This is a genomic window from Paenibacillus bouchesdurhonensis (genome assembly GCF_900155685.1).
In the GTDB taxonomy this organism is placed as follows: Bacteria; Bacillota; Bacilli; order Paenibacillales; family Paenibacillaceae; genus Fontibacillus; species Fontibacillus bouchesdurhonensis.
In genome coordinates, this window is sequence record NZ_LT732548.1 from 3,695,371 (window position 1) to 3,752,401 (window position 57,031).

The following is a 57,031-nucleotide window of genomic DNA, read 5'->3' on the forward strand; positions in this document are numbered from 1 at the left end:
AGCGGAACAAGCTCAAAATCCGCATGTTGATCCAGGAATCTAGCGATCATCGCCTCATTTTCTTCAGGAGCAAATGTACAGGTTGAATACACGATTCTGCCGCCCGATGCCAGCATGGCCGCAGCCGATTTCAATATATCATGCTGCATAACAGTGCACTTGGAGGTAGAATGAACCTCCCACTGCCGCGCCATGCCCTCGTCTTTTCGGAACATGCCTTCCCCGGAGCAAGGAGCATCGATTAATATTTTATCGAAATAAGCCGGAAAGCTCCGAGCTATGCGCTCCGGCGTCTCATTGAGCACTACAGCATTCCGCACTCCATATAACTCCATATTTTTGGCCAAAGCTTTCGTCCGTTCCGAATTGATGTCGTTCGAAACAAGCAGCCCTTCACCCTGCAGCTTCGCTGCGATTTGTGTAGATTTGCCTCCGGGTGCGGCGCATAGATCCAGCACCTTCTCACCTGGCACTACATCCAGCATTTCCACAGGTGCCATTGCGCTTGGCTCTTGAATATAATAAAGCCCTGCATGATAGTAAGGATGCTTGCCCGGCTTCAGGTCTTCCTGTACATAAAATCCGGTGGAGCACCAGGGTACGGGCTTAAGCTCAAACGGAGATATGCGGAGGAATGACGGAACGCTTATTTTAAGCGGATTTACCCGAATACCGACATAACGAGGATTGCCATAAGAGGATAGAAAAGCGCTGTAATCGCTGCCCAGCAGCTGCTGCATTCTTTCCAGAAAAGCCATCGGTATATGAACTGCCATATATTTAAACCATCCATTCTTATCAAGAATAAATCTATTGTAACATACAGGTATCTGCGGAATGTAAATAAATGATCCAGACTAAAATGCAATATCTGCCGCACGCGGCAAACTCCTACAAAAAAAGCCCCTCACCATCACTCCGCGTGAAAGGGCTGTACTATTCACTTTAATTTCCCTTGCATCCGCAGCTCATGCTTTGCGCCCCGCTGGGGCCCTCTGCGCTGCGGGATGTTGGGCGTAATTTCCGCAGCTGTCTTCTCTACAAGCTCCAATAAATGCACATCCTGAATTTCGATTTCTAAATCATAATATGAAAATGGAGAATCGTTATAGCTCGCTAACGCCGCAGCATATTGTTCCGTCTCGCGCAGCAGCTTCCCCAAGTTGATTCCGAGCGAATCCGGCGGATAAGGGCGAAGTCTTCGCACGGCCGATTCCATCATTTTCTGTCCACCAGTCACATTGCCGTTACGGAAATGATACAATCCAACTGCTACCTGAAGCAAACCCTTATACAGCGGGTTCTTATCCAACTGCAGCCACAGCTCCTCCATCACTTCATGGCACTCGAAGTAGTCCTGGTCACGATTGAAATAAATCAGGAAGGCTGCGTACAGGCGATCATGCTTCATGGCTGGATTCCACCGCTTTCTTGGCTGCCTTGATCATTTGCGTGACCTCGGCATGCATTTCTTTCAACCCATCCATGTTGCGGGCTTCCCAGAGCTCGTTAAAGCGCTGCTGCGCGTCGATCGCCTCCGTGACCATATGGTAAAAATAGAGCTGATGAATCGCCGACAATAAATGATTCACAATGCTGGAATCATCCTCGAAGCTCTTTTGTGCAAGCAGAATTTCCTCGCGGATACTGGACATTTCATTATCCAGTACAAAAGCGGCCTCAGCAGCCTTCTTCAGCCTCTTGCGCATTTCATCAGGCAGGCTCTCCCGGTATTTGTAATTCAAGGAGTGCTCAATCGTCGCCCAAAAGTTCATGGCAAGCGTACGAATCTGGATTTCAGCCAGCACATTCTTCAACCCCAGCGCAGTCTGTACGGGATACTCCACGATCATATGAAAACTGCGATAACCGCTGTCCTTGTAATTTGTAATATAATCCTTCTCGTATATAACCCGAAGGTCTTTGCGAGCACGAATATACTCGGCCACCCTGCGAATATCCTCAACGAACTGGCACATAATGCGGATGCCGGCAATATCTTCAATCCCTTGCTCCAGCTGATCCATCGGCACATCCAGGCGTTTGGCCTTATCGAGAATGCTGGATATTTTCTTAACCCTTCCGGTTACGAATTCGATCGGTGCATACTCCTCCAGCTTCTTGAGCTCGGAGCGCATCGTTTTGAACTTAACCTTCAACTCTTCAACCGTTTGCTCATATGGCAGCAAAAATGCTCCCCAGTCTCTACTATCCATCCACTGCGCCTCCTGTCTTCTGTGGCCCGGTTAGCGATGATCTGCTCCTACAGCTTCGGAAATATGGCTAAATCCGTCGCGCCGCAGCAGGTCCAATAAACCGCGATGCACTTCGCGATTCACCTCGGGACCCTCGTATATTAGTGCGGTATATATTTCTACCAGACTTGCGCCGGCACGAATTTTCTCATAGGCATCCTCGGCATTGGAAATACCGCCGGAACCGATGATCGGTAGCTTCCCCTCCGTCAATCGATAGACATGAGAAATAACCTCCGTCGATCTCTCCTTTAACGGCTTCCCGCTGAGACCGCCAGTTTCTTTCGCATGCGGATGATTGATTCCTTCACGGGAAATCGTCGTATTCGTAGCTATAATGCCCGATACGCCGCTATTCATAATCGTCTGCACCATAAATTCCAGCTCAGTCATACTGACATCCGGTGCAATCTTTACAAGCACATGCTTCTTTGTTCGATGCTCCTCGGCCTGGTTCGCCATCTCCTTCTGCACGGCTTCCAGCAGCGATGCCAGCTCACTGCCATGCTGCAGATTCCGCAGATCCGGCGTATTCGGCGAACTGATATTCACCACAAAAAAATCCGCATACGGGTACAGCGCGGAAATACACTGCTCGTAATCGAGATGCGCCTCCTCATTCGGAGTTGCTTTATTCTTGCCGATGTTGACGGCGATCGGAATCCGCCTGCTGCGAAGCGCCGCAAGCTGCCGAGCCATATAATCGGTTCCCTGGTTATTGAAGCCCATTCGGTTAATTAGTGCTTCTTCCGGCTTAAGCCGGAACAGCCTAGGCAGATCATTGCCTGGCTGAGCCTTAGGCGTAACCGTCCCGACCTCCATGAATCCGAAGCCGATGGCCGAGAAAGCCTCAACCGCCTCTGCGTTCTTATCGAGTCCGGCTGCCAGCCCTACCGGGGTAGGAAAATGAATATCGAACAAATCAACCGCCAGTTCGGGAATCTCCTTCACCCCGTACATTCCATGCATCATTGAAATAAATCCCGGTACTTTCGCTGCTTTATGTAATCCTCCAATCATGAGATGATGAGCCTTCTCAGGATCAAGCTGGAAGAACAGATGCTTGCCAATATTGCGATATAACACTTCTAACTTCACTCCGTTCATAACTTATGCAATAAATGCCCTGCTTCCAGTTTATCGTTTTCTCGTTCAAAAGAAAAGTTTAACCTCAGGAAAGCGTAACGATTTCGCCTCCGGAAGGTGATGGCAATTTAAAATGAAAGCTATTACAATAAATATGTAGCTCTTTGAACAATATAGAAGGGAATGATTGTCATGGCTGCCAAACGCAAACCGCCAACACTCCAGCAAAAGAAGGAAGAAGTAAATAAGAAAGGGCTCATCTGGTCCGTTTCCATTGTTGCTGGACTCATAGTACTGTTCACGCTAGCAATCATATTCAAATAATGGCTAATGCAGCCAGCGATACGTCCGGTGAGGGTTGCTCTGATCCTGCCTGTCCCCCAGCGTGAATCGCTCTGCCGGGGTAAGGTCTTGATCGGGCAGCCCTCCCTTTCCGATCGTTACCTTCGTTCCGACCGGAAGCAGATCGAACAGTTCCTCGACGTCCTTTTTCCCCATCCGCACACAGCCAAGCGATTCATCGCCGCCGACACTGTCCGGCTCATTCGTGCCATGAATCGCGTAATTCGTATCGGACAACTGCATGCCCCGGCTGCCGAATTCCCCATCCGACCTACCGTTCGGATTCACTACCTTATCCGTTATACGATACGTCCCCTCCGGCGTCTTATCGCCTCCAAGTCCAACCAGATAGCTTCTTAGAATAACAGATCCGCTCACCACGACGAGGCGGTGACTAGCAGTATCGATAATGACTTCGAGTGGTTGCGTAAAAAACAGCTCATCCCCCTGCTCCGCCGCTGACTTCCCGTTTCCAGCCCCCTTGCCTTCCGCCTTGCCGCCGCTAGACTGCTCTTGCTCAGCAAGCTTCCTCAGCATCGGCTCGAAGACTTCCTTCATATGAGCATTTGTTCCAGCCAGCCAATTGTTCGGAAAAGGCTGCGTCAGATCTTCCAGACTGCTCGGCCAGCTCCCCTTCTTCTCTTTGTATTGTAGAATCGCCGAAGAAAGTACAGCCAGGGATTCCTGCCGTGCAATCCATTCGCCAGCCTCTGCCTTCAGCTTGCGGGTATCGGGCGGCGTGCACAAGCATGCTGCCGGATCGTAGGACTGCACATTCGTCTGGCCGTTGCCAAGCGACTGGATTCCATATACGACCGGCATCCGATCAGACCAGTTCAGCCATTTGCCCTTCTTATCCATTGCCAGCACGGCCTGAAGATGGCCCTTCGTTTCATTGCCCTGCAGCAACCCGCCAATATCCCCTGTTACGCCCTGGCCACCAGAAGTATATCCGATTGCCGTAAAGCGCGGAGCATCTTGACGCGGTTCTGTGCGAGGAGCAGATGTATCCGCTTCCGGCTCTCTTTTAACCGGGTGTTCGTCGGTAGTGACGCTTTCTACGGATCCGGGGTCGGATTCCTGCGGCATCGTAGCCAGCAGGCCGGGAGCCTGCGCGGAAGGAAGCCACAGAAACAGCAGCAGCAATAGAGCGATGCCTATTTTTCGAATTAAGCGGCTGCGCTGCTCCTGTTTTCGCGACTCGTGAATAATACCTGCCTCATACCCCATCCATAAATCCTCGGGGATTTTGCTGGATTCGAATGCTTCGTACACGCTGCCTGCCTGAATATAGCAATAGTGCGCCTTGCCCTCCTGCCCGCTTTGTTCATATTCTTTGCCTAGCAAATACCAGGCCATTTTGTTGTTGGGGTGATTCTCTACGTATTTTTTGAGGTAAGCCGAATTTTTCATCGTGAACCTCCACATGGTCAACTTATATATGTATGAAGAACCTCTATAATAATATATCGGCTGCTGAACGTTCGTTTCAAACCATTCTATCGCCCCTCGGCAAAATTCAATACTAAATACCTAGTCAGCCTCCAGCTTTTTGCTATACAAGCTATAAATACGCAGCAAAAAGCATCCCATGCCATCAACAGCGGGATGCTTCTCCGAATGCGTAGATGTAAAATTCGCTCCTGAAACTAACCTTCCATATTAAACGGGGTATCTGCAATCTTGATGGAATCCGTTGGGCATCCGTCAGATGCATCCTGAAGGTCATCATGCAAATCTTCCGGAATTTCCGTTACACCGCGGTTACCATCCTCATTGTAGATAACTTCGGCCAAGCCCTCATCGTCGTAATCGTAAATATCCGGTGCCGTAGCGCCGCAAGCGCCGCAAGCGATACAAGTATCTTTCTCTACCCAAGTATATTTCGCCATCTTTATCTGCCTCCTGATAAACGGTACAAGTGCGGTGATTTGCTACCACCATGACCAATATAATATAAAAAGAAAGCAATTTCAAATGATTTGTTATCATTTCCCATTGATAATTGTTATCATTCCTCCCGATTTTCCCGGAGAAAATCCGTTTGGAGAGAAGTTCCGCGAATTTTGTGATTCCGAATCAATGCCGAAGGATCATCGCTCAGCATGCCTGCCGTAAGTATGGCATCTTCGCCGAATTTATCGCGCAGCAGATCCATCGTTTTCGTCAGCGACTCCTTCTTAGGCTGTTGCTCGTAGTCAAACAAGTCCAACTGCAGAGCCGAGCTCTCCCGCGGCACTAAATTTTGCAGCGTGATGCCAAGAAGTCTGATCGGCTTCCCTTGGCTCCAATGACGAAGGTATAGCTCGCATGCTTCCTTGTAAATATCATCCGCTTGCTCCGTCACGTTTCCAAGCGTCTGAGACCGAGTAATCGTCCTCATTTCCGGAGTCCTGATCGTAATCTGTACGGTTTGCGCCATGAGCTGCTGACGGCGCAGCCGCCGAGCCACTTGATCCGCCAGATTGAGCATGATCCGCTTCACATCTTCCAATTCGGTAACGTCTCTAGGAAGCGTTGTCGTGTGTCCGATAGATTTATTCTTCTCCCGCTCCTCCTGCACCGGCGAATTGTCGATGCCGTGCGCAGCTTGCTTCATCCACAGACCGACGACGCCGAATCGCTCAGACAGCAGCTGCTCGTCGGCCGCCGCAAGCTGCCCCAGCGTATAAATCCCCAGCTTCTTCAGCTTCTCTCCCGTTTTGCGGCCGATGCCGAACAGCTCGCTGCACGGCTTGTCCCAAAGCAATGAGGGGACATCGCGCAAACGAAGCACCGTAATGCCGTTCGGCTTCTTCATATCCGATGCCATCTTGGCCAGCAGCTTGTTCGGGGCGACTCCGATCGAGCAAGGCAGTCCCAGTTCTGCAGCGATCCGCGCCTGAATCTCATGCGCGATCTCCAGCGGGGCTCCGAACTGCTTCGATCCGGTAATATCCAAATAGCACTCGTCGATTGAGGTGGCCTGCAATAGCGGAGTGTACCGATAAGCAATGTCCATAAACGCCCGCGAATAGCGGCGGTATAAATGGAAGTCTGGAGCAATCAATATGAGCTTCGGATATTTCCGCAGCCCCTCCCTGACCGTCATTCCCGTCCGGATGCCTCTGGCTCTCGCAGCGTAAGAACAAGTGACGATAACGCCTTTGCGCAATTCAACGCTTCCTGCCACTGCCGTCGGCTTGTTCCGGTATTTCTCCGGCTCCTCAGCCTCATGAACGGAGCAATAGAATGCATTCATATCGATATGGAGCACAACCCTGCCGTTGACAGGATAATAATCGTCGATATTTCTCACTGCTGTTCCCTCTTTTTCACTTAAACTAGATAATTATTTTTATGCATTTTTATGCATATCGTGATCAAAAGTGGACTTTTTTCAACTTCCTCTATAGAAAAAGCATACCTTTATAGCTATATTGGGTCAACAACCCCATACAAATTTGCCAAAACGGTGTTACATTTAAATTTCAGATGCTATAATTAGAAATTATATTAATCAGAGCTCACACTCAGAGGATATCCAAAAAGGGGGACATTTTCATCATGTCAAAGGCTGTAACCATCTTCGACACAACATTACGTGACGGTACTCAAGGCGAAGGCATTAGTCTGTCAGCGGACGATAAGTTGAAGATAGCCAAGAAGCTGGATCAACTGGGTGTTCACTATATCGAAGGCGGCATTCCTGGCAGCAATAGCAAAGATATCGAGTTCTTCAAGAGAGTGCAGGAGTTCGGATTATCCGCAACAGTTACCGCCTTCGGCAGCACCCGGCGCAAAGACAGCATTGCCGAGCATGATCCTAACTTGAAACGAATTCTTGAATCCGGTGCCAAAGCAACTTCCTTGGTCGGTAAATCCTGGGACTTCCATGTGCATACCGCACTTCAAACGTCATTGGAAGAGAATCTGGCCATGATCTACGATTCGATCGCTTATTTGAAGCGGCAGGGCATGGAGGTATTGTTCGATGCCGAGCACTTCTTCGACGGCTACAAGAATAACCCGGAATACGCCTTGTCTGTCATGCGCAAAGCTGAAGAAGCCGGCGCAGATTGGCTTGTCATGTGCGATACGAACGGTGGAACGATGCCTCACGAGGTGCATGACATCGTCTCTGTCCTGGCGAGCCGCGTAACCACCGCCCGCCTAGGCATTCACACCCACAACGACTGCGAACTGGCCGTTGCCAACGCAATAAATGCGGTACGAGCAGGTGCAGAGCAAGTACAAGGGACGATGAACGGCTATGGGGAGCGCTGCGGCAACGCTAACCTTTGCTCGATTATTCCTAACCTTCAACTGAAGCTGGGCTATGATGTCATTGAAGAGGAGCAATTGAGTCAATTGACGAATACAGCCCGTTATGTCAGCGAGATTGCTAATGTGCATATGCTGGTTGGTCAACCGTTTGTCGGCACAGCTGCTTTTGCCCATAAGGGCGGCATTCACGTCTCGGCCATTCTGCGCGACTCCCGTACGTACGAGCATATTGCTCCGGAGACAGTCGGCAATCGCCAGCGTGTGCTTGTTTCGGAACTTGCCGGGCAGAGCAACATTCTGTCCAAAGCGCAGGAAATGGGTATCAAATTTAACCCAGAGAACGAAGAAACGCGGCAGGTCATTTCCAAAATCAAAGACCTGGAGCACCAAGGCTATCAATTCGAGGGAGCAGACGCCTCATTGGAACTGCTGCTCCGTCAAGCCAACGGCGAGATGAAGGAGCTGTTCGTCTTCGAATCGTTCAAAATGCTCGTTGAGAAGTCCGCAGGAAAGCCTGTCGTCTCGGAGGCATTCATCAAGCTGAACATTGACGGGAACAGCTTATACACGGCAGCCGAAGGAAACGGTCCGGTGAACGCGCTTGATAACGCGCTGCGCAAAGCGCTGATTTCCTATTACCCTGCGTTGAAGAATATTCACTTATCCGACTATAAAGTCAGAGTGCTTGATGACAAAGATGCGACTGCATCCAAAGTCAGGGTATTGATCGAATCGAAAGATAGCTCGAATTCGTGGAGTACGGTCGGCGTATCCGGCAACGTCATTGAAGCGAGCTGGGCGGCGCTAGTCGACAGCCTTCGTTATGCTTTGCTAGGCCATACAAAGCTGGAGCACGAAGAGGTTATATCCGCAGGGCAAGGATTGGTCAATCATTAATTTCGATTAACCTGACGGCTATCACGCAAGAAGGCCCGGAGGGCTCCTTTATCTTAAGGACATCCGGGCCTTCTTGTATTTGATTTTGTGCGATTTAAGAAGATTTTAACAGCTTCTTGATTTTGGCTTCCAGATCTTTGGGCGGGAGTATACCCACAATTAAATCCTGGATTACGCCATCCTTGTCGATCAATACATTCGTTGGAAAAGCCATGCCGTTGAATTTCTTGTAAGCTTCTTCTTTTTTATCAAGCAGGATTGGAAATTCAATTCCATATTCCTGGACGAAGGCCTCGGCCTTCTCCACCGTATCATATGCCGTGACATTAACACCGTAAATATCCAGCTGATCTCCGTATTTTTCATAGAACCTGACGAGATCAGGCGCTTCAGCCTTGCAGGGATCACACCAGGAGGCCCAGAAGTTCACCAAAACCGGCTTGTCACGCTCCCCCCCTACCCGATATGTGGTTCCGTCCAACCCTTCTAAAGCGAAGGATGGTGACAAAGAACCGGGCTTGGGCGCTTCCTCGGCAAGCGCTGCCGTTAAGGTTTTTGTTTGTTTGGACTGGGTTGCCTGGCTTCCTCCGAGAAACGGGAAAAGGCTCGTTCCGTAATTTTGGTACAATGCGACCCCTAACAGGATGAGCAGGAGCGCAAGGATCGGTGCATTTTTTCTCATGTGTTTACTTCCTTTACTTGATGTGATCGGGAAATGGGCAAAGCTAGAAATCATATATGTTATTGTACCCTTATTTCATATTTAGTTACAAACCACTGATTATGAAGGAGAAAATGCTCATTATGAACAATAACGACCGGAAGTTTTCCCCACTTACCAAATGGCGCATCCCGCCTTCCGTATATAAACAGGTTGAAGAGGATACCCTTACCCGTTATCCACAAGAAGCTTGTGGTGTTCTGCTTGGCGAAGCCACAAAAAATGCAGCCATCATTGAGCAGTATGTACCGCTGCTTAATGTCTCCAACCGGCCGGAGCAGCACTTTTCGCTCGAACCGCAGGAATGGGTCAAGTACTGCTATCATCCACAACTGCTGGGCCTATATCATAGCCATCCTACAGCTCCTCCGCAACCTTCGCGGATCGATCTTGACCAACTGCCTCTATTCGCCAGCCTGCTTAAGTTATATCTGATCGGCTCTTGTCACCGTGCAAGCGTTCAAACAGACCAACAAAATTCGAGTTCTCGGCTAGCTTTTATATTGCAAGGGTATCAGATTATCAATAATCATCAGGGTTTATTCGACTTAAGGCCAGTTGAACTTGCTACAAGTATAACGGAAAATAACAGTAAGTGAAAGTAACTAGCGATTAGAAAGCATGACGTTTGACTGTATAGTTGCGTATCAGGTATCATTATTTTTAGAAACATAGATATACTAATATATCCTTAGGAGTGAGGTGAGCCTATTGGGATGATAAAACTATATAGAATTGGCGAATTAGCCAAAGCAGCTAGCGTAAGCGAGAGAACGATTGATTATTACACCAAACTGAAGCTCATTACACCAGAGGCACGAACACAGAAAAATTATCGTCTCTACAGCGCTGAAACCTTAAATCGCTTGAAACGTATTAATGAATTAAAACAAGAGAAGTATACGTTAAAGGAAATTCGCTCGAAGCTGGAATTATGGAATAAGGTAAGCCACGAAGAGCAGGTTACCGAGAAGTTAACTTCCCTTGAAATTCATATGCAGAGATTGGAACGGGAAGTCAAAGAGCTTGAGCCGCTCATTTCAAATTTGAAGCCGGGTCAAGCCAGAAAGATGTATTCGAGTCTAATGCCGCAAAGCCTCGCCTGTATCGATGCCTTATATCTTCTAATTAATCAAGGGCCTTTTACCTAAGATACTCGCATGTGGAAGCACACTATTCACCTAAATCAACAATGATACTACTAAATTTATGGGGGGAATATATTTCGATGAATTCTAATACGATTTTTTTACTGCTGCTGCTGGCGATTGGCCTTTCATTCTGGGCACAATTTAAAGTGAAGGGAACATTTAAGCGCTACTCCAAGGTTCCCAGCACATACGGCCTCACCGGGCATGATGCCGCCCGGCGCATGCTGGATGCCAATGGACTGTATGATGTCCCGATCGAACCCGTACGCGGAAGCCTGACAGACCACTATGATCCAACTAAGCGCGTTGTTCGATTGTCCGAGCCTGTCTATTTTGAAAATTCTATTTCTGCTGTTGCCGTAGCTTGTCACGAGGTAGGTCATGCGATCCAGCACAAGGAATCTTATTCCATGCTCGTGCTGCGTCACAAAATGTTTCCCATCGTCAATCTGACTTCGCGGATTTCTCCTTTCCTCATACTTGCCGGCTTCCTATTCGGATTAATGAATCTGGCCGGAATTGGCGTTGCTTTCTTCTCCTTGGCCGTGCTGTTTCAATTGGTTACTCTGCCTGTCGAATTCGACGCCACCAACCGGGCTCGCCGCGGAATGCTCGGCATGGGTCTAGTTTCTCAAAATGAAGAACAGCAGGTGGGCAAGGTTCTTAATGCAGCCGCATTAACCTATGTGGCCGCTGCGTTGATTTCCCTGCTTGAACTGTTCAGATTCGTATTGATCTTACTTGAGAGCCGTAATCAGAATTAATTATTTATCCTCACCATGAAAATAAAATGGAGAATAGTCGCTCATACGCTTGAGCCGATTATTCTCCATTTTTGCATCTATGTCTTTTCTGCCGTCATTAACTTGGCGGTGTGTCCGGTTGCAAGCCGAAATATTCTAATAGAAATATGCGGAATGATTGCGCGACCAACGGCAGCTTATCGTCGGTTCGATGAATAAGTCCAATCGTTCTCGTGATCTTTGGCGTGGAAATGCGAACTCTGGCTGGTTGCAGCGAGAAGCTCTGGAACAGCGCCACTTCAGGCAGCAGGCTTACCCCCATTCCAGCGGCGACGAGACCGCGAATCGTGTCCGTCTCCTCTCCTTCAAAAGCAATTTTTGGAGTAAAGCCAGCCTCTAAACAAGCATGCCACACGATCGGTCTTAGTGAATATCCCTTGCTAAACAATATAAATTTATCATCTTTCAATTGATTTAATTTAATGCTCTGCTCGTTAGCGAGCGGGTGTCCCGGAGGCAATATTGCTACCAAATCTTCCGTCAAAACGACATTGCCCGCAACTTGATTATGGTTCTCTGGAAAAGGAGAGATAAAGGCCAAATCCACTTCGGCAGACACAACATCACGAATGAGTGTCGGATACATTCCCTGTTTAAATCTGAACTTTACATTGGGATACAGCTTGCGGAATTCGGCAACTACGCTCGGAATAACATGGACGCCGAGGCTATGTGGAAATCCTAGGCGAATTTCGCCTTGCTCAGGATCGATAAACTCGTGAACTTCATTTACGGCTCGCTCCAAATCCTTCAGGATCGCCTCTACACGACCGCAAAAAAGCTGTCCGACCGCAGTCAAATGCAGATTCCTGCCCTTTTGCATGAACAAATCAACGCCAAGCTCTTGCTCCAATTGGTGAATTTGCCTGCTTACGGCAGACTGGGCAACATGAAGCTCTTCGGCTGCCTGAGTAACATGCTCCTTCTTCGCCACCTTCACAAAGTATTGCAGTTGTCTTAATTCCACGAATCTGATCGCTCCATTTCGATTCCTGTCATTACCCATAGGGGTGACTTGCCAACGTATTTACTCTATCATAACTTTACCATTTACTCACAAGGGGTTCAACGTCGTTTTAACAGCCGAATAATTAATCCGTAAATGAAGAAGCCGCCGATGAAGCCGCCAAGATGGGCGATCCAGTTAATTTGAGGCACGATAAATGAAAAGACAACCCCGATCATGAGCAAGCTGTACAGCGTCTTACGCGAGGCTTCATCCATCAAATTCCGTTGAAGCAGCGCTACATACAAGAAGGCGCCGTAAATGCCGTAAATAGCTCCAGACGCCCCCACGGAGACATGCAGTTCGGTTGCATGCTGGTAGACCCCCATCGTAAGCAGATTTCCGACAATTCCACTCCCTATATAGAGCAGAATATATCGCCATGAACCGAGCAGTCTCTCCATCGGCGGCGTAAAGATAAGAATTCCGAAGCTATTGGAGAACAAATGGCCGAAATCAGCATGCAGGAACATCGCCGCAATATACCGCCACCACTCGCCAGCGTATGGCACGGCGTTCGTAATCGCCCCGTAGCCAATAATGGCGCCATAGGTTCTTCCTTTTAATGCGAAGAGGATAAACATCACAATATTTACAGCGAGAATGAGGCAAGTAACCGGGTAAGACTTCAAGTAAGTTCTCCAATTCTCGTAACGAATAAATATCATACAATCCATACCTTTCTTCCTAATGTTGGACAATCTTCTTCTAAAAAGATTATAATTAAAATTAGGTGCATTCACAAAATTGTTTAGGAGGAGATACAATTGGCACAAGAACGTACTAATGCGGCAACATTCAAAGGCAACCCTATTACTCTGGTTGGTCCTGAACTGAAGGTTGGCGACACAGCTCCAGATTTCAAATTAAGCAAGAACTTGCTCGAAGAAGCAACCCTTCAGGACTTTGCAGGTAAAATCAAACTCATCAGTGTCGTCCCCTCCCTGGACACAGGCGTCTGCGACGCACAGACTCGCCGCTTCAATGAAGAAGCTGCCAGTCTTGGCGATAACGTCGTAATTCTGACGGTAAGCGCGGATCTGCCATTCGCTCAAGCACGCTGGTGCGGTGCTGCCGGTGTTGACCGTGTAGTTACGTTGTCCGACTACAAAGACAACTCCTTTGGAGAAGCCTACGGTGTGTTGATTAAAGAATTTAAATTGGATCAACGTTCCGTATTCGTCATTGACAAAGACAACAAAATCACTTATGTCGAATACTTAAGTGAAATGACCGAGCATCCGAATTACGATCATGCGGTTGCTGCGGTTAAAGCACTTTTGTCATAAGCCCAAGAATAATATGTTGAATAACAAAAGCGAGTAGAAGGTCAACGCCTTCCTGCTCGCTTTTGTCTTCTTATGACGTTACTTTATAAGCTCCAAGCTTCTTATCCAACGCAGCGTAAAGATTGAGGATGTTGCGGTAATTGCTGCCCAAATCCCCAAGCGAACCTCGGGTAGCCGAATAAATATCTACGGCACTGCGAAGCGGCCCTGTAGAGACGATCGATACCGTAATATCCATGGTGCGGCCCAAGGCGGTTTTCTTCTCCAGCGTAATTTCACCGACTGACTGAACTTCGTGGAGCACTTTATAGCCTGGAATTTTCTTTAAAGTGGAGGAGACTTCCTCCCAAATTTTATCCTTGGACAATTGATAATACCTTGTTTTCATTTCAGGCATTTTCGCGCGATCACTCGTACCTTCTTGGCTGCGGAATATGCCGATGAGCGTTCTTTTTATTGACACTCTACTTCCTCCTTCGTTACTCGTCACGAGACATCGGGTGTATGTAGTACATTAGTATCTAGTTTAACATTGTTACGTAACAAACAAAAGTATACTCATCATACTCCTCATAAAAAAAACAGCGACAAAAAAAAGCACCCTGCCGCCTTTAATCAATAAAGGGTTGCAAGGTGCTGTTAAGCTTGAACTATGTAGACCCGCCTATGCCGTCCGGTTACACTGCCTCGAACCTGCGTTAGCAGGTGGGTGACCGCAGCAGCGCCTTTGAAGTCCCCTTATCATAAGTGATAGGGCCTTTCAGCAGCGTTACGATCTAAGTCTCCCTGGACATTGTCATTGGTTCAAAACAACATGGAACCGAAACGTACATCGCAGGACGTAAACCTATTATAGTCCTTCTAGTTCTAAATGTAAACCTAATATAATGGGATGATTAAAATTGTTAGAAAAAGCATCATTTAGCTAAAACTTAGTATTCTCTTTGTCCTTGCCGTCCCCATCCTCATTCACAGCGCCAGCACGATCCTCACTGCCTTCCGGCAGCTCCCTTGGACTATCTTCGCCGTCTTCATGCTTCCCTTCGTCGTCCCCAGGCTCCGATTCCTCTTCGCCTTCTTTCGTGCCTTCCTCGTTCTGGCGCATCTTCTCTACCTTCTCCTGCAGCTTGTTGTAGCTTATATTGAAGTTGTAGAAGGCGACGAACGCGGTAAGTGTACCGAAGCCGAATAAGATCAGCCATGTGAATTGCGCAGTAATAAAACCTAACGCGACGACGCAAAGTACCGTGGATAATACGCGAAACGGCCGAAGAATCGTCAGCAAAATCGCATTTTTAATCAAAAGCGTAGTTTTTAAATGATAGTGAGCAACTAAAGAAAAGAAATTAAACAAGGAAAGCGACAGCAAAATTAAGAAAATCAACATAATAATGCCGATGATTTGCATGTTGGCGAATTGCTTCATATACACGTTATAGTCAACAATCATGATGATAATCAATAACGTGTAGAAGATACCGCCGATCATACTTTGCTTGTAATTCTCTTTGTACCCTTTAAAGTACACTTTAATGACGCTTACGTCCGTGTCACCCATCACCCACTTGCGTGTCACAGAGAACAAGGCCGATGTCGCCGGGAATAGTGTAAACGGTGCCAAGATCGCTAAAATCCAGGCGATTTGAATCCACATTTCGATGTCCGGGCTCAATAATCCCGTAAGCACAAAAAACAAGAAAGGCGACGAACAGAGAAGCCAGAGCAAGTTGCTGCCCGAAATTCTCATAATCCACTCGGTTGCTTTGTAGAAACCGCTCATTAGTCCTTTGTATTCCAAAAAAAAATCTCCCTCCAGTAAGGTTTATGTCTATAAATAATACTATACATGATTAAATGAGCTCTATCCAGCGCCTATTTTGACTTGTTCTGGGTAAGTGTCTAATCTCGTTGAACAATTACACCATAGTATATACCGTAACTTCAAAAACAACACTTTAAAGGAGGTTATCTCATGTCCAATGTAGGCCCAGGATATGGCGGTTTCTGGACTTCCACAGGTACAATTCTCGTTTTGTTTATTCTGCTCGTTATTGTGAGCCGTTCGATTCTGTACTAATCTCAATAACAAGAAGACGGAACGCCCACGGGCTTCCGTCTTCTTTGTTATGACGCAATTTATTAGTTGTCGAACGATGGATTGTCGCTGCGTCTAGGGGCCCTGCGATCCCCACCGCTGCTCGTTGGACGCGGCTTGCGATCCGAGGAAGAGCGGTAAGAATCCCGTCCGCCGTCGCGATTATAACCGCCCTTGTTCCCGTAGCCACCGCGGCTGCCACCGTCGCGGTTGTCCCGACGGTAGCCACCGCCGCCGCGATTGCCATAGCCATACGGTTTGCGTCCGCTGGAACGAATGTCCGGGTTGCGGCGTTTTACGCGAATCGGCTCTTCCGGAGTCAATTCAATGCTTGCTTTATCCGCTTTATCGCCTGTAATAAGCTTAAATGCGGCTGCCAGCAAATTGACTGAATCATATTGCTCCAGGAGCGAAATCGCGATGCCTTTATATTCGTTCAGCTCACCTGCTTCAACAAGCTCAAGCAAACGCTCTGCCGTGATGCGTTGTTTTCCTTCAATTGCTTCCGCAATGGATGGCAACGGTTTGCGGGCAATTTTCTGGCGAGTGATCCGCTCAATGAAGTGAAGATGGTCAATTTCCCGCGGTGTGACGAATGACCAGGCGACGCCTTCCTTGCCCGCCCGGCCAGTACGGCCAATACGGTGTACATAGCTTTCAGGATCCTGCGGCAAATCGAAGTTAACGACATGGGTTACGCCGGATACATCCAGGCCGCGCGCCGCCACGTCCGTAGCGACAAGCACGTCGATGCTGCCATCCCGGAACTTGCGCATTACGTTATCACGCTGGTTCTGAGATAGATCGCCATGCAGACCATCCGCCGAATATCCGCGTTTTTGCAAAGCTTCTGCCAACTCATCTACACGGCGTTTCGTCCGTCCAAATACGATGGCAAGCTCCGGGGATTCCATATCTAACAAACGGGTAAGCGCGTCGAATTTCTGGCGCTCATGCACTTCGATATAAGCTTGGTCAATCAGCGGTGCGCTAACTTGCTTAGGAATGACAGAGACATGCTCCGGTTCTTTTAGAAATTGCTGGGCAAGCCTTTGGATATTTGCTGGCATTGTAGCGGAAAATAGCATTGTTTGGCGCTCTTCGGGGACAAGCTTCAGGATCGATTGAATATCCTCCATGAAGCCCATATCGAGCATTTCATCAGCTTCGTCCAGTACGACAGTCTGAACGTCGTCTAGCTTGATTGTCTTACGATTGATGTGGTCGAGCAAACGGCCAGGGGTACCGATAATGATTTGAGGTCTCTTCTTCAGTGCGCGAATTTGTCGTACGATGTCCTGCCCACCGTAAATCGGCAGGGAACGAATTCCTTTGAAGCGGGACAGCTTGCCGATTTCTTCGGCTACCTGGATTGCAAGTTCCCGTGTCGGGGTCATGATCAGCGCAACAATGCGCTCCTCACTGGCTGGAATTTTGTTGATTAGCGGAAGACCGAACGCTGCCGTCTTCCCCGTTCCTGTCTGCGCTTGTCCGATCAGGTCACGACCTGTCATCGCATAAGGAATGGACTTGGTTTGGATTGGTGTTGCTTCTTCGAATCCGAGTTCTGTTATTGCTTGTAGAACCTTAGGCTCTAAGCCGAAATCTGTAAATGTGCTCAAAATATTCATACTCCTTCTATATAGTGGACATCCCACCATCTTGACTGTATTCTTAAGTAGCATTGGAACGTTTATAGGCTGTCCCATCAACCCATAAATTTTACATAGCGTACGGATCTTTAGTTAAACTGCACGGATCGCTTAGTACATTCTTAACCATTTTCCCTGGAAAAGGATACCTACTCAAGAATATCTCAAACATTATAGCACAAAACATGAAAAGAACACCAGCAAGCTGCTTGGCATATTTCTACATCTTCAAGAGGTGAATTTTCAATGCTCAAAACAATTTGGAACAGCCTGGTTATCATCTTCGGCGCGGCACTGATCGCAACTGGCTTCAATCTATTTCTCGTCCCGCACCATCTGCTTAGTGGCGGAGTGTCGGGTCTGTCCATGCTGACTGGCTACTTTACGCCCCTAAGCTTAAGTGTGATGTATCTGGTATATAACATTCCGATTCTTATTGCCGGACTGTTTCTGCTCGGAAGGCGCTTCATTATGCTCAGCATTCTCTCTGTCGCATCGGTCACATGGTTCATCGCTTTAATTCCAGTACGTGAAGTTCCGCTTGCGACCGATATGTTCCTATCCGCCGTCGTCGGGGGAGTGCTGGTTGGAATCGGCAGCGGAATATCCTTTCGAGCCGGCGGTTCATCAGGCGGGTTTGATATTGTGGGCTCGATCATTACAAGATATCGGGATTTCCCGGTCGGCAGTGTCCTCGTCTCTATGAACGCCCTCGTCATCCTGGCCATGGGCTACATCGAAGGCGACTGGAATCTGGCCTTAGCTTCGATGGTATCGATTTATCTAAGCGGCAAAGTGGTCGATCTGCTTCATGTCAGCCATATCAAAATCACTTTGTTCATCATAACGGACAAGACCGACGAATTACTTAGCAAACTTTTGAAGCTGCCCCGTGGCGTTACTCTGATTAAGACACAAGGCGCCTTCTCTCACAAGGAGAAGGATATGCTAATGACCGTTACGACCCGTTATGAGCTGACGGAGCTCAGAAACATTATAAAATCAACCGATCCAGCGGCTTTTGTCAACATCGTGGAGACCGTAGGTGTGATGGGTTCGTTCCGTAAAAAGTAATTTTTACCATCGGCCTGTCCGCCGTGCCAAAGTATAGCGCGTTATGTTATAATGAATTATGCGCGGTTCCTTCGTCAATATCATAAGATTTCAGCTTTACCCGATTTCACAGGCTTTGTGCTTTTCCGTTTAAGAATGATTCTCTACACGAATGATTCTAGAAGGAAAGGGTGATTGATGTGGAAATGGAAACGGTAAAACTGGCACAAATCGTCATGAAGTGGTTCCCCGACATGCTTCCCTTCTTTAACGAGAAGGAGCTTGACTCCATGATCATCCTTCGGGACGGTATGAGCTTATTGAAACCGAATGATGCAATGGAGATTATTCAATTCAGCATTTGCGAGCTTCAGGATACTAACTTGCTTCATTAATTAGAAGTATCCGTGAACTCAGCTTTATAAGCAGCACACAGGCCGCTTTCTTTTGTCTTGGCAGAAGAAGCGGCTTTTTTTTCGAAATTTTGCTATGATTTGCTGTGAATTATATAGTTTTGACGCATGTTTTATACTTTCTAGTTTTAATGTTTTGGTCATGCGTTTTGATAATTCCTTAGTTCGGGCATTCCGGTACCGCGATTAAATTTACAATGGCGCTGCCCGGTGCTTTTCTTTGATTTGGGTTTCAACCGGGGAACATCGTGTTAAAAGTGTATGTCCGCTGTTCTTTTTTTCGCAAACAATAACAAATCTGTTTATTATGAACAACAAACATCCTTTATAATCATCTTAGAATGTGTATCTTAATAGGGAGAGAATACGATGAATATCATTTGGACTATTTTACTGCTAGCTTTGAGTACAGGCGGCGGGGATATCCCACCGGCTCACAAGGAATCTTCATATACTAAAATGCCAAGCATTTTGCAATCCTCCTACCATACCTTCATAGCCAATGCCGCCGAAGGTCGGCTCGACAATCCGCTCCCGCCTTCGATGCTCGCCGTGAATCCTCAAGTGGAAGCTCCCATCGTAAAGGGAATATACGTTACTGCTTATAGCGCTGGCGGTTCCCGTATGGATCAGCTTGTTGATTTATTGGATAGCACCGAATTGAATTCCATGGTTATTGACATTAAAGATGACACGGGCTATATCACTTACAAGACAGACAACCAGAAGCTTCAAGAGCTGGGCAAGCCGCAGCCGTTCATTCGCGATATCGATGCGCTTATGGCCCGTTTGGAGAAGCATAACATTTACCCAATAGCTCGCGTTGTTGTTTTCAAAGATAGCATTCTTGCGAAGAAGCATCCGGAATATTCATTCCTACATAGCGACGGCTCCGTTTGGAGCAATGGCAAGGGGGAAGCCTTCGTCAATCCGTACAGCAAGGAAGTATGGGACTATAACCTTGAAATAGCCAAAGAAGCGGCCAAGCTTGGATTTAAAGAAATTCAGTTTGATTACGTCCGCTTTCCGGAAGGTTTCGAGAAAAGAGCGGATACTTTGAAATATCATAAGGATGAGCGGAGCCGCGTTGATGCCGTCACCTCCTTTGTAAAATATGCAAAAGAGGAACTGGAGCCGCTTGGCGTAAAAGTATCTGTCGATATATTCGGTTATGCGGCGTCTGTTCCTGCTGCTGAAGGGATCGGCCAGGATTTTGTGAAGATTTCGGAAAATGTGGACATTATCTGCCCCATGATCTATCCGAGCCATTATACTACAGGATGGTTCAATGCTAAGGACCCCGACAAAGCTCCCTACCAAACCATAAAAGGAGCAACGATCGATACGCAAAAGAAACTGGAGCCGCTTGGCGAGAATCAACCTTTGATTCGGCCATGGATTCAGGACTTTACGGCAAGCTGGCTCGGCAAAGGCCACTACATCAAATATGGCAAACATGAAATCGAAGAGCAAATTCGCGCACTCAAGGAATTGAATGTCGATGAGTATCTGCTTTGGAACGCATCCAATAGATATACCTCCGGCGTAACCTATGAATAAGCATCATCTGCCAAACAAGCTGACGGTATGGAGTATCTTGCCGCTCACTCGCACCAGCCTGAATAGACAGAACAGCTCATATTCATAACCAAAAAGGGAAATCCAGGGATGACAGTCAACTGTCATCTGGATTTCCCTTTATTCTTCCTATTCACCCTTGAGCGTCTGTCGCTAGCGGCTAATTACTGGGACAGGCGGGAAGCAAGCTCATACAAGCTCATATCAAACGTCTTCTTCGTCGAAACTACCTTCTCGATGTCGGTCAGAAGCATTTCGCCGCCAATCATGCCACAGGCTTTATTCGACTCGCCTTCGATCAGCTTGCGCACCGCAAAGTCTCCAAGGCGGCTTGCCAAGTTGCGGTCGAACGGAGTAGGCGATCCGCCACGTTGAATATGTCCAAGCACCGTTGCGCGCGGCTCAAGAGATGGCTGACGCTCTTTAATCGCTTTAACGACTTCTTCTCCCGTACCTACGCCTTCTGCAACGATAACGATACTATGTCTTTTGCCATTGTCAAAGTTCGTTCTCATCCGATCAGCAACCTCGTTCAAATCAAAAGGTACTTCCGGCACAAGAATCGTCTCTGCCCCCGCAGCCAATCCCGCATGCAAAGCAATATCCCCGGAATGACGCCCCATAACTTCAACGACGGACGCCCGCTCATGGGATGACATCGTATCCCGCAATTTATTTACAGCATCTACAACAATGCCCACAGCTGTATCGAAACCGATCGTATAGTCGGTAAATGAAACGTCATTATCAATCGTACCTGGGAGCCCCATCGTTTTGATGCCTAGCTGGCTAAGCTTGGCAGCCCCTTGATAAGAACCGTCGCCGCCAATAACAACCAGGCCGTCGATCCCGCGATCGCGCAATATTTGAGCACCCTTCTGTTGGCCCTCCGCCGTTTTGAATTCCGCACAACGAGCCGACTGAAGAATCGTTCCTCCACGCTGGATAATGTCGCCTACGCTTCTAAGATCCATGGAGAAGATGTCATTATTGAGCAGCCCCTGATACCCCCGTTGAACCCCGAATACTTCAAGCCCATAGTACAATCCGCTGCGCACGACTGCGCGTACGGCTGCGTTCATTCCCTGGGAGTCACCGCCACTGGTGAGAACTGCGATTTTTTTAACTGCTGACATAATGATTCCTCCTAAATGTTTTGTGAAGCAAAACTTTACTTCGTAAGCATACGCTTAGTTTTGTGAAGCAAAACTTACTTCGTAAGCATATGCTTGTTTTGTGAAGCAAAACTTTACTTCGTAAGCATACGCTTAGTTTTGTGAAGCAAAGCTTTGCTTCGTGAGTCGAATTCTAAGTATTGATGAAAAATAATATGCTATTTCAAGCGTTTGCGGATCCAACGGCTGTTTATAAAGAAGAATACCCGCATAAGCGAGCTTCTTCTCATTAATTGCTTAGAAACCCCTCGAATTTCCTGCTGTTCACTGACTTTGGGGTCGGATAAATACAAAGCCAGCAGCCCTTCGATAATCATCACGTGAAACGACGAAGCCGGTAAAACAGCAACATCCTTGCGGGCCTCGTCCACCATAAATACAATGCGTTGAAGCATCGTTTCCTTATTATCGTAATAGCTGCAGAAATTCAAATCTCCGCCAATCTCATCTTCCGCCTGATCAATTAAATAATCAAGCATAATATGTAGTCCGCATACATAGGGGAAATACGCATTTTGGATCACTCGGGCGCTTGACTCATTCAAATGCTCATCGCTCGCCGATAGAAACAGCATAAATACGCCAAGGGTCGAACCTGTCGCTGCTGCGAACTCGTTCCACTTCAATTGCGGCGTTCGTGATTGATGAAGCTTCCACCACTCGAGAAGAGCAGCCTCGCGCAAATTAGGATGGATATGCTTGTACACCTGCAAATCCGTGTACAGCTGCACCAGTTCAGTAATAAAAGGCTGAGCCGCGCGATATCCCGGCAGCTTGCGAATTTGATCATGACAGGTCAAGACGAGACGGTGCAAATAGCCCCCATCCTCGCGTTCCTCTCGAAGTGCGTAATAATCAGTCAGTTCTGCCTGCGGATCGATCGCGTCCAGCATACTTTGATGGAGCAGTCGGAAATCTCCCTCATCCATCGACGTGCTTCGGTCACAAAGATTATCCAAATAATCACTAATCGTTTGAAATGCTACGATTAAAGGGATGAGAATATGGCGCTTCGGCAAATTAGCAGCCGCATATACCGCGCCCCCTTGACAGTGGAACTCCTTGGTCTCGATACTGGCAAGCGCTTGTCTTCTTAGCTCAGGGTCGGGGATCGTCCCCGCTTCCTTCCTCCAGCCGTTAAGTTCCTTGCGCACATCGGGCAAGATGAACTTGTACACCCGGCTCATCAACCTGATCGGTTCTTTAGGGAACTGGTTTCGGCTTTGCTTAAGTTCAATCAATGGCCTGCCTCCACTAGGTTGTTTAGATATAGCGAGTTTTAAAACCAGTCTATATTATAATATGATCCCTCTCTTTGTACAAATTAACTAAATCACAGATGAGTTTTTGCTGTGGGCTCATCCTGCGAGAGGCGGTACCAAATTTGAAGATCGTGGATTTGACTCGCTAACTCCGCAATTTCACCATTAATTTGGCAGCTCTTCTCAAAGTCATTCTCATTCCCCATCTCCAACAGTTTCCGCTCGATCAACCGTTCCAGCGCCATTACCTTCGTAGGTATTCGTCCGCGGATGCTCTCCCAATCCTCAATCATGGCCAATCTTTCTCGAATATGATAGGCTTCAAAGGGTCGATCCAGAGACGGCACATGGATTTCCAATCTTTCGTCGTATACAAAACAGGAATGATACATGCTGATCCCCCCATCGACATTATATTGTTAAGCTATATTATAACTAATTTACTATGCTAAAAAAACTAATTATAAATACGGTTATGATATACTATGCATGTTACATGTTAACACAACTTCTTGTGTCCTAATTTATCTTGAACGGAGTTTAGATCGAACGATGAAATCATCAGACTTAGCTCGCTCCGAGGTGTCTTGGCTTCGAGCTCTTATTTTTACTATTTACGGAACGAGTGCGCTGGTTGCCTCCTACTTCCCGCTTTTCTATGCGGATCTCGGATTTTCCAGAACGCAAATCGGCTACATCTACGCCGTCGGCCCAATGATCTCATTAATCTCCAATCTGCTATGGAGCTATGCCAGTGACCGATACCGTACGATTAAAAAAATATTATTTATCCTGCTAGCGGGACAAATATTAATGTCATTCTTTCTTTCAATGTCAACCCAATTTTCAGTCATCATGCTCATCATTACGCTGTATTATTCCTTTTTCTATCCCGTGCTTCCGCTGACCGATTCCATCGCGATTTCAACAGCAAATCGTCATAATAAAAATTTTCTTTCGATCCGCATCTTTGGTTCGATTGGATTCGCTGTTTTTGCCCTGTTGATCGGTTATGTGCTCTCAACGATCCCCTCCATCTCGACGATGGGGGTAGCGATGATCATAGCCGGAGCCGCACTGTTCTTTACTTTATTCATTAAAGACCAGGCGGCCAGCGTATCAAAAGTGAATTTTTCGGGCGTCTTATCGATTCTTAAACAGAAAGAGCTGCTGTGGTTTTTAGGCTGCGTATTTTGCCTGGCACTGGGGATGCGGATGAACGACGCTTTCTTATCTATTACATTGCATGATTTAGGAGCGGGCGAGGAATTAATCGGCTGGGCTATGCTCCTGTCCGCCTTCTCGGAAATACCAATCTTCCTGCTGCTGACCAGATACGGAGAGAAATTCAAAGAGCTGCCCTTGCTGCTGTTCGCTAGCCTGATGTTTGCTTTAAGGTTTATGCTGGTCGGCATCTCGGATTCGGCAACCGGCGTGCTATTGATCCAAATGATGCATGGCGTCTCTTTCGGTATCTTTTACGTTACCGCCATACGGATGCTTTCCCGCCTGATCCCTGCTCAGTTTCAAGCAACTGGACTAGCCCTGTTCACTGTCATGTGGTCAAGCTTATCGGGTCTGCTCAGCGGAACCTTTGGGGGAATGCTGTTCGAGCATTTCGGCAGGGAAAATTACTATTTTGCCGCGATGGGTACGTCTCTACTTGCTTTTATCGGTTTTGCAAGCCGTTATTTTTACAGAGGCAAACCGAAGACGCAAGCTAACGATTCCTTGCCTTTTAATGACTAAACAAGGATTAAACCGTATTATGTTTCTGTTCAAAAGGTACCATATGCGCTATAATTAAGAGCAGGTTATAGTACCTAGTGTTAATAGAGATGAAGGTGGGATATTATGGATTTTAATCAATTCCGGGACATCGTCATTACCCGCCGAAGCATACGGGATTTTACGGAAGAGCCTGTTGCGATATCGGATATCGAAGAAATTATTGATTGTGCCCGTTACGCACCTAGCGATACGAACTCACAAACCTGGGAATTCATTGCAGTTGTCAATAAAGAGAAGATCAAGCATATTGAGAATTTCACTTGGAGCAAGCTGCATGAAATTGCCGAGCGCGCCGAAGGGGAAGGACTGGCCAGAGAAGCCAAGCTGCTTGTTAAATCCTTCGGCCCCTATGCTACTGCCTTCTCTGGGGCTCCTGTACTGATCGTCTGTCTTTCAACGCCGTACACCTCGAAATTCAGAGAACGCATCTTTGACCCGATTTCTTTCGTGGAGCCTGAAGTATGGACGGAAGAGGGACTCAAGAGCAGCTGTCTCGCTGCGCAAAACCTAATGCTAGCTGCTCACGCCAAAGGACTGGCGACTTGTCCTATGACAGGTCCCGTGCTTCTGGCAGAGGACAAGCTCCGTGAATATCTTGATATTCCCGAAGAACGCGGAGTGAACATGGTGATTGCGCTCGGGCACCCTGCGATTTCGCCAAAAGCGACTCCCCGCAAGGAAGTCGCGGAAATTCTCCGGATCGTGGAGTAAACAACCTAAGCGAAGCAGATTTTAAACTAACGGCAAATGTCATGAAAAGTCATAAAAATAACGGACTGAACAGAGATACGCTCTCTATGCAGTCCGTTATTTTAGGTTCATTCAGCTATTTTCTGCATTCTTCTTATAGTCGTCCATACGCGCGGAGCGTCAATAGATGATTTATCGTGACGTACCCCCGCCATTCCTGCTCCGAGGCCGCACTTACAGCCGGCCAAGAAATCAGCCACCCGCCATCGGCTTGTTGTTGTTTCTGAAGCTCGTCCAAATGCAGCTCCGCCTCATCCTTTGTAACAAAGCGGTAGGCATAGCTTTCAGGCGTGGGAGCATAATCGAGCACCTTCTGTACATACCCGACGGCATGTGGATCTCTCTCTATTACGCCCGGAGAGCTAAGCCATTCATCGAGCACAGGATAGAGGCTGGCTGCACGCTCGGAGTCTGGGGCATTAGCTAGAAACACCAGCCACTGCTCTCCATCATGATAGTCGCCAGGGCGGCTTCCCTCCAACATCTGCCACAGAAAAGCCAAGTGAGCCTGGATCCAATCTTGATCACATAATTGCTGCCGAAGCGGGCTGCTTAACAGAAGGCCGACAATCTTTCCAGTGGGGTTCAAGGAAGGTATGTCGTCTTCTTCCGTCGCCCACCAGGGGGCATGCCCATAATGATTGACGGCTGTCGTCGCTCGCGGGAAACCTCCGCCGGGAAGCGTCAGTTTTTCCAAATAGGCCAGCAGCGCCGGAACTAGCTTCGAATCCCAGCCGCCAACCTCCTTAAGAAGCGAAATTGCCATTTCTGTAGTAACGGGCTGGCTATCTGGACAGCGCATATCCGGCTCAAGGGCTTGCCCAAATCCGCCGTCCCTGTTCTGATATGGCTCGAGAGCCCGAATTACGTCCTCCCTGGAACCATGCTCAAAATGATACACAAATCGCATTCGATCGAGCAAGCGAGCGCTATTAAATATAAAACTCCTAGCCCGCTTCAACGTTTCTTGGCCTTCTACAGAATCACTCATGTCCTTCCCCTCTCTATCCTTTGGATTCAAAATAGGCTGCAGCTGACTGAACAAGGTGATATATTATGCCGCCTTCAATTTTTACTAGTTAGTAGTATAGCGCTCCACGACTTGGCGGGCACGCTCCAGAATATCCGCCCTCAATCGCTGCGGCTCCAGCACATCTGCATCCACTCCAAGACTGTAAAACAAGGAGACCGCCCAGCTCCATTCGCTTCTAGGACAGTCGAAGTCAACCTCCCACGTCTCGTCTCCGGTCTGTTTCACATGATGTCCCATATGATAGTCCTGCTCGACGAGAAGCGCCCCCCTATAAGTCAGTTTAACCCAAATGCGTATCACTTTAGGCAGATCATCGGTACCGGCCGCCTTCGTTGATTCCATAGTACCTTTTGCTCCAGCCGGCTCACTGATGGACTGGATCTCATCTATCCGGTCTACACGGAATGTACGCTCCTGACAATGAAGCGCAGAATAGGCCTCACAATACCAAAAGCCATGAGCAGCATAAATTCGGGTCGGCTGTATTTCAAAATAACGGGAATGATTCTGGGATCGATAATAAATCTGCAACCACCGCCCTTCTGCGGCAGAGCGCATCAACTCCTTCAAAAAAGGCGCCCTGTAGCATCTGTCCGGCACCTCCAGCTCAACATAGTTCAGCAGCGGACTCACTTGGGACAGTGTCCCTTCCGGGAGAACGGATTTGATCTTATCCATAACCGTCCATCTTGCCCGCTGGAACGGCCCGTCCGCATACTTGGCCATCCCTTCTAGCGCCAGCAGCACGGTCATCGCCTCCTCTGCATCCAATTGAAGCGGCGGCACGTTATATCCCTCCATTAAGCGGTAACCGCCGCCTGGGCCGCTCTCCGCATATAGGGGTACCCCCATTTCAGAAAGCGCCTGCATATCCCGAAGCACTGTTCGCCGGGATACTTCAAGTTTGCTGGCTAGAGATTGCGTCGTTTCAGGCCGATGCTGAAGGGCCAGGATGATAGCTAGCATTCGATCCATCTTTTTCATAGCTCTATCTCCCCGATTCATTAACATCATAACAAGAGATTGGTGACAACTGCATGTCACCGATTATGTTGGCCTAATAAAATAAAGGGACTTGAATCTCTTCCTTATTCAAAGTCCCTCTTGGTACGATCTGTGCTATTTCAGTTATTTTACCATTCGCTGCACGAACTGGTCAAAGACGCATTCGAGGCGAACACTTCCTCTTCCTTTCCTCTGTCGACAACAAAAAAACACAGCCCATTGTGAGCTGTGTCTTTCATATTTAAGCCTTATTGAAACCAAACTTTATAAGTGATCCGCTAATACGGAAGGATCTTATAATTTGATTACGTTAGCGGCTTGAGGACCACGGTTACCGTCGGTGATTTCGAACTCAACGGCTTGGCCTTCTTCTAATGTTTTGAACCCGTCGCCTTGAATCGCGGAGAAATGCACGAATACGTCTTCGCCGCCTTCAACTTGAATGAAGCCATAGCCTTTTTCTGCGTTAAACCATTTAACTGTACCTTTCAAATGAACAACCTCCTAAAAATAATCGCCATCATTGACGAATACCCATATTATACTCCATGGTTTGATACATTGCAACGTATCATTTGCCTAGCAGGCAAGCATTTTTTAAGGAAGGCGTTCTCGTCGTTTTTATTTGCTTTCGTGCGGGGCGTGAGTTATCATTTTACATAAAAAATACAACTACTAAATAAGCATGATCGGAGAACGACAAAGATGATCAAAAAACATGAAATATACAAAAGAGACAAATGGAATATGATGACTGTAGAAGTTCAAGGCAAGTATATCGTCCTCCGGGAAATTTCCGATCAATGGGGCGAGGAATCCCACACGTTTCTAAGTCGGCCTGCACTGATGAACTGGGCTAAGAGCCGCTTCCCTAAAGAGGAATTCCTCGACAAGGAAGAAGAATGGAACGACATCATGAATGCGTTCAAGCAAGTTTAGTACGCCTTATTACCCTAATAAAGGAGAAACTATCAAGCCAATGGACAGTTCAAATTATCTGATCTTCATCATTTCCGCATTCGCTCTCGGTATCGTGCTGATCCTGAGCAAGAATCAAGTTCAACCCAAAATCAGGCGTTGGCTCGCCATTTTTGCTAGCTTGATGATTGCCTTTGCGTTCGGTCTGATCATTTACAGCTTCCTGGTATAGAGCCGCTAAGCAGCTTATATGCCGAAGAAGGATACAAGATAAGCAGGAGAACAGGATGGGCATCATGCTTGCCCGCCTCGTTTTTTTAGAGTAGATTCTGGAGAACTAGGGCATACTGGAACAATCCCCAAAAGCGATGAGGGAGGTTCCTGATGACAAAGAAAAGCAAACCCCTGCTCGCCCTCCTGCTATCCTCCTCCATTCTTATGGCAGCTATACCCAGCGACATGACCGAAGCACACCATCGGCAGACTGCTTATCCAATTCAAAGGAGGATACCCATGACTACAATACCTAAACGTTCCGAAGTTCTGCCAGAGAACAGCTGGCAATTAGAAGACTTGTTCTCAAGCCAGAAAGACTGGGACAATACTTACGAAGAGCTGAAGAAGCTCAAGAATAAAGCCGCAGACTACGAAGGAAAGCTGAACACGCCTGATCATATCAAAGCCGTATTCGCTCTGGAGGACGACCTCTCCCTGCAGATTGAACGTTTATATGTATACGCGCATCTGAATCATGACCAGGATACAACGAATCCTACATACCAGGCACTCGTACAAAAGGCAAAGAAGCTCAGCGTCGAGGTTAGCGAAGCCCTTTCCTTCATCACGCCTGAAATCTTGTCTTTGCCGGAAGAAGAGCTGGACAGCTACATTAACGATCCAAAGCTGGCCGATTACAAATTTACTTTGCAGGAAATCAAGCGCGAGAAGGCGCATGTACTCAGCAAGACAGAAGAAGCGTTGCTCGCCCAAGTCGGTAACTTGTCACAGGCACCACAGCAAATTTTTGGAATGATCAACAATGCCGACATGAAATTTCCGAAAATTAAAGATGAACATGGCAAAGAGGTGGAACTAACCCACGGCAGCTATATTCAATTTCTGGAGAATCCGAACCGTGAAGTCCGAGAGCGTGCCTTCAAAGCCATCTATGAAACCTATGGCAAGCAGAAAAATACGATCGCTGCTACGCTTAGCGCCAACATCAACAAGAACATGTTCTACTCCCGGGTTCGCAAATATCCCTCCGTCCTGGAAATGTCCCTGTATGGCGACAATATTCCTAAAGAGGTATACACGAACCTCATCGATACGATTCACGAAAGTCTTCCTCTGCTCCAGCGCTATTTGAAGCTGCGCAAGAAGCTGCTTGGCGTTGATGAACTGCATATGTACGACCTGTTCGCGCCGCTTGTTGAAGAGTACAAATGGGATATTTCTTATGATGAAGCCAAAGCGATGCTGATGGAGGGGCTCCAGCCGCTCGGGCAGAATTACCTTAACATGCTGCGCGAAGGTCTGAATAATCGCTGGATCGATGTATACGAGAATGAAGGCAAACGAACGGGTGCATACAGCTGGGGAGCCTACGGAACGCACCCTTACGTGCTGCTCAACCATAAGAATAACCTGAACAGCATGTTCACGCTCGCGCACGAGATGGGTCATGCCCTGCACTCCTACTTCTCAGACGAGAACCTGAAATATCGGGATGCCCAATATACCATTTTCCTGGCAGAGGTAGCCTCTACAACCAACGAAGCTCTGTTAATGGATTATTTATTAAAGAAATCGACTGATCCGAAGCAGAAGCTGTACCTGCTTACCTATTATGCCGATCAATTCCGGACAACGGTGTTCCGTCAGACGATGTTCGCGGAATTTGAGAAGCTGATCCACGAACGGGCAGAAGCCGGCGAATCTTTGACGCCGCAAGAGTTGTCCAAAATCTACTATGATCTCAACGTGAAATATCACGGCAAAGAGATGACCGTGGATCAGGATATCGAGATGGAATGGGCTCGAATTCCGCATTTTTACACTAGCTTCTACGTGTATAAATACGCTACTGGTTTTAGCGCGGCGACCAGCTTCTCCAAGCAAATCCTTGAGGAAGGCCAGCCTGCCGTTGACCGCTATCTCGGTTTTCTTAAGAGCGGGGGCAGCGACTACTCCATCAACATCCTGAAAAAGGCCGGCGTTGATATGTCCTCGCCAGAGCCGATTCGCGAAGCGATGAGCGTATTCGAGCAATTAGTCGAGCAAATGGAAAATTTGACGAAATAACCGATCAATAAGAGTTAATAAATCCCTTGCCCTTTTAGGGTAAGGGATTTTACACTGTATACAGGAAGGATGGTGCATGGTTCTATGAAAATTCAATGGTCTCTCATTCTCGCTCTCGTCTTCGCTCTCATTACTGCGGTATTCGCCGTAATCAACGTGGAGCCAGTCCAAGTGAACCTGCTGTTTAATTCAGTACATATTCCCCTTATTCTGCTTATTCTTGGCTCTACTCTGATCGGCGGCATCATCGTCGGCTCCTTCGGAATTTACCGGGGATACCGGCTGCAGAAGGAGGTCAAAGTCCTGAGTGTCAAGCTGGCTCAGATTCAAGAGGCGACCGGATATGAATTCCCGGAAAACGAAAATTTGGATGCAGAACAGCAGCCTGTTGAAGAAGATACCTCTACTCCACAAGCATAAGAAATCATAAGAATAACAGAGTCCATATGATTCAGGAGGCATATCATGAAGATTCAACCCAATGAAACCTACATTTTTAATTTATTGACAAAGCTCCTAAACACGCCCAGCCCAAGCGGCTTCACGCATCGCATCATGAAATCGATTGAGTCTGAAGCCAAGGCGCTCGGGCTTCCCTATACGCAAAACGAGAAGGGCGGAGCCATAATTACCCTAAAAGGCAAGGATTCATCGCGCCGCATCGCTCTCAGCGCCCACGTGGATACTCTTGGAGCGATGGTTCGCTCCATTACCTCTAAGGGCACGCTGGCAATCACCTCCGTAGGTGGATTCATGATGCAGAGCATTGAGAATGAATATTGTACAATCCATACGCGGAGCGGAAAAACCTATACAGGGACAATATTAACATCCCGCCCTTCTGTACATGTATATAGCGATGCCCGAGATTTCAAACGGGAAGAGAAAAATATGGAAGTCCGCATTGATGAGCTTGTAGAAAATAAAGAAGACGTCATGAAGCTGGGCATAATGACGGGTGATTTCATATCCTTCGACGCCCGCCCGGTCATTACCCCAAGCGGTTACGTCAAGTCCCGCCATCTCGATGACAAGGCGAGTGTTGCGGCCCTGTTCGGGCTGCTGGAATCCAGCCAGCGCGAAGGATGGCAGCCGAAGCATGACCTCGTATTCCTCATATCCAACTATGAGGAGGTCGGGCACGGCGCCTCCTGGATTCCAGGCGGCATCCAGGAGATGATCGCGGTGGACATGGGTGCCATGGGCGATGACCTGAACTGCAAGGAAACGGATGTATCGATTTGCGCCAAGGACTCCACCGGCCCGTATGACTATGAAATGACAGGCAGGCTGATCCAGCTGGCGGAGGAGCTGAAAATTCCCTTTGTCGTAGATATTTATCCCCACTACGGCTCCGACGCCTCTGCAGCACTAAGAGGCGGCAGCAACATTCGCGCCGCACTGCTCGGCCCAGGGGTACACGCTTCTCACGCCATGGAACGGACGCATAAGCAGGCGATCCTGAACACGACCAAATTACTGGCGGCTTACGTTATTGGCTGATTCGAGCGGCAGAGTGACCGCATGCTGCCAACAAACAACGCAAAAAGGGCAATAACTCGCCTTAACCGACACGAGATTGATGTAGAAAGCCTGCAACTCGCAATACAAATGAGGAGCAATCCCGCAGAAGAGGTGTCTTTGAATCGCCCCTTAGAATATACATTGGTAAACCCCTTGGTTTAACCGATGAATTCTAGGGGGATTTTTAATGGAGATTAAAGGTCGGGAGTTTAAGCTTATCTGAGGAACTAGATTTAGGAGCTATACGGGCATGGGGGGCAGGGGGAGCATGTATACCAAAAAACTATCGTTCGCCAAATGGAATTCATGTACCTAATTATGCACCAAACGAATGTTTCTGGGGATTAGATGGATTCTATGCGTCTAAAATCAAGAGTCTAACCTATGACTAGCATTTCCCTTCTTCGAATGACATGAAATCCATTTAAATTTACCTTCTCATCCCCGCTGCAGAAACTAGCTACCATAAATCCAATTATATAAGTCGAACTATCAAAATGGGTGTGGGCAAGTACATGAAATGTTCCTTACGACCACTGTCGTCCTGGCTACTCTAGTTTTCCCAAAATTATTTAGTCAGCCTCAGATTTCTTAGTTTTTCCTAAATTTATAGTCAGCCCAGATTTCTTAGATGATAGAGGTTTCAGGTTCATAAAAGGTACAAATTCGATCACAAATCCGGCCGCAAAGACGACCTCCAGCCTATGCTCCCGCAGCGGCTTTCTTTCATAAAAAAAACGGAGCTGTCCCAAAAGTCAGTAAAAACCGACTGCTGGACAGCCCCATCCGTTTCTTCGGAATGGTCATCCTCCCTTGCCTGTATCCCATTCTTTAGTTCATCTTATATAGTTCATTAACGAAATATAGTTTATAACGAACCATAAGCTTCGTTGTATTAGCTTCGCTGCTGCACAATTTTCTCGGCCAGCTCATTTAAATACGTCCAACGATCCATGAGCCGCTCGAGCTCAGCCTCTGCCTCCTGCTGCTCCGTCATCAGCTCCTGCAGCCTGGCTGCATCACTGGCTGCTTGCTCCATCGCTGCAGCGATATCGGTGAGCCGCTGTTCTGCAGCTTCAACAAGCTCGTCGATCGCCTCATATTCCCGCTGTTCATTATAGCTAAACTTCACTTTCTCTACGCGGGATTGATCTTTATGACTTCCTGTACCGGCTGCTTTCCCGCTCGTGCTATCAGAAGCGGATGCCGCCGAGAAGGCTTCCTTGCTCTTGGCAGCCCCCTCTCCCTTAGCTGATCCAGCACTTGAGCTTTTGGCAAGCTGCTGAAGCCGCTCTTCATAATCGCTATAATCGCCGACATGGACGGCAACAACACCCTCGCCCTCAAAGGCCATAATTTTATCCACCGTACGATCCAAGAAATAGCGATCATGGGACACAACGAACACGGCACCAGGGAATTCATCCAGATAAGCTTCCAGCACTGTCAGCGTCTGGATGTCGAGATCATTCGTCGGCTCATCCAGCAGCAGCACATTCGGAGCTCCCATCAGGACGCGGAGCAAATATAGCCTGCGCTTCTCTCCGCCCGAAAGCTTGCCTATCGGTGTCCACTGCATGGTCGGCGAGAACAGGAAGCGCTCCAGCATCTGCGCGGCTGTTATACGCGAGCCGTCAGCTGTTGTTACGACCTCCGCCTCCTCCTTGATGTACTCGATGACCCTTTGCTTGTCATCCATCTCCTGATGCTCCTGTGTGAAAAATCCCAGCTTCACCGTTTGGCCCAGCTCAACATAGCCATGATCCGGCTCCAAGCGACCGGCGATCATATTGAGCAGCGTCGATTTGCCGCTGCCGTTCGGGCCGACAATGCCGACGCGATCCCCTGGAACAGCGGTATAGTTCAACTCCTCGATCAAAAGCCGATCCCCGACGGACTTCCTCAACTCAGAAATCTCCACAATTCTTCGTCCAAGCCGGGTCGAGGCTACCGAAATATCGAGCTGGTCGCTCTTATACTCCGTCCTCTCCTCTTGCAGCTTCTCGAACCGTTCTATTCTTGCTTTCTGTTTTGTCGTTCTTGCCCTTGCGCCTCGCTTGATCCAGGCCAGCTCAGTGCGCAGCAGATTTTGCCGTTTCTGCTCGGCTGAAGCTTCCCGCTCCTCGCGTTCGCTCTTCAGCTCAAGGAAACGGCTGTAATTCGCCTCATAGCGAAACAGACGTCCATGATCCAGCTCCAGCATGACATTGCATACCCGATCCAGGAAATAACGATCATGTGTAATAAGGAGCAGGGCTCCGCGGCGTCTCTGCAAATAAGACTCCAGCCAGGCGACCGACTCGTTATCGATATGGTTCGTCGGCTCATCCAGAATAAGCAGCTCAGAGGGGATAATAAGCGCCGAGGCGAGAGCAATCCGTTTCCGCTGTCCGCCGGACAGCTCCCCAACCTTAGCCCCAAAATCGGTAATCCCTAGCTTAGACAGCACGCTTTTCGCTTCACTTTCCAAACTCCAAGCCTGAAGCCGATCCATCTCTTGGCTCAATCTCATCACTTCGGCCGACAGGTGCTCATCCGCAGGATTCAATTCAAGCTTATCAACCGACTTCATATATTCGAATACCGTTTGCAGCAATGGATCGCCGCCCTGGAACACCTGCCGCAGCACCGTCGCCTCTGGATCAAAATCCGGATTCTGAGGCAGGCAGGCGATCCGCACATCGTTGTTCACGGCGACACGGCCGGAATCAGGCGCCTCAAGTCCCGCAACAATGCGCAGGAAGGTGGACTTCCCTGTTCCATTTACGCCGATCACGCCGATCTTGTCATACTCTTCCATACCGAAAGAAGCATCATTAAATAGAATCTTATCCCCGTAGCTTTTCGATATTTGTTCAATCGTCAAAATATTCATTTTGTTCCCTACTTTGCATAAATTACGTATTTATCAACTGCCAGCTTACACCATTTGAACAGCTCGTCAACCGAGTCCAGCTTTCTGCACAACCTCAATTAGCCATGTTCCCAGAACTAGAGCAATACCTCCCGCCGCGAGGGAGCTGATCATATTTACCATATCATTATTCAACCACTTCAAGCCCCGCAGAGGAACTGTATTCGCATCGCAATGTCTAGTCACCTCTACGCTGCGCCCGCAGACAAGGCAGCGATACATGCTTTGCAGCGTAGCCCCTAAATAAGAGTCCAGCATCGCCCCGGCAAAGCCGGACAAGCTGCCGATCATCATCCAATAGAAAAGCGGCAAATATATATATGAGGTCAGACCACTCCAGATGATTAGCAGCCAGCCAGCCCCTCCAATGATCGCCGCTCCTGCTAAAGCTGCTGTACTGCCAAGCAAAGACACTCCTCCAGATGTACCGGGGGATAAAGGCTTCCCATTCACGATCGACCTCGGCGGCTTCCGACTAAGGCTGCCCCATTCCGTTGCCCAAGTATCCGCGGTGACCGAGGCCATCACACCGACAAAAAATAAAGCCCATCCCGGGTTAGGCCAAAGCGCGTTGCCTACGCAGGCAGCCATCCCGAGCCCTCCGTTAGCCATCACTTGTGCAGCATCTCTCTTGCCCGATTTTGCATAGCTTTTCTCGGTCTCCCGCTTTTGATCTGCTTTCAGCTTGGAGAATACGCTCGATGAAACAAAGAAAAGCAGCAAGATGCCAAACCAAAACAAATTTCCAGCCCCGAAATATACCGTACCCATCACCGCAGCGGCGATCATGCCCGACAAGCTGAGCGATCTTTTCCAGTAGGCTGCTGCTGATACGGCAATCGCGCAAATAGCTCCTATGATCCAGTTCATATTGATGAAGTTGAAACAGAGCCAAGCTGGATGTTACAGCTGCCCAGAACCTGTCCGGCGTAAACCAGCTCCAGCTTGTCTCCGTTGGCTACAGGCCCTACTCCCTCTGGTGTTCCCGTAAAAATTAAATCGCCTTCGCCTAGTCCATAGTTCTTCGCGACATAATCAACGATTTGCTGCAAGGAAAAAATCATATTGCCGATGTTGCCCTGTTGAACGACTTCACCGTTCTTGCGAAGCGCAAAATTTTCCCTAGCCGTATCTGCCTCCCCGGGAAAAGCAATATAAGGCGTCATAGGCGCCGAGTTCAAGAAAGCTTTGGCCGCCGTCCAGGGGTGTCCCTTGTCCTTCAGCTTGTTCTGGACATCGCGAAGCGTAAAGTCGATACCGAAGGCAATAACATCTACGAGGTCATCGACTTTCATTCCAGGCTGATAATCCCGGCCTATGCGCAGAACAAGCTCAGCCTCATAGTGAACTTCCCCGCGCCCTTCCGGCAGACCGATCGTACTGCCATCCATCGGCACAACCGCATGGGAAGGCTTCATAAAAATCATCGGTTCGGACGGGACATCATTGCCGAGCTCCGCAATGTGCAGGCGGTAATTCCGTCCAACACAATATATATTTCTGATTAATTGTTTCATCGAAAGCAGCGCCTCCTAAAGTTCAAATCCTAGAAAGCTCCTAGCCTCAGTTTAAAGCATGGCATCCTGCCATACATCGGGACGATTCGTGCAAATAAGTATATCTTCATGCAGGGCCGCAACACGGCGCATTGTCCGTGCGTCATCGATCGTCCAAGCCATAACGTTCATCCCCAGCTTCGCGGCCCGAGAAGCCAAATCCGCGCTTAAATAACGATGGCTGATGGAGAGAAAAGAACAGCGCAGCAGTTCCAGCCGCAACAGCAAATCCTTTGGCTTGCCTTCAATAATGAGCCCGGTGTGAATGCCGCGCGCAATTTCTTTTATTTTAGCCAATATTCGCGGTTCAAAGGAGGTCAGCACCACATCATGCTCCATCCGATACCGTTTGATCGCAGCCACCACTTTTTCTTCGATCCCCGGGTATAAGTTCCCTCGAGTTTTTATTTCAATATTGGCCCGGAGCCGCCCGCATACGCCCTTTAGGAACTCATCCAGTGTGATCAGACGTTCTCCTTTGAATACTTTGGATTTCCAGCTGCCGGCATCGAGCCGCTTCAACTCCTCCAGCGTCTTCTCCTTCACTGGCCCGCGCCCATCCGTCGTCCGATTCAAGGTGAAATCATGAATCAGTATGGGAACGCCATCCTTGGTCAATTGCACGTCTACTTCCACCCACTGCACATACGGAATTTGCATGGCCATACGCACTGAGGCCATCGTATTCTCAGGAGCCTTGCCTGAGAAGCCCCGGTGAGCCACACATAAGTTGTTCATTTCTAGAGGCCTCCTTCAGCAATTCGTAACCTTTCATTTGTACGCGCCGATGACATAAAAAAATTAGGAAATAATTACCCTTCAATCATACTGCGCACATGTCCATGGCTATCAATGCTAATGTCCTTCGACAAGCTCTCTACTTTCTTTAGCAGTTGAATCCCTTCCTCACCCTTTAATGGAATGGGCTGGCCGATCTCCGTGCGGAAAGGGAGCAATTTCATTTGGCAATCGCCCTGCTTCGTACATTTCGCTTCAAATACCGCGGTGTCCCAAGTATCTGGGGCTGTTGACTTTTTAGTAAAAATAAAATTCCCCGTACTATAGGCTATCCATTTGCCCTTGTATCGTTCCAAGCCCTGCAACACATGGGGGTGGCCGCCGATGATCAGATCAGCTCCAGCATCAACAAAGCTGTGCGCCAGGGATGTCTGGTGCTTCTCCAGCTCTGTCGTTCGTTCTTTCCCCCAATGGGTAACGACGATCACGAGATCGGCATTCTCCCGAGCGCCTTGTACCGCTTTGACAGCCTCTTTAGGATCATAAGCCACGGCCAGGCCAGGCTTGTTCTTCCCGGCAGCCCAGTCTGCGTGAGGGATAACCCGGCTAAATCCGCAGAGAGCAATTTTAATCCCCTTGCGCTCCAGGTAAACTGGAGCATAAGCATCCTGCCTATTTTTCCCTGCCCCAAAATAATGAATCTTATTGTCGTTTAAATGCTTCATCGTATCGAGCAGGCCTTCGAGGCCTTGATCCAGCGTATGATTATTCGCTAAATTCACAGCATCTACCCCAGCTTCATGCATCGAGGGCAGCGCCTTAGGCGATGCCTTGAAAACGAATGATTTATCTTCCGCCGGCGTACCGCGATCCGTGACCGGAGTCTCCAGATTAAGCACGCTTAGATCGTCGCTAACGAACAAGTCACGAACATAATTATAAGGATAATGATACCCTTCCTTCTCCAGTTTCGATGCGACGCTTCCCGAGAAAATCGTATCTCCGGCAAAATGAAGATGAACTGTCTCCACATGTTCATGATCCTCGAACAAAGGCGGGTGCCCCTCATCAGCAGGAGGTATAATCTGATCCGTTCCTTCGTCTATTTCGTCAGCAGCCTGATGGCCGTTCTGCTCCGGGGCAGGCTGAGGACTCCCTTCATCCGCCTTCGAAATGTCGCTGCTCCCAGCAGGTTCCTCCGATGAGTAGTCTGCGGGATATTCCAAAGATGCCGGATCATCGCTTCTCCCGCCGCTCGGCGCATTGCGTTCTTCAACGAAATAATAGGCGCCTAAGGCGATGATCGCGATGATGAGAGACACATTAAGTGTAAGCCAGAAACGGCTATACCTGCGCTGTTTCTCCTGTTTTTTTGCCCGATATTTCTCTGATCTTGGTGGATACATCGTAAACTCCTTTAAACATGGTTCAAGCTCATGATTGAACACTCATTATATTACTCTCTTCATCAATGGAGAGCAAAATCATTGCACCAATGATTTTATTATATCAGGTAACCTGAAATAAATAGAACCCTTCGCCTATTTTCAAGCGAAAGGGTTCCTGATTCGTATTGATTATTTCTGAACGACAAGCTTATCTGCCATTTGCTCGGCCATTTCCTTAGCTTGGCGAATGCAATCCGGAAGGCCGACTCCATCAAAAGCCGCTCCAGTAGCATAAACGCCCGGCAGCTCTCGATTCAACCTATCCCGAAATTCGGCAATATGCTGTAAATGATGCACAGGATACTGCGGCATGGACTTCGGCAAGCGGGTAATCTCTACGAACAACGGCTCTGCCGTAATATTCATAAGCTCCCGTAAATCCTTCCGGACAAGCTCTATCAGATCCGCGTCCGGATAAGACACCTTCTCCTCATCGCCAAAGCGTCCGACATAGCAGCGAAGGAGCATCTTATCCTCAGGGCTTGTGTGCAGCCATTTGACGCCAGTCCATGTGCATGCCGTAATATTGCGCCCCTCCTTACGGGGAACTAAGAAGCCGGAGCCGTCAAACGATCCGCTTACGTCCTCACGCTCGAAAGCCAGCACGACGTTCGCTACGGAAACGTAATTAATCGCATCCAGCTCGCTTACGTCTACGAGCGGGCGCAGCAAATCAGCAGCGGCAAAGGCCGGTGTTGTCACAACAACATCATCGGCGAAAATCCGTTCTCCGGAAGCGAGAACAACCGTATAGCCTGCTTGATCATTGCCGGTATGTTCAATGGAGCTTACCTTCGTTTCCAACCGCTGCCCGACATCGTCCAAATCATGTACAAGGGCATGGACAAGACTTTGCAGCCCTTGACGGAAGGTTAGGAAGGCGCTTTTTTTCGTACCGGTATGCGTCTCTACAGGCTTCTTGCCTGTCATCATTCCTTTGATCAGGCTGCCGTATTTCCGCTCCATTTCTCCAAATTGCGGAAACGTCGATTGCAGGCTGAGACGGTAAGTATCCCCGGCATAAATACCCGCTAACAGAGGCTCTGTCATATTGCTTAGCACTTCCGCTCCGAGTCGCCGCTCGATGAAATCGCCAAGCGACTCATCCTCCGCGCTCTGCCGCGGCGCACGAACCAAATCCATCAATGCCCGAAACTTGCCGCGCCAGCTGACGAGCCCTGTTTTTAGAAAAGGGCCCAGCTCAGTAGGCACTCCCAACACAAGACCCGAGGGCATCGGATGGAGGCGTCCCTGATTGACGATATACGTCTTCTTGGCTTCCGGGTTTGTGGACACCAGTTCGTGGTCGATTTCGAGCTCGTGGGCCAGATCGATCATCGCTGTCTTGCGGGCCAGAAATGAATCCGGCCCTTTCTCGATGACAAAGCCGTCTCGATGAAGCGTCTCGATCTTGCCGCCGAGCACCTTATCTTTCTCCAGGATTATAATTTCCGGTTTACATCCTTTTTCTTTGTAAAATTTACGAATATAGAAGGCTGCGCTAAGTCCGGTCAAGCCCCCGCCAACAATGACTACCTTGCGGGACGCATCGCTCATATTCCATTCATTCCTTTGTCCAAGTGTTAAGGATGACCTCACTTAATGTCTCCATATATAAGGGATCCGTATTTAAAGAATCGATGCGTTCAAGACGAATGTCAAGCTCCTTGGCAATCGTCTTGGCCTCGATATCCAAATCATACAGCACTTCCAAATGATCAGATACGAAGCCTACCGGGGCTACGAGCACATCCTCGACCTGTTCTTGGCTAAGAGTGCGAAGCGTATCTAGAATATCCGGCCCCAGCCAAGGCTCTGCCGTACGGCCAGCGCTTTGCCAGGTGAATTGCCAGGAAGTCACCCCTGCCTGCTCCGCGACAGCGGCAGATGTCTCTAACAGCTGATCTTGGTAGGGATCACCCATCGCAAGAATTTTCTCAGGCAAGCTGTGCGCGCTGAACAATACTTTGACTTTGCTTCTCTCGGCGCCCGCCTCCTCGAACAGATCGAGCTTGCGGGATACACGATCCGCAAAAGCCTGAATCAGCTTCGGATGAACATGGTAGCTGTTAATGAACTTCATGTTGATGCCGCATTCTTCCGCCTTCGCCTCGGCACGCTTAACATAACCGCCAACGCTCATAACCGAATAATGCGGGGCAAGGACAATACCAATCGCTTCCGTAATGCCGTCCTCGGCCATTTGAGCTACCCCATCCTCAATAAATGGACGGGCATGCTTCAAGCCCTGGTAGCACACAAATTGCTGATCCTGGTTCGGATTCAAGCGGGTTAGCGTCTCTTGAAGAGCCGCTACCTGACTGTCCGTGTTGGCTCGCAGCGGAAATACTCCCCCTACGATGGCCTCGTAACGATCTTTAAGCTCTTGCAATTGTTCTTCCGTAGGCGGATGCCCCCGGCGAATATGGGTATAGTACTGCTCTACTTGATCCAGGCTCTCCGGTGTTCCGTAAGACATGACTAATACACCTATTTTGTTCACAATTATCTTCACCTCTGTCTTTGTCTTTAAAGGCGTGTCCAAAATTCCAGCCGATATCATGATGCCAATTGAACCGCCTTAGTACATCTTCCTCATCTAGCTCTAGATCGCTTGAATTGCTTCACTCGCACTTCGTCTATATCGTCTGCAGCTTCTGACGAGCAATGGCTTCGGCAGAATAATTATGAACATATTCTGTCAGCTCGCGGAGTTTATCCAACGAAGCTTCCGGGAATAGACCATGTCCCAGATTAAATATAAATCCTGGCGACTCGACACCCTGATCTATGATTTCCTGGGCATACTCTTTAATAACATCCATTGGACCAGTTAATACTAATGGATCTAAGTTGCCTTGGATAGCATACTTTCCGCCAAGCCGGCGGCGGCCTTCGCGAATCGGAACGCGCCAGTCTAAACCGATCACATTCACCTGGAGGTCAGTTAGCGTCGGCAGCAGTTCCCCTGAGCTAACGCCCGGGAAATAAATTTTCGGTACGTTCAGATCCTGCAGCTCGGCAAAAATTCGCTGAATCGTCGGCAGCACGTAAATTTGAAAATCCTTAGCGGACAAAGCGCCTACCCAACTGTCAAACAGCTGAAATGCCTTCCCTCCGTGCTTAATATGAGCACGCAAATAAGTGATGACCATGTCTCCAAGCTTCTCCATCAGCTTGTGCCACAGCTGCGGCTCACCGTACATTAAGCTCTTAGTTCGGATGTAGTTCTTTGAAGGGCGACCCTCAATCAAATAGCTAGCCAGTGTAAAAGGAGCTCCCGCAAACGTAATGAGCGGAACGTCCAGTTCTTTGTCCAAAATCGAAATCGTCTTCAGGATGTGGGATAGATCCTTGTCTACATCAATCGGCTTCAGCCGCTCAATATCTTCTTTCGTACGTATCGGATTATGGATGACAGGTCCAACATCCTTGACAATATCAAAATCAATTCCGATAGAAGCAACCGGATTCATAATATCTGAATATAGAATGGCGGCATCCACGCCCAGCTTTTTTACCGGCATAAGCGTAACTTCAGCGGCAAGCTCAGGCTGAAGGCAAATTTCAAGCAAGCTATACTTCTCCTTGATCTTGCGATACTCCGGATCGTATCTCCCCGCCTGGCGCATATACCAGACAGGAGTACGATCCACTTCCTGCCCGAGACAGGCACGAATAAACCGATCATTATAACTCATGTAAGCAAGCCCCCAATATTTAAAATTTCCCTACATTACATTATGCCCTTTTTAAAAGTAAGTAACAACTATCACACCCCGACTACCGATGACAATACTATGACATCCTCTATCGGGATACTTAAGTTAGTATGATATAATTAATTCGTTTGTGGAAAATATTATACACAGGCTAGATCGTACAGAAAGGAAGTGAAAAAGTGAAGGACAATACTTGGAAAGTGAACGTCCTTGTGCTTTGGTTCGGTCAGTTCCTCGTTAATGCCGGCATGACCATGATCACTCCGTTTCTGTCTCTTTATTTGGCAAGAGATCTGCATGTGCAGGGCGAGCAAGCTATCGGTTTGTGGGCCGGGTCGATATTCGCCGCGAATTTTGCCACGGCTTTCATTTTTCAGCCGATTTGGGGCAAGCTTGCCGACAGATACGGCCGCAAAATCATGCTTCTGCGCTCTGGCTTCGGGATGGCTATCGTCATTACACTGATGGGATTCGCCACGCAGCCTTGGCATTTGCTGGCTCTGCGCATGCTGAACGGTACGATTTCCGGATTCAACCCGGCGGCAGTCGCTCTCGTCTCGGGCACCGCGCCGAAAGAGCGCATGGGCTTTGCTATGGGAGTGGTGCAATCCGGTATTGTAGCTGGAACGATTCTTGGCCCGCTTATCGGCGGTTTACTGGCAGAATGGGTTGGGTTCCGACCTATTTTCTATATTACTGGGGTATTGCTGTTCGTCGCCTCTGTCCTCGCCCTGCTGTTCGTACGCGAAAAATTCGATCGCGAGGAAGCGGCGCACGTTCCACAAATCTCTATTTTACAGGGATTTATCGAGCTGAACAAAACGCCTCAATTGACTGCACTATTCGCAGTGACTTTCCTGCTGCAATTCGCGATGCTAAGCCCGATGTCCCTTCTGCCGATCTACGTAGAGCATCTGCATGGCATCGCAGCCAATGTACCGTTCTGGGCGGGGGTAGTTACCGCTGCCACCGGCATATCGAACATGATTACCTCGCCGGTGCTCGGCAGAGTCAGCGATAAAATCGGAGCACACCGCATTTTAACCTATTGTTTGATCGGAGCCGCTGCAACGCTAATCCCGCAGGCCTTCGTTCAAAGCGTATGGCAGCTTATCATCATCCGCTTCCTGATGGGGATATTCATGGGCGGTTTGCTGCCTAGCGTTAACTCGCTTATACGACACTATACCCCTGACGGCATGGAGAGCCGCGCTTTCGGCTTTAACAGTAGTACGCTGGCTCTCGGCAACATGCTTGGCGCGTTGATCGGTGGGTTTCTATCCGGGTATATCGGCATCGAAGGAATCTTCATCATCTCTGGGGTACTTCTATTCTGCAATACAGTCTGGGTTAGATTAAAGCTGTATGGAAAGCCGAAGCTCTCGCCGATGAAATAAGACTCTGTCGATAAGATAAGACTACTGTGCTTTGAACGGAATACTTGACGCACGTCACATTGCGGTTCTTAACATGTGGCGTTGCGTGTTGACCACGCCCTATGATATGACGATGTAGTACAGCTCGGGGAGATCATACATAGCGCAAATTGCGCGCGCTGGGTATACTCCGCGATGTGACTGTACGGCATGTCATAGAAGGGCTAGCCATGTTAGGTAACTTGCAAACGACTGTGCATTAACTAGTGGTGCAACGTAGCGTGTAGTTTCCATAAGGGATGGCGTGTGTAACGACCTCTGCTCGCCTCTGTTCGCTTTTTAATTAGAACAACCTCGCCGATTGGCGAGGTTGTTTTCTTAGGCGCTAGATACACGATACAATCAGAATATTCGGCATATGACTTGAACCTATATCATTATGAAGTCTGGAAGCAAAGGCAATGACAGGAACATTCTACGTGCCTGCCCACATCTTTTTAATAGTTCAACGTAGTGTAAATGGATTTATAGTATTTAGTTTCTGCGCAATAAAGGAAATATAAATTCAATTGGATTTCATGGCGTTAAATGGGGGGATTTTCCAATCATGGCTGGATTCCAGATTTTAAGTGCATAAAACCCATCTAATCCCCTGAAACATTCGCTTAGAGCCTCATTAGGTGCATGAATTCCAATTCGCAGACAACAAATGAAGGTGCGTCAAAATGGCTCTAGGGAGCTGCTATTTGACCATAGCTAGTGCCAACCCATCGTAGGCTGGAAGGAAGGTACTGAGCAGACGCTCGTCCCGGGCTATCATTTCGTTGAACTTGCGCATAGCGAGCACGGCAGGGCCATTCTTCTCCGGATTCAAAGTACGGCCGCGAAGCAGCGTGTTGTCTCCAGCAATAATCGCTCCTGGCAAGGCCAATTTCATCGCATATTCTAAATATACCGGGTAGTTCTCCTTGTCCGCATCTATAAAAAAGAAGTCAAACCGCTCCCCCTGCTGATCCAGTTCAATTAAGCTGTCCAAGGCTGGGCCTATGCGGTAATCAACGATCTCCCCATACCCGGCTTCTGTCATATTGCTGCGCGCCAAGGATGCATTTTCTTCTTTCAGCTCCAATGACAGCAGCCTGCCCCCCTCAGCGAGTCCTCTTGCCAAACATATTCCGCTGTATCCGCCCAGCGCACCTATTTCCAGCACCGATTTGGCCCCGGATGATTTAGCCAGCAAGGTCAACAGTCTTCCATATCCCGGTGCAATCGATACATCCCTCATCCCGCTGTCCAGTATGGATTGCTTCACTATATTCAACTGTTCATCCTCAGCATATAATTCCTCACCGTATTGTTCGGGTGTTGTCATAAAACTGTACTGCTCCTCTCATTCGAATTCTTAGCGAATCCGTTTGTATCTTCATTGACATTGTCCTATACTGAATTGTATGGTTTTTAGGCGATTACGACAATAGAACTTTACATTAGCGAATATCGTCAGAAGCTGGGATTTGTTTATTGTAATCAGTAATTTCAATAGTCATTCACTTTAGCGGTTCGTATTCGTGACACATTCGTGGTTCACTTTCTAAAATCACCGCAACTTGTTAAAACTGATAAAACGGAGTTGATACATTCTTATGCCAGGTCCACTGCAATTAATTGCAACCTCCCCGATGGGGCTCGAAGCCGTCGTCGCCCGAGAACTGAAAGAACTAGGCTACGAAGATACAATGGTTGAGAACGGGAGAGTAAATTTCACGGGAGATCTCATCGACATTTGCCGCTGCAATTTATGGCTGCGCACATCTGACCGTGTACTGATCAAAATGGGCGAATTCTCCGCCCTTACCTTCGATGAGCTGTTTGAAGGAACAAAAGCATTGCCTTGGCAGGATTGGATCCCAGCCCATGGCGAGTTTCCAGTCGAAGGCCGCTCCCACAAGTCCCAGTTGAGCAGCGTACCCGCCTGTCAAGGTATCGTCAAAAAAGCGATTGTCGAAAAACTGAAGGAATCCTATCGCACAGAATGGTTCGAAGAGAACGGCCCGCGTTATGTTATCGAGATCAATCTTTTGAACGACAAAGCACTGCTAACCTTAGATACGACAGGACCGGCATTACATAAACGGGGCTACCGCAAGCACGCAACAGAGGCTCCACTGAAGGAGACCATGGCCGCAGCCATGATCTTGCTCAGCCGCTGGAACCAAAATCCGTCGCGACCATTCTACGATCCTTGCTGCGGATCAGGCACATTGCCTATCGAGGCAGCTTTGATCGGCTGGAATATCGCACCGGGATTACGCCGCTCCTTCAACTCCGAGGCATGGCCTGTCCTTCCAGAGGAGCTTTGGCAGCAAGCTCGTGAGGAAGCCTTCGACGCTGTCCAGGATGATATTCCGCTAAACATTGCGGGCAGCGATATCGACCCGAAGGCGATTGAGGTTGCCAAGGCTGCTGCGAAGAGCGCCGGTCTCGGCAAGGAAATTACTTTTCAGACTATACCTGCGGTACAAATACAGCCTGAAGGCGAATACGGCTGCCTGATTACGAATCCTCCATACGGCGAGAGGATCGGTGAAGAGAAGGAAGTCCGCAAGCTGATTTCCCAGCTTGGCCGGGTTGCGGCTGGACTGCCTACCTGGTCGTTCTTCGCGTTAACGCCTACCAAGCAATTCGAGCATGATTTCCATCGCAAGGCGGACAAGCGCCGCAAGCTGTATAACGGCCGAATTGAATGTCAATACCTGCAATTTCTTGGCCCCCTTCCTCCACGGCACTAATGCCGTCGGAAGGGGTTTCCCTTTGAAAGGAGCTTAATTCGTGCTAATGCAAGCAAGCCATATTTTCAAATACAGCTATAAAAAGCTGAAACAGCGGCTGCACCCCCCACTTTTACGCTTCTACCATTACGATTATGCTTTATTCACCATTGTACTGTTCATAAAGCTCCGTTATTTCCATCAAAACTTGAACGCCAACAATATTGATATGAATCGACTCGATAATATCATTGCCATCGGATCGATTATCCTTGCTTCCTTCTGGACGCTATGGCTGCATGGGCGTAAACGGTCGGTTGCCCTTTTGCTCCTGAATGTCTTGCTTACCGGTGTAATTTTTGCTGATCTGGTCTACTATCGGTATTTTCAGGATTTTCTTACGATACCGGTTCTGCTTCAAGCGGGGCAAGTCGGGGAACTGGGCGAGAGCATTTCAACCTTAATCTTGAGATCCGACCTGTGGCTGATCGCCGACTGGCTCATTGGGCTCACCGTTCTAAGCCTGATGATGATTCGCCATAAAATAAGACACCCTGAGCAAACACAAAACAGCAGAGCTGTCGAGGTAAACGGCCTAAGCCAAGAAAATATGGCAAGCCGGTTAAGCACAGCAAGCAACAATAGTGCGGCCAGCAACGCAATAAACACAAAGCGCCCGATTCGCCGCCTACTGACTGGATTGCTGGCTTTTGCCATTGGTTACAGCATGACGATGGGGCCGATCAACCACTACAAGCGCACCTGGGCCGGCGATTTATTCGTAGGCAACTGGTGGACGTTATCCCTCTATAACATTACGGGACTGCTCGGTTTCCATTATTACGATGGATACCGCTATGCCAAGGAACACTTCAGCAGTAAGCCTTCCCTCTCAGCTAAAGAGCATGAGGAAATCCAGCAATGGTTCCGCAGCGCTGCAGAGACAAGAGCAATGGATAAGGGCAACGACACCTTTAGCGTCTACGAAGGCAGCAATGTTGTCGTCGTCCAGGTGGAGGCGCTTATGAACTTTATGATCGGGAAGACGATCGGCGAGGAGGAAATTACGCCTCATTTCAACAGCCTGATGAAGGACAGCATGTACTTTGCCAACTACTATCATCAGACAGGGCAAGGACGTACCTCGGATGCCGATTTTTCCTCAAATAGCTCCTTGCACCCGCTTCCCACTGGCTCAGTCTTTGTCCGTTTTCCGAATCATAATTATGATATGCTGCCGGCAATTCTCAGCACTAACGGCTATGAGACTGGCGCTTATCATGCGTATGAAGGCAGCTTCTGGAATCGAAATGCCATGTACAGAGCGATGGGTTATGGCCATTTTTACAGCAAGAAGCATTATGTCATGGATGAAGCGCTCGGCTGGTCGCTCGGGGACAAATCCTTTTTTCGTCAATCACTTGATTTTATGACCGAAGGCAACAGACAGCCGTTCTATTCCTTTCTTATCACATTAACAAGCCATCATCCCTACCAACTGCCCGCTGCAAAACGGAAGCTCAATGTCGGGGATTTTGAAGGCACGATCTTCGGTCAGTATTTAGAGTCCGTGCATTATGCAGATGAAGCATTGGGACAATTGATTGAAGGGATGAAACAGAAAGGAATTTGGGACAATACGATTCTATATGTATACGGGGATCATGATAATTCCATCAAGGACAAGGACGCCTACGAGAAGTTTTTAGGAAAACCTCTGTCCGAACTGGACATGCACCAAATTATGAATCAAGTGCCCCTGCTTATTCATCTGCCGGATGAAGGACAAGCCGGAGTGTATCATGAACCTGCCGGGCAGTTGGATATGGCTCCCTCACTTCTGCATTTGCTAGGTATCCCAACCGAGTCATATTATATGATGGGCAACAATTTATTTGGCAGCAGCGACCGTTTTGTCGCTCTTCGTTCCGGCGCATTCACCGATGGCCGCGTGTACTATATTCCTTCGGCCGACGGTATATTCAATAACGGTCAATGCTACAGCCTGGATACAAGAAAGCCTGCGAGTTTGGAGCAATGCCGCCGAGGCAATGAGGAAGCGAAGCTGCGCCTGTCTATATCTGATCGGGTCATCCAATACAATTTGCTGCAGCAATACCGTTAAACTGCAATGGCATAGAAAAAGAGCTGTTTATCTCTCCCATAAGATAAGCAGCTCTTCTTCTATGTTCATACCTGCAATCACTTCGACTTCGGCTTCTTCACGAAAGGAGCCGCCTTGTCCAGCACCTCGTCTTCTGTCGGGGCGCTGATATAACGTCCGTTAATGTATACGAACGCCCGCTTGCCGCATGGCCCGCAGTATGATTTGCATCCGATCTTAATCTCTGCATCCGGCGCCAGCTTTTGAAGCTTGGGCAAGAGTGTCTTCATCCGTACATGATTGCATTTATCGCATACGCGAATATCATTAGCCATGGTAAATCCCTTCTTCTTTCAATGCTAGTGGTCTCCGTGATTTCCTTTGGACGGGTTCGTGATCACGAAGCCTTCCTGTGGGAAATACAAATAGTCGATCTTCACGCCTTCGAGAAGCGGTTCGTTCAAATCGATAATCACATCGATTTCTTTATCCGTAGCCACGACCTGATCATTGCCGGAAGGCTTGACCAAATCGAGTCCATAGTGTGCATGATCACCATGAGCATGAGTGATGAACACTTTGAGCGTAAGATCCTTGTTCTCTTCCTTTTCCAATTCTTTCTTTATCACTTTCGCCGCATTGCGGGTAATTTTAACGCTCATACGATCGCTCCTATCTTCTAATGACTACCTAACATTCCTATTGTAAAGAATGTCTCCTGTTCACGCAAGCACCGTCCTTCGCTAACCCATTATTATTTCTAGGTAAGCGGATGCTTACGTTCCGCCCTTGCAACGAACCAATCCATCAGCAGCATAGTTACAGCCATATCATCAATCGGAATGAACGGCAGCACATCAGGCAGTACCCAATAGGCCAAAGCAGGTACAATAAGCAGCAGCTTGTCCAGGACAGGAATTCGCGATGAAGTGAGCAGTCTCGGAACACGGCGGAATATATGTGACCAGTGCCGAAGCGACCACAGTCTTCTCCATTTCATGCTTCACCCTCCTCCCTCTGCAAATTGCTAAATTGATGGAATGATCTCGCGGAACCTAGCAGCTCTATCCATTATCAGGGGTTCAACTTATCAATTACAATACCCTATTTTAGCGGATTTAAAAATACCCGGGGTTACCCCCGGATGAACTCGGCCAGCAACGGCGCAATCTCGCTGTAAATTTGCTCGAATTGCTGTATCGGCAGTGGATTAACGCCTTCTCCCGCTTCGATCGTGTACCCGGGACGGCGAAACTCGCTGATGAACCAATCCTTATATCCTGCATCGCTGCCCGTAAGTTTTACCGCCTTATACCCGCTGACCTTGGCTAATCGCTGAGCCAATCCCTCTGAGCAGGCCGGCTCCAAATTCCGGTAATTCCAATAGATCTCGCGGCCCTGAGTATGCAGCGACGCTACCCTGCTGAAGCCGATTCGTCTTGTCAGGCGGGCAAGCGCAGCCGCTTCCGGCTCACAAAGCGGGTTCTCTCCCCCGTAATCCTGAGAGGCTGGATCAGCAATGCCCCGACGTACCCGCTCCTCCTCCCACCCTGCCGGGAATTGATCATTTAGATCAACGCCGCGGATATTTGCTTTCCAGCGGCTAAATTCCTCTTTGCCGGAATTCCATTTTATGAGCTGATCTCGAAATGGGCAATCCGGCCATATGCCATCCTGCGACAAATTCATGCCGTCCGGGTTCACCATCGGCACCGTCCATAACGTAACACCGCTCAGTGCATCGCTCAACTGCTTCCCTGCCAGGCCGCTATCACTATGATCCTTTACAACAGATACAGGCTGCTCATAAGAGGCAGCCAACTGCTCTATGAAGCGAAGCAGCAGCGGTGTTGTAATCCATTCGTTGGCATGGACAGAGGCATTTACATGAACGCACTCTGCACCATCGCCAACGACAAGCGCATCGATGGATTTGCCAAGCACGCTTTTTCCAATTTCCATACGCCTTAAGCTAGAGTAACGCTCTAATAATTGCCCGATATGGGTTATCCCGTCTTCATAACGATACCCATCATGCAGTCGCACGATCGGTTTATGGCCTGTGGTCTTCGCTGTCATTACGATTCCCCTCCTTAACAAACAAATTATTTGCCTATGAAATTGACGATCATCGCAAGTACAGCTAAATGCACCGGGTAGAACAATCTCCAGAGCCAACGAGGCATGCGCCACGACTCTAACCTTCTCCATAGATTCGGCCCATACACGATCAGCATTGTCGGAAAGATGCTAAAGAGCTGTATAACCCAACCGTAGGTAAACAGAGCAGCTAAATTTAACAAGAAATGCAACCCGACGAGCATTGGGCCAGACTTCATATAATTGAATATAAGCATGAGAAGTAGTCCATATGCCCCATATTCGAATGGAAATATCTCATATATGAAGCATGCAAGGGCAATCAACGAGAAAGAGAACCAGCCTGGTGACAGTCCATCGAGCACGCGCAGCAGAATCGCAGCTACGCACAAGGAGACGACCACATTCAGTTCATTCGTGTCAAAAACCAACTGATACGGTAGTTGTGAAACGACAGCTATACCAAACAACCGGAGTACATATTTGTTGTGAGAGGATGTATGCTGATGCCCTTGCGCCAAAGCGTATGCATATAAGGGAAATGCAATGCGACCAATGATTCTCCATAGAGGTTGATCCGGAAAGAACAGCAGTCCTACATGGTCGATCAGCATCGTTAACATGGCGAGAAACTGCATCATAATCCTCCTTCATCCAATTTTATGATGTTCTTTTGATGTAATTATGCTTACACTTGAATAGGTATAATTACCTGCATCAAGATTTGGGGGATAGCCATGTACTTGTTTGTCATCAATAAAAATTCAGGCAACGGAAGCGGGGGCCGCATTTGGACAATCATACGCAGCATACTTCATGAACGCAATATCAATTACGAACATATCGTAACGAGCAGCAGGGAGCAGGCCCATACCATGCTGAAGGAACGGCTTGTTGCAGCGATTCGCTGGCGCGCGGTCGGCGTGGTCGGTGGAGATGGAACGATTCATGGCCTCCTCCCTCTGCTTCGCGGTTCAGGCATACCTTTGGCCGTAATCCCGGCTGGCTCAGGCAACGATACAGCCCGCGGATTCAATATTCCTATCAAGCCTTTGGAAGCGCTGCGCGTCATGCTGGAAGGACAAACGATCGAAGTCGATCTTATCACCGTCCAAAATCAGGTTGCGATTACGGCGCTAGCCATCGGCTTCGACGCCAAGGTAGCGGACAACGTAAACCATAGTTGGTACAAAAAGCTATGTAACACGCTAGGAATCGGCAGGGTATCTTATCTGATCGGCATTATTCATACGCTTCTTACCTACCGCCCCGGTTCGCTTACAATAGAGTGCGACGGAATGACAGAACATTATTCCTCTGCATGGTTAACCGCAATTAACAACGTTCCCAGCTACGGCGGTGGGCTCAAAATTTGTCCGGAGGCGAATCCTAGCGACGGGCAGTTGGACATTTGCATCGTACATAACTGCAGCAGACTGAAATTGTTATTCCTTTTTCCCACGATATTGTTCGGCCGCCACGTTTCACTACCTTATGTGAAATTGCATCGCGGACGTTCCGTTACGATATACAGCTCGCAGCCCATAATCGCTTTGGGGGACGGCGAGCCGATGGGCATGGCTCCCATAACGGCTGCAGTCGATCCGGGCTCGCTGCAAATTATGAGTTCATCCCAAGCTTATGCTTATCCTCGAGCTTCAGGCGAGAAATGAGTACAAAAACAACCTTTGCCGGATAAAGACTTCCAGCAAAGGTTGTTCCTCTTATGTTCCGACTCAGGATGGAGCGGATACCTGCCAAACGATGGGAGTCAGCTCGATCTGCTCACCCAACCATTGGCGAGCGATTTTACTGAACATTTCAGAATCTCCGCTACAAAAAAATTGATGTATCGGAATTTCATTGCCACGAGCAAGTTGCCCCTTCTGATACAACACAGTGCTAATTTCCCGTGCGGTCTCGTCCGCAGAACTGATCAGCTTCACTTTAGGCCCCATAACTTCCTGAATGGAACGCTTCAAGAACGGATAATGCGTGCATCCTAGAATCAAACAATCGATCGGATGCTGCTTCATCCCCTGCAGAGATTCCTCCACGACCTGCTGTGCCTCTGGCGTCTCGAACTGCCCCTGCTCAACAAGCGGAACGAAGGCCGGGCACGCATCGCTCACTACGTCAATGACAGGGTTCAGCTCCTTCAAAGCCGAAGTATAAGCTCCGCTATTGATTGTGCCGATCGTCCCGATTACCCCAACTCTTCCCGTCTTCGTCGCGCTGATTGCCGCCCTTGCCCCAGGATGAATTACACCTATGACAGGAATGCTAACCTTCTTCTTAATATGCTCGAGTGCGGCTGCTGTTGCAGTATTACACGCGATGACAATCATTTTTGGGTCAAATTGAATCAAATAATCCACGATTTGCTCGGTAAATAAAGTGACCTCTTCCGGAGAGCGAGGGCCGTAAGGTGTACGAGCCGTATCCCCGAAATAGATGATCTTCTCTCTGGGGAGCTGTCTCATGACTTCCTTGGCCACGGTAAGACCGCCCACTCCCGAGTCTAGTATTGCGATGGCTTGCTGCACGAACATACCGCTTCCTTTTATTTGTAGTTTAGATGCTTTACGTTACATTATGACTGTTCATCATAAAATGTACTAAATAAATATTACCCTAAGTGTGAAGGCAGTGACAAGGAACGAACCAGGCAGGTTGTCCCGCTATAACTGAGAAAAAGACCCTGCAGGGTCTTTTTCAGCAGTCTATTCGACTAGGATTGAACCTTATTCTCGCCATCTTCGCCCGAAATTGCTTGCTCATCGGCTGCTTTAGTTTCCACAGTCGGAGCCTCCTCTTCGGCTCTCGCTGCCTCGCCCGTTGCGGCGGTCTCCACAAGTTCGGCCGCCTCGTCCGTTGCGGCGGTTTCCGCGAGCTCAGCCACTTCCTCCGCATCAGTCTCCAAGATGATCGCGGAAATTTGCGCTTCTTTACCGCTGACTTCGTGATCTTCTTCCCCTTTGCACTCACGCCAAGTCTGAATATCCTGGATAAGGCTTCCGGCAGTTTCTTTAACCTTTTCGGCTAAATGAACGCCTTGTTCACTGACTTTCCCGGCGATTTCTCCCGTTTTCTCACCAACCTGACGCGCACCATCGGCAATATCCTTACGGAGCTCTTTCCCCGGTTTTGGAGCGAATAGCAATGCTGTAACCGAACCGACAATCGTACCTATTGCTGCGCCCCATATCCATCCCTTGTTCCCCTTGCTCACGATACATCTCTCCTTATGCGGCCCGCCCGTACATCAGGGCTAATGCCTATATTGTTAATTCATTATAAGCAGCAGATGCTTGTTTCGACACAACCCTAGAGAAGACATTTCCCGGATATTTTACTAGCCCGATTAAATTTCAATGCCTTCTTGATCCAAATAAGCACGGACACGCTCCGCAAAAGCAGTGAGCGCTTCCTCTTGCTTAAGACGATTCAAGAGCTCTGAGGCTACGACGCGGTCGAAATCGAAATATTCCTGCACCAACGGCTTACGCAAACGAACGAGTTCTATTAAAGTAGCATGCAGCTCCGCCCCCACTACCTTCTCATCCAGCATAATATCAATAATATCCTCATAGCTGCTGGCATCTCTCATAATAAAACCGTCAATTAAATAACTGCCCACGTCAGTAACGATTTCCAGCGCCAAATGAAGCGCTCTCTCTATAGCATAACGATCCAGAAGGCTTGAATCTTGAATCTGTAAAGTGTCTGATGACTTCAAGACTTGTACGATTTCCGGCAGCATATGTAATCTGCGCTCAATTTGTTCCCGGTTGACGTAATACACGAAAGTCTCCTCCTTCAATGTACTGCGAACTTCCTTTAGTTGGCCTGATTGCCCAGATCAACCTACAGCTTGATGCCCTTTTTCTGCGGTTTCGCCGGATTCCTTGAATTACTTCGGAGCCACGGATGCTAGACTTTCTCGTTTTCCTTGATTTCCTGGTTTTCCTCAGTTTCCAGCATTTTCGCTGTTTCCGCTTTTGGCACTGCTTGCTGCTTGATCTCCTCATTTTGCTGCTTTTGCTTGCGGCGTCCCTTCAGCTTCAGCCAGATCAGCATCACTATAAATGCTACCACAGCGTAAAACATCGTATATACCGTAAACATTACATCTCCCATACCATCCATCTAGGCAAGACTCCTTCGCTCATTTCAAGAATAACTTACGGCCCGCTATTTAGAATTCAAAATCAACCGCAACTTGACTTTCTCTGGCTTCCGCCATATGCTCGATTACTTTTTGGTGAACAGGATGCACTTGGTAGCCTTCCAAATCCGCTAAGGAATCAAATGTAGTTACAAGTGCAATATCATACGAACGCGGCGACTTTACAACATCCACTCCAACCTCAATACTGCGAAGCTGCTCAATCTTTCCTTCCATATTGCGCAGAACGCTAGCCGTTCTCTCAATACTCTCCGGGGATGAATCCTTCAGTTTAAACAGTACAATATGCTTAATCATGACATGCTCTCTCCTTAAAATAAATAATTACTCTCAAAATATATCATACCGCATATTCAACGAAAAGCGTGCAATTGCAGCAATGCATTAAACCAACTTTCTTGCACAGCAGCACACTTGTCCAAACTCTATGAATATATCGAACATACCATATATTACGAATCTTATAAAACAACAGGGGGGATTTACATGGGCATCTTGAGCAATCTGTTCAAAAAGCCGAAGCTTAAGCTTCGTTTGCTCCAAGCTTCATTGGAGCTCCTGGAGCTGCGGGTCGACCATTTAGAAAGCCTGCTTGCTTCAGCTACATTCCCCGACTCCGAAACGACGGAACGACTCGGCAAATTCGTCGGCCAGCACCTTTCCATTCAGACGAACACCATAAGGATTCCGGGACAGCTAGTCGCCGTGCATAGCGATAACTTCGAAATCCGCGATACAAGCGGAAGACTAGTCTTCGTTCCAGCCACAAAAATAATATCCGTTACGTTTGATAATAAACAGCTGCGACATTAAACTATAGGTACGCGTGTTTATTAATGCTATTTCAGTCTAAAAGTTCCTAATATGAGGTGAATTGAATTGCCAAGCTTAATATTAGAAGGAGGAACCCTCCGCCCTATTTTTAGCGCGGGCGTGATGGATGCGTTGCTGGACGAGCAAATCATGTTCCCCTACTGCATTGGTGTGTCCGCGGGCATCAGCAATGGATTTTCTTATATCTCCCGGCAGAAGCGAAGAAATCTGGATATCGTGGAGCAATACCGCAACGATCCCCGGTACATTGGATATCGGAATTTCATCCGTCATCGCAGCCTGTTCGGCCTTGATTTTATTTTTGGTGAAATCCCGGGACAGCTTATCCCGTTCGATATGGAGACATTTCAGAGTTATACGGGCAAGCTGCTAGTTGGCGTTACCAATGCTGAAACAGGCCAACCCGAATATGTCGACGGCCTGCAAATCGACGAAGCGATGACGATGCTCCGGGCGACCTGCGCCATCCCTATGTTCTTCCCTGCCATTGAGATGAATGGCTCCAAATATTATGACGGAGGATTGATCGATCCCATTCCGATCCACAAGGCAGTAGCGGATGGCAACGATAAGCATTTGATCATTCTAACCCAGCCTAAAGGCTATGTAAAAACGTACAGCAAACAAAATAGCGTGGTCGCTAAGCTGCTAAGGCGGAAATATCCGCTGCTAGAGGAAATATTGCTTACGCGGCACGAGAAATATAATGATACGGTCGCTTACTGCGAAGAATTAGAGAAAGAAGGACAGGCAATCATTATTCGTCCGAAGATGCCTTTGGACAGCTTTGAGAAAAATATCAACAAACTGCGCGATACATGCCAGCACGGGTATGATATGGCGACGGAGCATATGAAAGACATTCACAGTCTGTTCCATTAACCGCTGGAGGAACTTTCTATTATTGCTTTGC

60 protein-coding genes and 1 other RNA gene (1 of these 61 cut by a window edge) are annotated in these 57,031 nt (G+C 48.3%); 22 read left to right on the forward strand and 39 right to left on the reverse strand.

Annotation, left to right across the window (positions count from 1 at the left end):
• The 7 genes from CZ379_RS20705 to CZ379_RS20735 form a co-directional block, all read right to left on the reverse strand.
• Positions 1-776, reverse strand: partial view of an RsmB/NOP family class I SAM-dependent RNA methyltransferase gene (locus tag CZ379_RS20705; RefSeq protein WP_110933354.1) — the start only. Its footprint begins 880 nt before the window's first position; only the first 776 of its 1,656 coding nucleotides appear in the window; its start codon is at positions 774-776; its stop codon lies off the left edge, out of view.
• Between the two features lie 164 nt (positions 777-940).
• Positions 941-1,411, reverse strand: coding sequence for a DUF309 domain-containing protein (locus CZ379_RS20710; protein ID WP_110933355.1), 471 nt, complete (start codon positions 1,409-1,411; stop codon positions 941-943).
• A complete protein-coding gene (locus CZ379_RS20715) occupies positions 1,401-2,216 on the reverse strand; it encodes a GTP diphosphokinase (protein ID WP_110933356.1) in 816 nt (271 codons plus the stop codon). Before CZ379_RS20715 ends, CZ379_RS20710 begins: the two co-directional genes overlap by 11 nt.
• Positions 2,217-2,246: 30 nt before the next feature.
• Positions 2,247-3,341 carry a quinone-dependent dihydroorotate dehydrogenase gene (locus CZ379_RS20720; RefSeq protein ID WP_199925712.1) on the reverse strand — a complete coding sequence of 365 codons (1,095 nt, stop codon included), beginning with the start codon at positions 3,339-3,341 and terminating at the stop codon, positions 2,247-2,249.
• A gap of 327 nt (positions 3,342-3,668) precedes the next feature.
• Positions 3,669-5,096 carry a L,D-transpeptidase family protein gene (locus CZ379_RS20725; RefSeq protein WP_110933358.1) on the reverse strand — a complete coding sequence of 476 codons (1,428 nt, stop codon included), beginning with the start codon at positions 5,094-5,096 and terminating at the stop codon, positions 3,669-3,671.
• Between the two features lie 236 nt (positions 5,097-5,332).
• Entirely contained in the window at positions 5,333-5,575 is a 243-nt protein-coding gene (locus tag CZ379_RS20730) for a ferredoxin (protein ID WP_110933359.1), read from the reverse strand.
• 119 nt (positions 5,576-5,694) lie between these two features.
• Positions 5,695-6,981 (reverse strand): DNA polymerase IV, encoded by a 1,287-nt coding sequence (locus tag CZ379_RS20735; protein WP_110933360.1) that lies wholly within the window; start codon positions 6,979-6,981, stop codon positions 5,695-5,697.
• 248 nt (positions 6,982-7,229) lie between these two features.
• On the opposite strand from CZ379_RS20735, the gene cimA reads away from it, so the two are divergent.
• A complete protein-coding gene (gene cimA, locus CZ379_RS20740) occupies positions 7,230-8,846 on the forward strand; it encodes a citramalate synthase (protein ID WP_110933361.1) in 1,617 nt (538 codons plus the stop codon).
• Positions 8,847-8,940: 94 nt separating this feature from the next.
• On the opposite strand, the gene CZ379_RS20745 is transcribed toward cimA, so the two are convergent.
• Entirely contained in the window at positions 8,941-9,528 is a 588-nt protein-coding gene (locus CZ379_RS20745; protein WP_110933362.1) for a TlpA family protein disulfide reductase, read from the reverse strand.
• Between the two features lie 122 nt (positions 9,529-9,650).
• Here CZ379_RS20745 and CZ379_RS20750 point away from each other — a divergent pair, with 122 nt between their 5' ends.
• The 3 genes from CZ379_RS20750 (at position 9,651) to CZ379_RS20760 (ending at position 11,482) form a co-directional block, all read left to right on the forward strand.
• Positions 9,651-10,166: a M67 family metallopeptidase gene (locus CZ379_RS20750; RefSeq protein WP_199925713.1), complete on the forward strand. Its 516-nt coding sequence runs from the start codon at positions 9,651-9,653 to the stop codon at positions 10,164-10,166.
• 117 nt (positions 10,167-10,283) lie between these two features.
• Positions 10,284-10,718: a MerR family transcriptional regulator gene (locus CZ379_RS20755; RefSeq protein WP_110933364.1), complete on the forward strand. Its 435-nt coding sequence runs from the start codon at positions 10,284-10,286 to the stop codon at positions 10,716-10,718.
• A gap of 77 nt (positions 10,719-10,795) precedes the next feature.
• Entirely contained in the window at positions 10,796-11,482 is a 687-nt protein-coding gene (locus CZ379_RS20760) for a zinc metallopeptidase (RefSeq protein ID WP_110933365.1), read from the forward strand.
• A gap of 97 nt (positions 11,483-11,579) precedes the next feature.
• On the opposite strand, the gene CZ379_RS20765 is transcribed toward CZ379_RS20760, so the two are convergent.
• Both CZ379_RS20765 and CZ379_RS20770 read right to left on the reverse strand, forming a co-directional pair.
• The gene (locus CZ379_RS20765; protein ID WP_110933366.1) at positions 11,580-12,488 is read right to left on the reverse strand and encodes a glutamate biosynthesis transcriptional regulator GltC; all 909 of its coding nucleotides are present in this window, start codon (positions 12,486-12,488) and stop codon (positions 11,580-11,582) included.
• A 98-nt stretch (positions 12,489-12,586) separates the two neighbouring features.
• Positions 12,587-13,195 carry a rhomboid family intramembrane serine protease gene (locus CZ379_RS20770; protein ID WP_110934485.1) on the reverse strand — a complete coding sequence of 203 codons (609 nt, stop codon included), beginning with the start codon at positions 13,193-13,195 and terminating at the stop codon, positions 12,587-12,589.
• A gap of 99 nt (positions 13,196-13,294) precedes the next feature.
• Here CZ379_RS20770 and tpx point away from each other — a divergent pair, with 99 nt between their 5' ends.
• On the forward strand, positions 13,295-13,816 hold the full coding sequence (gene tpx / locus CZ379_RS20775; protein ID WP_110933367.1) for a thiol peroxidase: 522 nt from the start codon (positions 13,295-13,297) through the stop codon (positions 13,814-13,816).
• A 70-nt stretch (positions 13,817-13,886) separates the two neighbouring features.
• Here tpx and CZ379_RS20780 read toward each other — a convergent pair whose 3' ends face one another.
• From CZ379_RS20780 to CZ379_RS20790, 3 genes are all read right to left on the reverse strand, one after another.
• Positions 13,887-14,279, reverse strand: coding sequence for a DUF1499 domain-containing protein (locus CZ379_RS20780; RefSeq protein WP_110933368.1), 393 nt, complete (start codon positions 14,277-14,279; stop codon positions 13,887-13,889).
• 190 nt (positions 14,280-14,469) lie between these two features.
• Positions 14,470-14,660, reverse strand: a non-coding RNA gene (gene ssrS, locus CZ379_RS20785) — 6S RNA.
• 81 nt (positions 14,661-14,741) lie between these two features.
• On the reverse strand, positions 14,742-15,614 hold the full coding sequence (locus CZ379_RS20790) for a YesL family protein (RefSeq protein WP_110933369.1): 873 nt from the start codon (positions 15,612-15,614) through the stop codon (positions 14,742-14,744).
• A gap of 174 nt (positions 15,615-15,788) precedes the next feature.
• On the opposite strand from CZ379_RS20790, the gene CZ379_RS20795 reads away from it, so the two are divergent.
• The gene (locus tag CZ379_RS20795) at positions 15,789-15,893 is read left to right on the forward strand and encodes a sporulation protein YjcZ (protein ID WP_110933370.1); all 105 of its coding nucleotides are present in this window, start codon (positions 15,789-15,791) and stop codon (positions 15,891-15,893) included.
• A gap of 62 nt (positions 15,894-15,955) precedes the next feature.
• On the opposite strand, the gene CZ379_RS20800 is transcribed toward CZ379_RS20795, so the two are convergent.
• Positions 15,956-17,533, reverse strand: coding sequence for a degradosome RNA helicase CshA (locus CZ379_RS20800; RefSeq protein ID WP_110933371.1), 1,578 nt, complete (start codon positions 17,531-17,533; stop codon positions 15,956-15,958).
• 276 nt (positions 17,534-17,809) lie between these two features.
• Here CZ379_RS20800 and CZ379_RS20805 point away from each other — a divergent pair, with 276 nt between their 5' ends.
• The 3 genes from CZ379_RS20805 to CZ379_RS20815 all read left to right on the forward strand — a co-directional run bounded on the left by CZ379_RS20805 (position 17,810) and on the right by CZ379_RS20815 (position 20,589).
• Positions 17,810-18,637: a YitT family protein gene (locus CZ379_RS20805; RefSeq protein ID WP_110933372.1), complete on the forward strand. Its 828-nt coding sequence runs from the start codon at positions 17,810-17,812 to the stop codon at positions 18,635-18,637.
• Between the two features lie 185 nt (positions 18,638-18,822).
• Positions 18,823-19,011: a hypothetical protein gene (locus CZ379_RS20810; protein WP_234404967.1), complete on the forward strand. Its 189-nt coding sequence runs from the start codon at positions 18,823-18,825 to the stop codon at positions 19,009-19,011.
• Between the two features lie 387 nt (positions 19,012-19,398).
• Positions 19,399-20,589, forward strand: a complete 1,191-nt coding sequence (locus tag CZ379_RS20815; protein WP_110933373.1) for a putative glycoside hydrolase — start codon at positions 19,399-19,401, stop codon at positions 20,587-20,589.
• Positions 20,590-20,771: 182 nt separating this feature from the next.
• Here CZ379_RS20815 and pfkA read toward each other — a convergent pair whose 3' ends face one another.
• From pfkA to CZ379_RS20830, 3 genes are all read right to left on the reverse strand, one after another.
• Positions 20,772-21,743 carry a 6-phosphofructokinase gene (gene pfkA, locus CZ379_RS20820; protein ID WP_110933374.1) on the reverse strand — a complete coding sequence of 324 codons (972 nt, stop codon included), beginning with the start codon at positions 21,741-21,743 and terminating at the stop codon, positions 20,772-20,774.
• A gap of 197 nt (positions 21,744-21,940) precedes the next feature.
• Positions 21,941-23,023 carry a tetraprenyl-beta-curcumene synthase family protein gene (locus CZ379_RS20825; RefSeq protein WP_110933375.1) on the reverse strand — a complete coding sequence of 361 codons (1,083 nt, stop codon included), beginning with the start codon at positions 23,021-23,023 and terminating at the stop codon, positions 21,941-21,943.
• Between the two features lie 92 nt (positions 23,024-23,115).
• The gene (locus CZ379_RS20830; RefSeq protein ID WP_110933376.1) at positions 23,116-23,436 is read right to left on the reverse strand and encodes a hypothetical protein; all 321 of its coding nucleotides are present in this window, start codon (positions 23,434-23,436) and stop codon (positions 23,116-23,118) included.
• Positions 23,437-23,596: 160 nt separating this feature from the next.
• Between CZ379_RS20830 and CZ379_RS20835 the strand changes: the two genes are divergently transcribed.
• Positions 23,597-24,793: an MFS transporter gene (locus CZ379_RS20835; protein WP_110933377.1), complete on the forward strand. Its 1,197-nt coding sequence runs from the start codon at positions 23,597-23,599 to the stop codon at positions 24,791-24,793.
• A 105-nt stretch (positions 24,794-24,898) separates the two neighbouring features.
• Positions 24,899-25,546 carry a nitroreductase family protein gene (locus CZ379_RS20840; protein WP_110933378.1) on the forward strand — a complete coding sequence of 216 codons (648 nt, stop codon included), beginning with the start codon at positions 24,899-24,901 and terminating at the stop codon, positions 25,544-25,546.
• Between the two features lie 133 nt (positions 25,547-25,679).
• Here CZ379_RS20840 and CZ379_RS20845 read toward each other — a convergent pair whose 3' ends face one another.
• The 3 genes from CZ379_RS20845 to CZ379_RS20855 form a co-directional block, all read right to left on the reverse strand.
• Positions 25,680-26,576 carry a hypothetical protein gene (locus CZ379_RS20845; protein ID WP_110934487.1) on the reverse strand — a complete coding sequence of 299 codons (897 nt, stop codon included), beginning with the start codon at positions 26,574-26,576 and terminating at the stop codon, positions 25,680-25,682.
• Positions 26,577-26,660: 84 nt separating this feature from the next.
• Entirely contained in the window at positions 26,661-27,602 is a 942-nt protein-coding gene (locus tag CZ379_RS20850) for a helix-turn-helix transcriptional regulator (protein ID WP_110933379.1), read from the reverse strand.
• A gap of 315 nt (positions 27,603-27,917) precedes the next feature.
• Positions 27,918-28,115 (reverse strand): cold shock domain-containing protein, encoded by a 198-nt coding sequence (locus CZ379_RS20855; protein WP_018750471.1) that lies wholly within the window; start codon positions 28,113-28,115, stop codon positions 27,918-27,920.
• Positions 28,116-28,328: 213 nt separating this feature from the next.
• Between CZ379_RS20855 and CZ379_RS20860 the strand changes: the two genes are divergently transcribed.
• The 5 genes from CZ379_RS20860 (at position 28,329) to CZ379_RS20875 (ending at position 32,348) form a co-directional block, all read left to right on the forward strand.
• A complete protein-coding gene (locus CZ379_RS20860) occupies positions 28,329-28,562 on the forward strand; it encodes a hypothetical protein (RefSeq protein WP_110933380.1) in 234 nt (77 codons plus the stop codon).
• 40 nt (positions 28,563-28,602) lie between these two features.
• Positions 28,603-28,773, forward strand: a complete 171-nt coding sequence (locus CZ379_RS26355) for a hypothetical protein (RefSeq protein WP_164515158.1) — start codon at positions 28,603-28,605, stop codon at positions 28,771-28,773.
• 281 nt (positions 28,774-29,054) lie between these two features.
• The gene (pepF, locus tag CZ379_RS20865) at positions 29,055-30,845 is read left to right on the forward strand and encodes an oligoendopeptidase F (protein WP_110933381.1); all 1,791 of its coding nucleotides are present in this window, start codon (positions 29,055-29,057) and stop codon (positions 30,843-30,845) included.
• 84 nt (positions 30,846-30,929) lie between these two features.
• The gene (locus CZ379_RS20870; RefSeq protein WP_110933382.1) at positions 30,930-31,265 is read left to right on the forward strand and encodes a LapA family protein; all 336 of its coding nucleotides are present in this window, start codon (positions 30,930-30,932) and stop codon (positions 31,263-31,265) included.
• 45 nt (positions 31,266-31,310) lie between these two features.
• Complete coding sequence (locus CZ379_RS20875; RefSeq protein ID WP_110933383.1) at positions 31,311-32,348, forward strand: M42 family metallopeptidase; 1,038 nt, start codon at positions 31,311-31,313, stop codon at positions 32,346-32,348.
• Between the two features lie 916 nt (positions 32,349-33,264).
• Here the strand turns inward: CZ379_RS20875 and CZ379_RS20880 are convergent.
• The 8 genes from CZ379_RS20880 to hemE all read right to left on the reverse strand — a co-directional run bounded on the left by CZ379_RS20880 (position 33,265) and on the right by hemE (position 42,726).
• Positions 33,265-35,244 (reverse strand): ABC-F family ATP-binding cassette domain-containing protein, encoded by a 1,980-nt coding sequence (locus CZ379_RS20880; protein ID WP_110933384.1) that lies wholly within the window; start codon positions 35,242-35,244, stop codon positions 33,265-33,267.
• 66 nt (positions 35,245-35,310) lie between these two features.
• Positions 35,311-36,153 carry a DUF92 domain-containing protein gene (locus tag CZ379_RS20885; protein WP_110933385.1) on the reverse strand — a complete coding sequence of 281 codons (843 nt, stop codon included), beginning with the start codon at positions 36,151-36,153 and terminating at the stop codon, positions 35,311-35,313.
• Complete coding sequence (locus CZ379_RS20890; RefSeq protein WP_110933386.1) at positions 36,150-36,800, reverse strand: fumarylacetoacetate hydrolase family protein; 651 nt, start codon at positions 36,798-36,800, stop codon at positions 36,150-36,152. The genes CZ379_RS20885 and CZ379_RS20890 overlap by 4 nt, the downstream gene beginning before the upstream one ends.
• A 51-nt stretch (positions 36,801-36,851) precedes the next feature.
• Positions 36,852-37,577, reverse strand: a complete 726-nt coding sequence (locus CZ379_RS20895) for a glycerophosphodiester phosphodiesterase (protein ID WP_110933387.1) — start codon at positions 37,575-37,577, stop codon at positions 36,852-36,854.
• Positions 37,578-37,651: 74 nt separating this feature from the next.
• On the reverse strand, positions 37,652-38,983 hold the full coding sequence (locus tag CZ379_RS20900; protein WP_110933388.1) for a CapA family protein: 1,332 nt from the start codon (positions 38,981-38,983) through the stop codon (positions 37,652-37,654).
• Positions 38,984-39,154: 171 nt separating this feature from the next.
• A complete protein-coding gene (hemG, locus tag CZ379_RS20905; protein WP_110933389.1) occupies positions 39,155-40,582 on the reverse strand; it encodes a protoporphyrinogen oxidase in 1,428 nt (475 codons plus the stop codon).
• A gap of 7 nt (positions 40,583-40,589) precedes the next feature.
• A complete protein-coding gene (gene hemH / locus CZ379_RS20910) occupies positions 40,590-41,531 on the reverse strand; it encodes a ferrochelatase (protein ID WP_110934488.1) in 942 nt (313 codons plus the stop codon).
• 133 nt (positions 41,532-41,664) lie between these two features.
• Positions 41,665-42,726 carry a uroporphyrinogen decarboxylase gene (hemE, locus tag CZ379_RS20915; protein WP_110933390.1) on the reverse strand — a complete coding sequence of 354 codons (1,062 nt, stop codon included), beginning with the start codon at positions 42,724-42,726 and terminating at the stop codon, positions 41,665-41,667.
• 200 nt (positions 42,727-42,926) lie between these two features.
• Here hemE and CZ379_RS20920 point away from each other — a divergent pair, with 200 nt between their 5' ends.
• Positions 42,927-44,144: an MFS transporter gene (locus CZ379_RS20920; protein WP_110933391.1), complete on the forward strand. Its 1,218-nt coding sequence runs from the start codon at positions 42,927-42,929 to the stop codon at positions 44,142-44,144.
• A gap of 721 nt (positions 44,145-44,865) precedes the next feature.
• Here the strand turns inward: CZ379_RS20920 and CZ379_RS20925 are convergent.
• Positions 44,866-45,495, reverse strand: a complete 630-nt coding sequence (locus CZ379_RS20925; RefSeq protein ID WP_110933392.1) for an O-methyltransferase — start codon at positions 45,493-45,495, stop codon at positions 44,866-44,868.
• 271 nt (positions 45,496-45,766) lie between these two features.
• On the opposite strand from CZ379_RS20925, the gene CZ379_RS20930 reads away from it, so the two are divergent.
• Positions 45,767-46,912 carry a THUMP domain-containing class I SAM-dependent RNA methyltransferase gene (locus CZ379_RS20930; protein ID WP_110933393.1) on the forward strand — a complete coding sequence of 382 codons (1,146 nt, stop codon included), beginning with the start codon at positions 45,767-45,769 and terminating at the stop codon, positions 46,910-46,912.
• A gap of 46 nt (positions 46,913-46,958) precedes the next feature.
• Entirely contained in the window at positions 46,959-49,016 is a 2,058-nt protein-coding gene (locus CZ379_RS20935) for an LTA synthase family protein (protein ID WP_110933394.1), read from the forward strand.
• 77 nt (positions 49,017-49,093) lie between these two features.
• Here CZ379_RS20935 and CZ379_RS20940 read toward each other — a convergent pair whose 3' ends face one another.
• From CZ379_RS20940 to CZ379_RS20960, 5 genes are all read right to left on the reverse strand, one after another.
• Complete coding sequence (locus CZ379_RS20940; RefSeq protein WP_110933395.1) at positions 49,094-49,330, reverse strand: YuzB family protein; 237 nt, start codon at positions 49,328-49,330, stop codon at positions 49,094-49,096.
• Positions 49,331-49,354: 24 nt separating this feature from the next.
• Positions 49,355-49,657: an iron-sulfur cluster assembly accessory protein gene (locus CZ379_RS20945; protein ID WP_110933396.1), complete on the reverse strand. Its 303-nt coding sequence runs from the start codon at positions 49,655-49,657 to the stop codon at positions 49,355-49,357.
• A gap of 98 nt (positions 49,658-49,755) precedes the next feature.
• Positions 49,756-49,995, reverse strand: coding sequence for a YkvA family protein (locus CZ379_RS20950; RefSeq protein ID WP_110933397.1), 240 nt, complete (start codon positions 49,993-49,995; stop codon positions 49,756-49,758).
• Between the two features lie 134 nt (positions 49,996-50,129).
• Entirely contained in the window at positions 50,130-51,074 is a 945-nt protein-coding gene (locus tag CZ379_RS20955; RefSeq protein WP_110933398.1) for a M14 family metallopeptidase, read from the reverse strand.
• Positions 51,075-51,100: 26 nt separating this feature from the next.
• Entirely contained in the window at positions 51,101-51,733 is a 633-nt protein-coding gene (locus CZ379_RS20960) for a TraX family protein (RefSeq protein WP_110933399.1), read from the reverse strand.
• Between the two features lie 99 nt (positions 51,734-51,832).
• Here CZ379_RS20960 and CZ379_RS20965 point away from each other — a divergent pair, with 99 nt between their 5' ends.
• Positions 51,833-52,768 (forward strand): diacylglycerol/lipid kinase family protein, encoded by a 936-nt coding sequence (locus CZ379_RS20965; RefSeq protein ID WP_110933400.1) that lies wholly within the window; start codon positions 51,833-51,835, stop codon positions 52,766-52,768.
• Positions 52,769-52,831: 63 nt separating this feature from the next.
• On the opposite strand, the gene racE is transcribed toward CZ379_RS20965, so the two are convergent.
• The 5 genes from racE to CZ379_RS20990 all read right to left on the reverse strand — a co-directional run bounded on the left by racE (position 52,832) and on the right by CZ379_RS20990 (position 55,581).
• The gene (gene racE, locus CZ379_RS20970; protein WP_199925715.1) at positions 52,832-53,647 is read right to left on the reverse strand and encodes a glutamate racemase; all 816 of its coding nucleotides are present in this window, start codon (positions 53,645-53,647) and stop codon (positions 52,832-52,834) included.
• Between the two features lie 179 nt (positions 53,648-53,826).
• Positions 53,827-54,327: a YtxH domain-containing protein gene (locus CZ379_RS20975; RefSeq protein ID WP_110933401.1), complete on the reverse strand. Its 501-nt coding sequence runs from the start codon at positions 54,325-54,327 to the stop codon at positions 53,827-53,829.
• Positions 54,328-54,459: 132 nt separating this feature from the next.
• Positions 54,460-54,900, reverse strand: coding sequence for a DUF86 domain-containing protein (locus tag CZ379_RS20980; protein WP_110933402.1), 441 nt, complete (start codon positions 54,898-54,900; stop codon positions 54,460-54,462).
• Positions 54,901-55,028: 128 nt separating this feature from the next.
• Positions 55,029-55,244 carry a hypothetical protein gene (locus CZ379_RS20985; RefSeq protein ID WP_110933403.1) on the reverse strand — a complete coding sequence of 72 codons (216 nt, stop codon included), beginning with the start codon at positions 55,242-55,244 and terminating at the stop codon, positions 55,029-55,031.
• A gap of 49 nt (positions 55,245-55,293) precedes the next feature.
• Positions 55,294-55,581, reverse strand: a complete 288-nt coding sequence (locus tag CZ379_RS20990) for a Dabb family protein (RefSeq protein ID WP_110933404.1) — start codon at positions 55,579-55,581, stop codon at positions 55,294-55,296.
• A 189-nt stretch (positions 55,582-55,770) separates the two neighbouring features.
• On the opposite strand from CZ379_RS20990, the gene CZ379_RS20995 reads away from it, so the two are divergent.
• Together CZ379_RS20995 and CZ379_RS21000 are read left to right on the forward strand one after the other, a co-directional pair.
• The gene (locus tag CZ379_RS20995) at positions 55,771-56,097 is read left to right on the forward strand and encodes a hypothetical protein (protein WP_110933405.1); all 327 of its coding nucleotides are present in this window, start codon (positions 55,771-55,773) and stop codon (positions 56,095-56,097) included.
• 66 nt (positions 56,098-56,163) lie between these two features.
• Positions 56,164-57,000 carry a patatin-like phospholipase family protein gene (locus CZ379_RS21000; protein ID WP_110933406.1) on the forward strand — a complete coding sequence of 279 codons (837 nt, stop codon included), beginning with the start codon at positions 56,164-56,166 and terminating at the stop codon, positions 56,998-57,000.
• Positions 57,001-57,031 lie beyond the last annotated feature (31 nt).

What these genes read in the sequence shown, in the direction of transcription:
- CZ379_RS20755 (WP_110933364.1), top strand. Translation starts at nt 10,284, where the DNA reads ATGATAAAACTATATAGAATTGGCGAATTAGCCAAAGCAGCTAGCGTA.
- pfkA (WP_110933374.1), bottom strand. Translation starts at nt 21,743, where the DNA reads ATGTCAGCAGTTAAAAAAATCGCAGTTCTCACCAGTGGCGGTGACTCC.
- CZ379_RS26355 (WP_164515158.1), top strand. Translation starts at nt 28,603, where the DNA reads ATGGACAGTTCAAATTATCTGATCTTCATCATTTCCGCATTCGCTCTC.
- CZ379_RS20815 (WP_110933373.1), top strand. Translation starts at nt 19,399, where the DNA reads ATGAATATCATTTGGACTATTTTACTGCTAGCTTTGAGTACAGGCGGC.
- CZ379_RS20935 (WP_110933394.1), top strand. Translation starts at nt 46,959, where the DNA reads ATGCAAGCAAGCCATATTTTCAAATACAGCTATAAAAAGCTGAAACAG.
- CZ379_RS20985 (WP_110933403.1), bottom strand. Translation starts at nt 55,244, where the DNA reads ATGGATGGTATGGGAGATGTAATGTTTACGGTATATACGATGTTTTAC.
- CZ379_RS20895 (WP_110933387.1), bottom strand. Translation starts at nt 37,577, where the DNA reads ATGAACAACTTATGTGTGGCTCACCGGGGCTTCTCAGGCAAGGCTCCT.
- hemG (WP_110933389.1), bottom strand. Translation starts at nt 40,582, where the DNA reads ATGAGCGATGCGTCCCGCAAGGTAGTCATTGTTGGCGGGGGCTTGACC.
- CZ379_RS20745 (WP_110933362.1), bottom strand. Translation starts at nt 9,528, where the DNA reads ATGAGAAAAAATGCACCGATCCTTGCGCTCCTGCTCATCCTGTTAGGG.
- CZ379_RS20760 (WP_110933365.1), top strand. Translation starts at nt 10,796, where the DNA reads ATGAATTCTAATACGATTTTTTTACTGCTGCTGCTGGCGATTGGCCTT.
- CZ379_RS20875 (WP_110933383.1), top strand. Translation starts at nt 31,311, where the DNA reads ATGAAGATTCAACCCAATGAAACCTACATTTTTAATTTATTGACAAAG.
- pepF (WP_110933381.1), top strand. Translation starts at nt 29,055, where the DNA reads ATGACTACAATACCTAAACGTTCCGAAGTTCTGCCAGAGAACAGCTGG.
- CZ379_RS20850 (WP_110933379.1), bottom strand. Translation starts at nt 27,602, where the DNA reads ATGAAAAAGATGGATCGAATGCTAGCTATCATCCTGGCCCTTCAGCAT.
- CZ379_RS20715 (WP_110933356.1), bottom strand. Translation starts at nt 2,216, where the DNA reads ATGGATAGTAGAGACTGGGGAGCATTTTTGCTGCCATATGAGCAAACG.
- CZ379_RS20945 (WP_110933396.1), bottom strand. Translation starts at nt 49,657, where the DNA reads ATGAGCGTTAAAATTACCCGCAATGCGGCGAAAGTGATAAAGAAAGAA.
- CZ379_RS20995 (WP_110933405.1), top strand. Translation starts at nt 55,771, where the DNA reads ATGGGCATCTTGAGCAATCTGTTCAAAAAGCCGAAGCTTAAGCTTCGT.
- CZ379_RS20900 (WP_110933388.1), bottom strand. Translation starts at nt 38,983, where the DNA reads ATGTATCCACCAAGATCAGAGAAATATCGGGCAAAAAAACAGGAGAAA.
- CZ379_RS20710 (WP_110933355.1), bottom strand. Translation starts at nt 1,411, where the DNA reads ATGAAGCATGATCGCCTGTACGCAGCCTTCCTGATTTATTTCAATCGT.
- CZ379_RS20955 (WP_110933398.1), bottom strand. Translation starts at nt 51,074, where the DNA reads ATGACAGCGAAGACCACAGGCCATAAACCGATCGTGCGACTGCATGAT.
- CZ379_RS20725 (WP_110933358.1), bottom strand. Translation starts at nt 5,096, where the DNA reads ATGAAAAATTCGGCTTACCTCAAAAAATACGTAGAGAATCACCCCAAC.
- CZ379_RS20830 (WP_110933376.1), bottom strand. Translation starts at nt 23,436, where the DNA reads ATGTATCATTCCTGTTTTGTATACGACGAAAGATTGGAAATCCATGTG.
- CZ379_RS20730 (WP_110933359.1), bottom strand. Translation starts at nt 5,575, where the DNA reads ATGGCGAAATATACTTGGGTAGAGAAAGATACTTGTATCGCTTGCGGC.
- CZ379_RS20835 (WP_110933377.1), top strand. Translation starts at nt 23,597, where the DNA reads ATGAAATCATCAGACTTAGCTCGCTCCGAGGTGTCTTGGCTTCGAGCT.
- CZ379_RS20880 (WP_110933384.1), bottom strand. Translation starts at nt 35,244, where the DNA reads ATGAATATTTTGACGATTGAACAAATATCGAAAAGCTACGGGGATAAG.
- CZ379_RS20840 (WP_110933378.1), top strand. Translation starts at nt 24,899, where the DNA reads ATGGATTTTAATCAATTCCGGGACATCGTCATTACCCGCCGAAGCATA.
- CZ379_RS20925 (WP_110933392.1), bottom strand. Translation starts at nt 45,495, where the DNA reads ATGACAACACCCGAACAATACGGTGAGGAATTATATGCTGAGGATGAA.
- CZ379_RS20965 (WP_110933400.1), top strand. Translation starts at nt 51,833, where the DNA reads ATGTACTTGTTTGTCATCAATAAAAATTCAGGCAACGGAAGCGGGGGC.
- CZ379_RS20805 (WP_110933372.1), top strand. Translation starts at nt 17,810, where the DNA reads ATGCTCAAAACAATTTGGAACAGCCTGGTTATCATCTTCGGCGCGGCA.
- CZ379_RS20885 (WP_110933385.1), bottom strand. Translation starts at nt 36,153, where the DNA reads ATGAACTGGATCATAGGAGCTATTTGCGCGATTGCCGTATCAGCAGCA.
- cimA (WP_110933361.1), top strand. Translation starts at nt 7,230, where the DNA reads ATGTCAAAGGCTGTAACCATCTTCGACACAACATTACGTGACGGTACT.
- CZ379_RS20845 (WP_110934487.1), bottom strand. Translation starts at nt 26,576, where the DNA reads ATGAGTGATTCTGTAGAAGGCCAAGAAACGTTGAAGCGGGCTAGGAGT.
- CZ379_RS20795 (WP_110933370.1), top strand. Translation starts at nt 15,789, where the DNA reads ATGTCCAATGTAGGCCCAGGATATGGCGGTTTCTGGACTTCCACAGGT.
- hemE (WP_110933390.1), bottom strand. Translation starts at nt 42,726, where the DNA reads ATGAGTTATAATGATCGGTTTATTCGTGCCTGTCTCGGGCAGGAAGTG.
- CZ379_RS20860 (WP_110933380.1), top strand. Translation starts at nt 28,329, where the DNA reads ATGATCAAAAAACATGAAATATACAAAAGAGACAAATGGAATATGATG.
- racE (WP_199925715.1), bottom strand. Translation starts at nt 53,647, where the DNA reads ATGTTCGTGCAGCAAGCCATCGCAATACTAGACTCGGGAGTGGGCGGT.
- CZ379_RS20890 (WP_110933386.1), bottom strand. Translation starts at nt 36,800, where the DNA reads ATGAAACAATTAATCAGAAATATATATTGTGTTGGACGGAATTACCGC.
- CZ379_RS20770 (WP_110934485.1), bottom strand. Translation starts at nt 13,195, where the DNA reads ATGATATTTATTCGTTACGAGAATTGGAGAACTTACTTGAAGTCTTAC.
- CZ379_RS20940 (WP_110933395.1), bottom strand. Translation starts at nt 49,330, where the DNA reads ATGGCTAATGATATTCGCGTATGCGATAAATGCAATCATGTACGGATG.
- CZ379_RS20960 (WP_110933399.1), bottom strand. Translation starts at nt 51,733, where the DNA reads ATGCAGTTTCTCGCCATGTTAACGATGCTGATCGACCATGTAGGACTG.
- CZ379_RS20750 (WP_199925713.1), top strand. Translation starts at nt 9,651, where the DNA reads ATGAACAATAACGACCGGAAGTTTTCCCCACTTACCAAATGGCGCATC.
- CZ379_RS20870 (WP_110933382.1), top strand. Translation starts at nt 30,930, where the DNA reads ATGAAAATTCAATGGTCTCTCATTCTCGCTCTCGTCTTCGCTCTCATT.
- CZ379_RS20810 (WP_234404967.1), top strand. Translation starts at nt 18,823, where the DNA reads ATGGAAACGGTAAAACTGGCACAAATCGTCATGAAGTGGTTCCCCGAC.
- CZ379_RS20950 (WP_110933397.1), bottom strand. Translation starts at nt 49,995, where the DNA reads ATGAAATGGAGAAGACTGTGGTCGCTTCGGCACTGGTCACATATATTC.
- CZ379_RS20930 (WP_110933393.1), top strand. Translation starts at nt 45,767, where the DNA reads ATGCCAGGTCCACTGCAATTAATTGCAACCTCCCCGATGGGGCTCGAA.
- CZ379_RS20990 (WP_110933404.1), bottom strand. Translation starts at nt 55,581, where the DNA reads ATGATTAAGCATATTGTACTGTTTAAACTGAAGGATTCATCCCCGGAG.